This is a genomic window from Vreelandella sulfidaeris Esulfide1 (assembly GCF_054072535.1).
The window spans coordinates 2,117,404-2,175,074 of sequence record NZ_CM133364.1; the positions used below are offsets into that span (position 1 = coordinate 2,117,404).

Annotated in this window: 54 protein-coding genes and 1 tRNA gene (2 of these 55 only partly in view); 26 read left to right on the plus strand and 29 right to left on the minus strand. The window is 52.2% G+C overall.

The window, feature by feature from the left end; translation table 11 throughout:
• The 6 genes from ACW44H_RS09930 to ACW44H_RS09955 form a co-directional block, all read right to left on the minus strand.
• On the minus strand, window positions 1–146 hold the beginning of the coding sequence (locus ACW44H_RS09930; protein WP_457504290.1) for a methyltransferase domain-containing protein. It extends 574 nt beyond the left edge of the window; the window shows 146 of its 720 coding nt (coding positions 1–146); it begins with the start codon at window positions 144–146; the stop codon falls past the left edge of the window.
• Between the two features lie 14 nt (window positions 147–160).
• Window positions 161–1,207 (minus strand): type III polyketide synthase, encoded by a 1,047-nt coding sequence (locus ACW44H_RS09935; protein WP_457504291.1) that lies wholly within the window; start codon window positions 1,205–1,207, stop codon window positions 161–163.
• 609 nt (window positions 1,208–1,816) lie between these two features.
• Window positions 1,817–2,113: a hypothetical protein gene (locus ACW44H_RS09940; protein WP_457504293.1), complete on the minus strand. Its 297-nt coding sequence runs from the start codon at window positions 2,111–2,113 to the stop codon at window positions 1,817–1,819.
• A 1-nt stretch (window position 2,114) separates the two neighbouring features.
• The gene (locus tag ACW44H_RS09945) at window positions 2,115–2,639 is read right to left on the minus strand and encodes a hypothetical protein (protein WP_457504294.1); all 525 of its coding nucleotides are present in this window, start codon (window positions 2,637–2,639) and stop codon (window positions 2,115–2,117) included.
• 52 nt (window positions 2,640–2,691) lie between these two features.
• On the minus strand, window positions 2,692–3,462 hold the full coding sequence (locus tag ACW44H_RS09950; protein ID WP_113267806.1) for an alpha/beta hydrolase family protein: 771 nt from the start codon (window positions 3,460–3,462) through the stop codon (window positions 2,692–2,694).
• Window positions 3,449–4,561, minus strand: a complete 1,113-nt coding sequence (locus tag ACW44H_RS09955; RefSeq protein ID WP_457504296.1) for a DUF3182 family protein — start codon at window positions 4,559–4,561, stop codon at window positions 3,449–3,451. The genes ACW44H_RS09950 and ACW44H_RS09955 overlap by 14 nt, the downstream gene beginning before the upstream one ends.
• Before the next feature lie 400 nt (window positions 4,562–4,961).
• Between ACW44H_RS09955 and ACW44H_RS09960 the strand changes: the two genes are divergently transcribed.
• Window positions 4,962–5,168, plus strand: coding sequence for a DUF2795 domain-containing protein (locus ACW44H_RS09960; protein WP_113267804.1), 207 nt, complete (start codon window positions 4,962–4,964; stop codon window positions 5,166–5,168).
• Window positions 5,169–5,293: 125 nt separating this feature from the next.
• Here ACW44H_RS09960 and ACW44H_RS09965 read toward each other — a convergent pair whose 3' ends face one another.
• The 3 genes from ACW44H_RS09965 to ACW44H_RS09975 all read right to left on the minus strand — a co-directional run bounded on the left by ACW44H_RS09965 (window position 5,294) and on the right by ACW44H_RS09975 (window position 8,724).
• Complete coding sequence (locus ACW44H_RS09965; RefSeq protein WP_457504297.1) at window positions 5,294–7,051, minus strand: hypothetical protein; 1,758 nt, start codon at window positions 7,049–7,051, stop codon at window positions 5,294–5,296.
• Window positions 7,052–7,390: 339 nt separating this feature from the next.
• Entirely contained in the window at window positions 7,391–7,978 is a 588-nt protein-coding gene (locus ACW44H_RS09970) for a TetR/AcrR family transcriptional regulator (RefSeq protein WP_457504299.1), read from the minus strand.
• Window positions 7,979–8,109: 131 nt separating this feature from the next.
• Window positions 8,110–8,724 carry a sulfurtransferase gene (locus ACW44H_RS09975; RefSeq protein WP_457504301.1) on the minus strand — a complete coding sequence of 205 codons (615 nt, stop codon included), beginning with the start codon at window positions 8,722–8,724 and terminating at the stop codon, window positions 8,110–8,112.
• A 635-nt stretch (window positions 8,725–9,359) separates the two neighbouring features.
• Here ACW44H_RS09975 and ACW44H_RS09980 point away from each other — a divergent pair.
• Complete coding sequence (locus tag ACW44H_RS09980) at window positions 9,360–10,802, plus strand: dihydrolipoyl dehydrogenase (RefSeq protein WP_457504303.1); 1,443 nt, start codon at window positions 9,360–9,362, stop codon at window positions 10,800–10,802.
• Between the two features lie 133 nt (window positions 10,803–10,935).
• Window positions 10,936–11,454, plus strand: a complete 519-nt coding sequence (locus ACW44H_RS09985; protein ID WP_457504304.1) for a peroxiredoxin-like family protein — start codon at window positions 10,936–10,938, stop codon at window positions 11,452–11,454.
• A 229-nt stretch (window positions 11,455–11,683) separates the two neighbouring features.
• Here the strand turns inward: ACW44H_RS09985 and ACW44H_RS09990 are convergent, their stop codons facing one another.
• Together ACW44H_RS09990 and ACW44H_RS09995 are read right to left on the minus strand one after the other, a co-directional pair.
• A complete protein-coding gene (locus ACW44H_RS09990) occupies window positions 11,684–12,379 on the minus strand; it encodes a haloacid dehalogenase type II (RefSeq protein ID WP_457504305.1) in 696 nt (231 codons plus the stop codon).
• A 243-nt stretch (window positions 12,380–12,622) separates the two neighbouring features.
• The gene (locus ACW44H_RS09995; RefSeq protein ID WP_113267795.1) at window positions 12,623–12,805 is read right to left on the minus strand and encodes a hypothetical protein; all 183 of its coding nucleotides are present in this window, start codon (window positions 12,803–12,805) and stop codon (window positions 12,623–12,625) included.
• A 194-nt stretch (window positions 12,806–12,999) separates the two neighbouring features.
• On the opposite strand from ACW44H_RS09995, the gene ACW44H_RS10000 reads away from it, so the two are divergent.
• From ACW44H_RS10000 to ACW44H_RS10020, 5 genes are all read left to right on the plus strand, one after another.
• Window positions 13,000–13,557, plus strand: coding sequence for a carboxymuconolactone decarboxylase family protein (locus ACW44H_RS10000; protein WP_457504306.1), 558 nt, complete (start codon window positions 13,000–13,002; stop codon window positions 13,555–13,557).
• Window positions 13,558–13,648: 91 nt separating this feature from the next.
• The gene (locus tag ACW44H_RS10005; RefSeq protein ID WP_457508995.1) at window positions 13,649–14,212 is read left to right on the plus strand and encodes a sigma-70 family RNA polymerase sigma factor; all 564 of its coding nucleotides are present in this window, start codon (window positions 13,649–13,651) and stop codon (window positions 14,210–14,212) included.
• A 202-nt stretch (window positions 14,213–14,414) separates the two neighbouring features.
• Window positions 14,415–14,600 (plus strand): zf-HC2 domain-containing protein, encoded by a 186-nt coding sequence (locus ACW44H_RS10010; protein ID WP_457508997.1) that lies wholly within the window; start codon window positions 14,415–14,417, stop codon window positions 14,598–14,600.
• Window positions 14,587–15,267 carry a DUF3047 domain-containing protein gene (locus ACW44H_RS10015; RefSeq protein ID WP_457504308.1) on the plus strand — a complete coding sequence of 227 codons (681 nt, stop codon included), beginning with the start codon at window positions 14,587–14,589 and terminating at the stop codon, window positions 15,265–15,267. The genes ACW44H_RS10010 and ACW44H_RS10015 overlap by 14 nt, the downstream gene beginning before the upstream one ends.
• A gap of 383 nt (window positions 15,268–15,650) precedes the next feature.
• On the plus strand, window positions 15,651–17,090 hold the full coding sequence (locus tag ACW44H_RS10020; RefSeq protein WP_457504310.1) for an FAD-binding oxidoreductase: 1,440 nt from the start codon (window positions 15,651–15,653) through the stop codon (window positions 17,088–17,090).
• 53 nt (window positions 17,091–17,143) lie between these two features.
• Here the strand turns inward: ACW44H_RS10020 and ACW44H_RS10025 are convergent, their stop codons facing one another.
• The 4 genes from ACW44H_RS10025 to ACW44H_RS10040 form a co-directional block, all read right to left on the minus strand.
• A complete protein-coding gene (locus ACW44H_RS10025; RefSeq protein WP_457504312.1) occupies window positions 17,144–18,145 on the minus strand; it encodes an AraC family transcriptional regulator in 1,002 nt (333 codons plus the stop codon).
• A gap of 549 nt (window positions 18,146–18,694) precedes the next feature.
• A complete protein-coding gene (locus tag ACW44H_RS10030) occupies window positions 18,695–19,531 on the minus strand; it encodes a hypothetical protein (RefSeq protein ID WP_457504314.1) in 837 nt (278 codons plus the stop codon).
• 79 nt (window positions 19,532–19,610) lie between these two features.
• Window positions 19,611–20,096, minus strand: a complete 486-nt coding sequence (locus tag ACW44H_RS10035; RefSeq protein ID WP_457504316.1) for a hypothetical protein — start codon at window positions 20,094–20,096, stop codon at window positions 19,611–19,613.
• Window positions 20,097–20,188: 92 nt separating this feature from the next.
• Window positions 20,189–20,689, minus strand: coding sequence for a hypothetical protein (locus ACW44H_RS10040; RefSeq protein ID WP_457504318.1), 501 nt, complete (start codon window positions 20,687–20,689; stop codon window positions 20,189–20,191).
• Window positions 20,690–20,984: 295 nt separating this feature from the next.
• Here ACW44H_RS10040 and ACW44H_RS10045 point away from each other — a divergent pair, with 295 nt between their 5' ends.
• The gene (locus ACW44H_RS10045; RefSeq protein WP_457504320.1) at window positions 20,985–21,410 is read left to right on the plus strand and encodes a tyrosine-type recombinase/integrase; all 426 of its coding nucleotides are present in this window, start codon (window positions 20,985–20,987) and stop codon (window positions 21,408–21,410) included.
• A 332-nt stretch (window positions 21,411–21,742) separates the two neighbouring features.
• On the opposite strand, the gene ACW44H_RS10050 is transcribed toward ACW44H_RS10045, so the two are convergent.
• From ACW44H_RS10050 to ACW44H_RS10060, 3 genes are all read right to left on the minus strand, one after another.
• On the minus strand, window positions 21,743–22,369 hold the full coding sequence (locus tag ACW44H_RS10050) for a hypothetical protein (RefSeq protein ID WP_457504321.1): 627 nt from the start codon (window positions 22,367–22,369) through the stop codon (window positions 21,743–21,745).
• Between the two features lie 687 nt (window positions 22,370–23,056).
• Window positions 23,057–23,147: transfer RNA gene (locus ACW44H_RS10055), tRNA-Ser, on the minus strand.
• 48 nt (window positions 23,148–23,195) lie between these two features.
• Complete coding sequence (locus ACW44H_RS10060; RefSeq protein WP_457504323.1) at window positions 23,196–24,902, minus strand: potassium/proton antiporter; 1,707 nt, start codon at window positions 24,900–24,902, stop codon at window positions 23,196–23,198.
• 311 nt (window positions 24,903–25,213) lie between these two features.
• Here ACW44H_RS10060 and ACW44H_RS10065 point away from each other — a divergent pair, with 311 nt between their 5' ends.
• Both ACW44H_RS10065 and ACW44H_RS10070 read left to right on the plus strand, forming a co-directional pair.
• A complete protein-coding gene (locus ACW44H_RS10065) occupies window positions 25,214–26,200 on the plus strand; it encodes an ABC transporter substrate-binding protein (protein ID WP_457504325.1) in 987 nt (328 codons plus the stop codon).
• A gap of 40 nt (window positions 26,201–26,240) precedes the next feature.
• Window positions 26,241–27,638: an exonuclease domain-containing protein gene (locus ACW44H_RS10070; RefSeq protein ID WP_457504327.1), complete on the plus strand. Its 1,398-nt coding sequence runs from the start codon at window positions 26,241–26,243 to the stop codon at window positions 27,636–27,638.
• Window positions 27,639–27,739: 101 nt separating this feature from the next.
• On the opposite strand, the gene ACW44H_RS10075 is transcribed toward ACW44H_RS10070, so the two are convergent.
• From ACW44H_RS10075 to ACW44H_RS10085, 3 genes are all read right to left on the minus strand, one after another.
• Window positions 27,740–28,543: an alpha/beta fold hydrolase gene (locus ACW44H_RS10075; protein ID WP_457504329.1), complete on the minus strand. Its 804-nt coding sequence runs from the start codon at window positions 28,541–28,543 to the stop codon at window positions 27,740–27,742.
• Window positions 28,544–28,586: 43 nt separating this feature from the next.
• Window positions 28,587–29,255 carry a 7-cyano-7-deazaguanine/7-aminomethyl-7-deazaguanine transporter gene (locus ACW44H_RS10080; protein WP_035579420.1) on the minus strand — a complete coding sequence of 223 codons (669 nt, stop codon included), beginning with the start codon at window positions 29,253–29,255 and terminating at the stop codon, window positions 28,587–28,589.
• A 261-nt stretch (window positions 29,256–29,516) separates the two neighbouring features.
• Window positions 29,517–31,442: a propionyl-CoA synthetase gene (locus ACW44H_RS10085; RefSeq protein ID WP_457504330.1), complete on the minus strand. Its 1,926-nt coding sequence runs from the start codon at window positions 31,440–31,442 to the stop codon at window positions 29,517–29,519.
• A 320-nt stretch (window positions 31,443–31,762) separates the two neighbouring features.
• Here ACW44H_RS10085 and ACW44H_RS10090 point away from each other — a divergent pair, with 320 nt between their 5' ends.
• Window positions 31,763–32,083, plus strand: coding sequence for an ArsR/SmtB family transcription factor (locus tag ACW44H_RS10090; RefSeq protein ID WP_113270661.1), 321 nt, complete (start codon window positions 31,763–31,765; stop codon window positions 32,081–32,083).
• A gap of 19 nt (window positions 32,084–32,102) precedes the next feature.
• Here ACW44H_RS10090 and sohB read toward each other — a convergent pair whose 3' ends face one another.
• A complete protein-coding gene (gene sohB / locus ACW44H_RS10095; RefSeq protein ID WP_457504333.1) occupies window positions 32,103–33,146 on the minus strand; it encodes a protease SohB in 1,044 nt (347 codons plus the stop codon).
• A gap of 181 nt (window positions 33,147–33,327) precedes the next feature.
• Between sohB and ACW44H_RS10100 the strand changes: the two genes are divergently transcribed.
• Window positions 33,328–33,639 (plus strand): SCP2 sterol-binding domain-containing protein, encoded by a 312-nt coding sequence (locus ACW44H_RS10100; RefSeq protein ID WP_113270663.1) that lies wholly within the window; start codon window positions 33,328–33,330, stop codon window positions 33,637–33,639.
• A 36-nt stretch (window positions 33,640–33,675) separates the two neighbouring features.
• Here the strand turns inward: ACW44H_RS10100 and nudC are convergent, their stop codons facing one another.
• From nudC to ACW44H_RS10120, 4 genes are all read right to left on the minus strand, one after another.
• Window positions 33,676–34,455 (minus strand): NAD(+) diphosphatase, encoded by a 780-nt coding sequence (nudC, locus tag ACW44H_RS10105; RefSeq protein WP_113270664.1) that lies wholly within the window; start codon window positions 34,453–34,455, stop codon window positions 33,676–33,678.
• Window positions 34,448–35,185 (minus strand): DNA polymerase III subunit epsilon, encoded by a 738-nt coding sequence (gene dnaQ, locus ACW44H_RS10110; protein ID WP_457504336.1) that lies wholly within the window; start codon window positions 35,183–35,185, stop codon window positions 34,448–34,450. The genes nudC and dnaQ overlap by 8 nt, the downstream gene beginning before the upstream one ends.
• On the minus strand, window positions 35,185–35,655 hold the full coding sequence (gene rnhA, locus ACW44H_RS10115; protein WP_113270665.1) for a ribonuclease HI: 471 nt from the start codon (window positions 35,653–35,655) through the stop codon (window positions 35,185–35,187). The genes dnaQ and rnhA overlap by 1 nt, the downstream gene beginning before the upstream one ends.
• Before the next feature lie 77 nt (window positions 35,656–35,732).
• Window positions 35,733–36,545: a class I SAM-dependent methyltransferase gene (locus tag ACW44H_RS10120; RefSeq protein ID WP_457504338.1), complete on the minus strand. Its 813-nt coding sequence runs from the start codon at window positions 36,543–36,545 to the stop codon at window positions 35,733–35,735.
• A 156-nt stretch (window positions 36,546–36,701) separates the two neighbouring features.
• Between ACW44H_RS10120 and gloB the strand changes: the two genes are divergently transcribed.
• The 6 genes from gloB (at window position 36,702) to ACW44H_RS10150 (ending at window position 44,531) form a co-directional block, all read left to right on the plus strand.
• Window positions 36,702–37,469, plus strand: coding sequence for a hydroxyacylglutathione hydrolase (gene gloB, locus ACW44H_RS10125; protein WP_113270667.1), 768 nt, complete (start codon window positions 36,702–36,704; stop codon window positions 37,467–37,469).
• 30 nt (window positions 37,470–37,499) lie between these two features.
• Window positions 37,500–38,702, plus strand: a complete 1,203-nt coding sequence (locus tag ACW44H_RS10130; RefSeq protein ID WP_457504339.1) for a transglycosylase SLT domain-containing protein — start codon at window positions 37,500–37,502, stop codon at window positions 38,700–38,702.
• A gap of 89 nt (window positions 38,703–38,791) precedes the next feature.
• Window positions 38,792–40,726, plus strand: a complete 1,935-nt coding sequence (locus tag ACW44H_RS10135) for an extracellular solute-binding protein (protein ID WP_457504340.1) — start codon at window positions 38,792–38,794, stop codon at window positions 40,724–40,726.
• A 76-nt stretch (window positions 40,727–40,802) separates the two neighbouring features.
• Entirely contained in the window at window positions 40,803–41,876 is a 1,074-nt protein-coding gene (locus tag ACW44H_RS10140; RefSeq protein ID WP_113270670.1) for a microcin C ABC transporter permease YejB, read from the plus strand.
• Between the two features lie 2 nt (window positions 41,877–41,878).
• On the plus strand, window positions 41,879–42,955 hold the full coding sequence (locus ACW44H_RS10145; RefSeq protein ID WP_457504342.1) for an ABC transporter permease: 1,077 nt from the start codon (window positions 41,879–41,881) through the stop codon (window positions 42,953–42,955).
• The gene (locus ACW44H_RS10150) at window positions 42,948–44,531 is read left to right on the plus strand and encodes an ABC transporter ATP-binding protein (RefSeq protein WP_457504343.1); all 1,584 of its coding nucleotides are present in this window, start codon (window positions 42,948–42,950) and stop codon (window positions 44,529–44,531) included. Before ACW44H_RS10145 ends, ACW44H_RS10150 begins: the two co-directional genes overlap by 8 nt.
• A 150-nt stretch (window positions 44,532–44,681) precedes the next feature.
• Here the strand turns inward: ACW44H_RS10150 and ACW44H_RS10155 are convergent, their stop codons facing one another.
• Together ACW44H_RS10155 and ACW44H_RS10160 are read right to left on the minus strand one after the other, a co-directional pair.
• Window positions 44,682–45,386 (minus strand): pseudouridine synthase, encoded by a 705-nt coding sequence (locus ACW44H_RS10155; RefSeq protein ID WP_113270734.1) that lies wholly within the window; start codon window positions 45,384–45,386, stop codon window positions 44,682–44,684.
• Between the two features lie 2 nt (window positions 45,387–45,388).
• Entirely contained in the window at window positions 45,389–46,201 is an 813-nt protein-coding gene (locus tag ACW44H_RS10160) for an amidohydrolase (protein ID WP_457504344.1), read from the minus strand.
• 72 nt (window positions 46,202–46,273) lie between these two features.
• On the opposite strand from ACW44H_RS10160, the gene rarD reads away from it, so the two are divergent.
• On the plus strand, window positions 46,274–47,182 hold the full coding sequence (gene rarD, locus ACW44H_RS10165; RefSeq protein WP_457504345.1) for an EamA family transporter RarD: 909 nt from the start codon (window positions 46,274–46,276) through the stop codon (window positions 47,180–47,182).
• Here the strand turns inward: rarD and ACW44H_RS10170 are convergent.
• Window positions 47,153–48,832, minus strand: coding sequence for a methyl-accepting chemotaxis protein (locus tag ACW44H_RS10170; RefSeq protein WP_457504347.1), 1,680 nt, complete (start codon window positions 48,830–48,832; stop codon window positions 47,153–47,155). The two genes, rarD and ACW44H_RS10170, sit on opposite strands and share 30 nt — an antisense overlap.
• Before the next feature lie 245 nt (window positions 48,833–49,077).
• Between ACW44H_RS10170 and ACW44H_RS10175 the strand changes: the two genes are divergently transcribed.
• The 6 genes from ACW44H_RS10175 to ACW44H_RS10200 all read left to right on the plus strand — a co-directional run.
• On the plus strand, window positions 49,078–50,778 hold the full coding sequence (locus tag ACW44H_RS10175; protein WP_457504349.1) for a SulP family inorganic anion transporter: 1,701 nt from the start codon (window positions 49,078–49,080) through the stop codon (window positions 50,776–50,778).
• Between the two features lie 241 nt (window positions 50,779–51,019).
• Complete coding sequence (locus tag ACW44H_RS10180) at window positions 51,020–52,180, plus strand: TAXI family TRAP transporter solute-binding subunit (RefSeq protein ID WP_457504350.1); 1,161 nt, start codon at window positions 51,020–51,022, stop codon at window positions 52,178–52,180.
• Window positions 52,181–52,229: 49 nt separating this feature from the next.
• Window positions 52,230–54,236, plus strand: coding sequence for a TRAP transporter permease (locus ACW44H_RS10185; RefSeq protein WP_457504352.1), 2,007 nt, complete (start codon window positions 52,230–52,232; stop codon window positions 54,234–54,236).
• A gap of 19 nt (window positions 54,237–54,255) precedes the next feature.
• Window positions 54,256–55,401: a TAXI family TRAP transporter solute-binding subunit gene (locus ACW44H_RS10190; RefSeq protein WP_457504354.1), complete on the plus strand. Its 1,146-nt coding sequence runs from the start codon at window positions 54,256–54,258 to the stop codon at window positions 55,399–55,401.
• 187 nt (window positions 55,402–55,588) lie between these two features.
• The gene (locus ACW44H_RS10195; protein ID WP_457504356.1) at window positions 55,589–57,028 is read left to right on the plus strand and encodes an enoyl-CoA hydratase/isomerase family protein; all 1,440 of its coding nucleotides are present in this window, start codon (window positions 55,589–55,591) and stop codon (window positions 57,026–57,028) included.
• Window positions 57,025–57,671: the 5' portion of an acyl-CoA dehydrogenase family protein gene (locus ACW44H_RS10200; RefSeq protein WP_457504358.1), read on the plus strand. The gene runs 547 nt beyond the window's last position; the window shows 647 of its 1,194 coding nt (coding positions 1–647); its start codon is at window positions 57,025–57,027; the stop codon falls past the right edge of the window. The genes ACW44H_RS10195 and ACW44H_RS10200 overlap by 4 nt, the downstream gene beginning before the upstream one ends.

The following is a 57,671-nucleotide window of genomic DNA, read 5'->3' on the forward strand; positions in this document are numbered from 1 at the left end:
TGAAGCCATTGCAAAGTTGGCCGATAGGCCAGCGTTAGATGATTGATACGTTCAAGGCCGACGAGGCAATCGTGAAATTCTTCAAATGAAATATCTTCTTCATCCATCAGTTCCTTTTCTTCACTGCGTTGACTGAAGTCCGGCATGACTCGATGTATCCCTAAAGTACGAAGCGCATACTTTCGACCGTTAAGCCAGGCCCAAATGCCATGGCTAGGCCTGGCCCCGGCTTTTTGGCGTTGCTCAACATGGTTTGGAGTACAAACATAATGGTGGCCGACGACATATTGCCAAACTTTCTAAGTACCTCCCGTGACTCGGTCAGCTGGTGCTCTTCAAGTTCCGCGCCCGTTCTCACAGCATCCAACACCGTACGCCCGCCTGGGTGAATGGCCCAATGCGCAATATCACTTCGCGTATAGCCGCCCAGCAGGGTGTTCATTACAAGCGGTAGATTGTTGGCAATGGCGCCAGGCACCTTGCCTGACAAATGCATGTCGAAACCCTGGTTGCCAACACGCCAAGTAATCAGGTCTTCCGTTTCCGGTAACACATCCGAGTGGAAACTCTCTATCTCGATGCCGGCGGGCTGCGCTGACACAATGCTTGCCGCGCAACCGTCGGCAAAAATGGCGAACGATAAAATTTCTTCGAGTGTTCCTGTGGGTTTGAGATGGAGAGTGCAGAGTTCAAGGTTTAGCACCAGTACCTTCGCCTGTGGCTCGGAACGGACAATATGCCGAGCCAACTTCAGTGCGTTAATCGCCGCGTAACAGCCCATAAAACCGACGTTAGTGCGTTCGATACTGCCTGGCAGCCCGTAATGGCGAATCAATTGGTGGTCCAACCCCGGTGCATAAAACCCAGTGCAGGTGGTGGTTATTAGGTGGGTTGTGCCGGTGAGGTCAAGTTGGTCCAGTGCACGCTTCGCTAACGTGAACGCAAAACGCTCGTAATATTGCATGCGTGCCTGCGTGTCAGGAAAAGCGTCATTCTTGTAGAACTCCTCCACATCCAACTTACCCTCATCAGGATGGGGTTGTAGAAACGAGTATCGATGTTCTATCTGCGCCCGTTCCGCCATCCGTTGGAACAGTTTGATTGACCGCTTGTCCGGCATAAGCCGCGGGCAGTATTCGATAAATTTGCTATGTATATCAAAGTCAGGGACCGCTGTGGCAATGCAATTTATAAAGACCGGTTTCATTTCACTGCTCCTTACTACGTCAGGCTTATCCGTTGTGTCAGTATTCATAGATGACTCTGTAAGGAGAGACCCAGCCCATCCTGAATTTTGCACATCAGCCCAAGTGTTACAGGGAGTACTCCAGATACGCTAAGAACCGCAGACGATGCACTTATTACTATTGTATTAACAAGTAAAAAACTCACTGACCAGCGCACTTATTGGCAGGTGGGATTGTCAAACGGGAGTCGTTATACCCCCCATTCCAGTGATTCATTAAATTACCGATGCCATTAACCGACGGTAGAACTGAATGACTAGTGCATCCAAAATGCCTAATAGTAGAACCATAGCCCTAAACAGAGTGTTTAGTGAAATTACGAAGCCTTTCTATGATTTTATTAACAAAAAGCAAATCTAAAGAAGCTTGGCTATGCCAATATTCAAAAGTTAGAGATTACATTACATAGCTACCTATCTATCACCTATCACCTATCACCTATCTACCTGTCAATCTAAAAAAGTTAACTGTTACCATTTTACAGGCGCACCTTTCATCTAAAAAGCAGTTAATAAGGCTTAGATTTCTTGGCAATAAGTTACTAGGTTATCACTAAACGGCTTTTATAATCATCGGCTTTCCTTTCTTGATTCGGTTTCCTCTCGCTTTTCTGCCCTGGCCTGACGCATTTGGTCATCCACATGTATTTCCTTGCGGTCTACAGGCCTTATCATCACTACCTGCTCCTCATCGACCACACAGAGCCTTGGCTTAATGGGCAAGTTTAATAACTCTTTTTCGTGCTGCTCCTCTTCAAGAAGATGCAGCAGGCTAAAATAGAGCCTTTTCCTCACCCAGGGCGGCACCTCTTCGGGTTTGCGATGGATATGCTTTCGCTTTAAATTTCGTTTAAAAATTTTAAACATTTTACTCAACCGTAAAAGGGAGAATAGAATAACCGAGAACAATCATAATAAGAGCTAAGAGGATGAGGTGCAGGCCACGAGTTCTTTCCCTCGCCGCCTTTTCATTGGCTGTAAAATACCATCGATAAACTATATCAAAACTCCCAGTAAGCAGTTCCTTTAAGTCTTCTCCGACCTCTTCATCACTGGTTCTTTCCTCTCGCCCTCTAAATTTTTCCTCGGCTAGAAGCATTTCTCTCAAATCAGGAGGATCGACATAAATAAACCCTCTTTCGACCATGATAATGTACGTAGCGCCAATAAGAAGTAAAACGATACTGACAATGAATATCACTACCAGTAGAAGCCCCAACGGCTCATTCATACTTTGAGAATTTATATGCTTAGCAAGCGTGGACAAATTAAAAACTGTAAAAGCCATTGCTGAAACGGGTGTTGCCACGCTACCCCTTATTTGCTCACGACGATCCCTCTGAGTCTGATATTGCTCGCGCATTACTTCGTACCGTAACTCTCGGGGGGTCATATCTCCTCCTTCGACTCGACCAACGACCAATCAACACATAAGACCGCTCATCTTAAGGTGCGCGCAGCATACTAGATTCCATGAAACCAACACGGCGCCCGACGATCATTTCTATCGCCCAGGCGGAAAGCACAGAGGTATACGCCTGCTGGCAGATTTCACTAGTCATTGCGTGATCCGCACCATCCACGATGCGATGGGTCATCGAATGTGCCTTCTCGAAGGCCCTGCGGTAGTTCATGATGGTTTCATGAGGGACCAAGTGATCGTGCTCGGCTTCGACGAGAAGCACATCGCCTTCAAATTGCGCGCAGGCAGCTAGCGCCCTGTTCTCACTCGAGATCACCTGCATGCTGCGGTACTCGGCCAAATCCTCGCGATCCAACTGCCGCTTGGGCACGTCCCACTCCGCATCCCGATAAAGCGCAGGAACGCTCAACGCCAACCACTTTACTGGGCGTTGCGTACTCAGTATAGAAGCCAAGTACGCACCATAACTGTTGCCCATCACGGCAATCGCCGAGCGATCGATATCGGGATTGTTAGCAAGCACATCGTAAGCTGCGATCACGTCACGAAGATTATCGGCTCGGCTGACAGTTTGCTGCTGCGCCAGCGTATCGCCATGTCCACGAAGGTCAAAAGTGAGGCAAATACAGCCAAGTGCGGCAATGCGCTTGGCGCGTATAAGATCACTCTCCTGGCTGCCACCCCACCCATGCACAAACAATACGCCTGGTTTCCTGGCTTCAGGAGACAGTACGGTGCCAGCCACCTTACCCTTTTCGACCGCGATCTCGATCGCTTCACTACTTGTAGTCATAACAGCCCAACATGACGCATTTCGTTATCGCTCCCACGTCTGCATCAACCCCGCTAAAGAGAATGGTTGCATCTTGAGGTGGATGTCTCTGTGTACCGTAGATTTCAATCGATGAAGCGTGCACGACTTTCGGAGCGGATTTTGTTTGAAAGGCTTCCAGCGCCACGACTTCCGCGCTGCTTGCGCCACCGATACGCCATGACTGCTCCAGTACGCCAATGCGTCGCGCCCCGCTCGCATCCACCCCGCATGCTACGTCGTAATTGCGGCGTGAGGCGAAAAAGCCAGGAAGGCACTCTATTGCCGCCGTGTCGAAAACACGTGCTTTCGCTATCGCATTGCGGACCTCGTCAGAGAGTTCCAACGCAAGCAGCGCCTCCCAACTACCTTCAACGACGACAAGATCCGTTCCACCATAGACGACGGCGCCCTGATTATCGGTGGTGAGGTGCTGTGTACCATAGTAGGAAATCAGGGAGTCACTAACTTGCACTTGTCCGACACTATGGGTGGTTATATCAGCAAGGTGTTCTTCGAGCACAAGGCCGTGTCTCTCCACTTCGTCGGCATCCAGCTTATTCAGCATTTCAGTGAGTTCATCAGCAGACGTGATGAGGGCTTGGCCTCGCCCTGCAGTGGCCCTTACCGACTTCATGCGAACCGGACCAAACTCAAGTAGACGCAATCCCGCCACCTGCGCATCTTCCAATGAAAATGCCGAGTATCCGGTGAGGACAACATCATGCACACGTCGACAAAATTCCTCGGGCCAAGCTAACGGTGCACTCGACTCGGGGCTGACCAAAGGGTGCGTAATCGATTTTGTGGCCATGAAGGGCTCGGGCACGACACCACCGAACAGATCATATTCGTTCCGCATGCCTAATCGCTGGGCTTTTTCCACCCCCACAAATACGTCAACCGGTACGAAATAAAGTGGCTCGGGGTAATCCTTCGCCGGGTCGTACTCACCGGCGAAATCCAGCCCTTGAAGCTTGGCGAGTCGTCTAGCAATCTCGTGATGTGTGGCTCGCTCGTGCTCGGCTTCTTGATCGGGGCCAGGGTAAACCACCACGCTCCCTCGTCTTTGATTTGACATCGACTTCCTTGTCCTCTCAATTAATTGCTTCGCCTAGCTAAAACACCATGCGCCTCTTCTCCATGAGGTGGCTTTTTACTCTGACGAATAACCCAAGACAGATCTATACCGTTAATACAATAAATAAGCTGCCTAGTATTTTCCAAGATAGCCAATACGAATACCTTTGCAAGGGAAATGAAACCTGACCAAATGCCTCCTTTCAATGGCACTCTCTGTATCCTGAAAGACTGCATAAAAAGACATCGTCATAACTTTAAAAAAGTTAAATAAACGTAAATTCAGTAAATTCCTTGCTCCCCCCTTTTGGCATCTTCTACCTTCACTAAGACAGGTTGATTATTGAGACATTCGGACCTGCTCGATTTGTGAAAGGAAACTTCAGCAAAGGAGGCGAATCATGACACGTGGCCTTGGTGGTCAATCCCCCGCTAATGTGACGCATCATCTTAGCGGTATAGACTTTCCCGCTAGCCGCTCCGACCTTGAGAGACATGCCAAGGAAAACGGAGCAGAAGAAGATGTCCTTGATGTTATCCGCGACATGCCCGACCAGGAGTATGGCAGCATGGCCGATGTGACCAAGGGAGTCGGCGAGGTGGAGTAACGCTAGACCGTCATCTAGGCTCAAAAACTGAGCCTAGATGACGACTACTAGAAAGTTAGGTTCTTCTTTCTCGGTCTTGCTCTATCCGGGATACCCAACGAAAAACTTTTCGAAGTCGTCTTGTTTTAAAGCGTTTGATGCTCGGTGAATGTCACGATCCAGTTTTTGCCGCGCTCAAGAAGGGCATGCAGCGTAATAGGTGCATCGTAGTTGGGTACGTGCAGCGGTCCAGGTTCACCATTGATCGTGTATCCTTCCTCGCAGGTGACGGGCATGGAACGGTGATAGGATCCTTTCAATCCTTGTCGCCCATACAGATGAACCGTAATAGGCAGTATGCCCACGAACTTCTCAGCATCGTCGCTAGTCCTGAGATGAAGCTCGGTGGTATGACGTGTGGGTTGAATGGCTGTCGTTACGCCGCTGCGACTGGATGCTGTTACCGTATATCTGCCAGAGTCACGGCTAAGCTCATCGCCGCTGCCTTGGCCCCATAAATAGCCACCATCCATAAACGAAATGGGCAGGTATTGCTTCTCTGTATTACCTGGCGTCCAGTCAGAGCCTTTAGGGCTTAGGCTGCGCCATCCGCGGGTATCCAGTCCAGCGGACGATCCAAATATGGTCCCATTCGAGAAAGACCGTGTTTGGTTTGCATGGATAAGATCAGCAAACTCAGACGCTTCAAAATAAACGGAGCCAATAAAGCTGCCACCGAAGGAATTCTCGGGATTTGAGCCTAGCACCATGTCAATGCCACAGAATTGGCCTGTGTAGCCTTCAACATTAGCGGAAGATTGGCCCGTCAACCATAGGCCAATACCGCTTCGCATCGCTGATACATGCCCCAACTTAGCCTTCGCTGTATGCCCACCGGAGTAGCAACAAACCGCCCCACCGAATACTAGGTGATTATCCCCTACCGCTTTTTCAGCATCCGGTACTCTTGGGTAAACGCGAATCGCGTTTGTTTCTCGATCCACTTCCCTAATTTTATACACCTCGCCGATAGCAGAAACCCAAAATGCAAAGCGTATCAGGTGGGCATCACTTGGTATAACCGACTCCGGCGACAACATGATGTCGGTATATTGATGGATCGTGTTTTTGTCGTTGTCAGAAAAACTCATCGACCTGACTAAATGAGATCGACTCGTCTTACCTGTAGCCCCCATGTCAGTAGCGAACACATCCCCTACCGTACACATGTTGTTGTTACCTGCACCAAAGTAAACACCCCAGCCAGAACCACGGCTTACATGAAAGTTGCAGAGCTTGGCACCACGACTATCCTCAATGCGCACACCATTCACGCCGACGCGTTTACTTAGCCATTGATCGTGAGAAACTTTAATATTTAGCTTTCCTACCCAAATACTGCCGCGACACGTTTTAATTGTGAGTACATCATCCATCGGTGCGAGCCCCTGGATAGACATATCAAAACCATATACGTAGCCCATGTTCGCTGCGATTAACGGGAGAGATGTGCCAAAGGAACCGCTTCCGTGTATCTGATAGTCTCGCGCCGATGGAGCGGCACAGAAATCAAAGAACCGTTGCAGCGCTTCACCGCTATCGTTATCCAATCCGCTCTCTAAAGCACCAAAATGGTAGGGTGTTACCGTTTGGCCAGGCTGTAATAGCCATTCACCGATGCGTAGCCCCGCTCCTTCCGGCTGATAAATGAACGTGCCACCGCCTTTAGTTGATCCTTCTCGATAACCCAGCAGCATGGCCATCTTTGGGCCGTTAAGCTGCTCTAGCTGTGCAGCGCTGTCGACAACAGCAATGCCTGAGCTGTTGCCCTGTTTAGCAGGCGTTCGCTGTGTTAGCTCGGTGGTCGCTTGGAGTGTTGCGGGAATATCAACTAAGTTCTGCATTTGTGTCCTTTCAAGCTTCTTTGTATGACTCGATACATACTAGCGTTAGCTGGGCAATTCTTCTAAAGCTTTGAAGGTTCTTATCCTAGGGACGTAGCAGAAATGGCACTTGCTCAAACTATTGAAAACCTAGTCGAAGCCGCCTATCGGTGTGGCGATCTTTTCGAAGAAAGGCGGGATGTGATGCAGGACTGGGCAAGTTATGTAAAACGATAAATAATCCACTGAAATTATCATTATCAAATGATTTATTTAACAGCACATAAATAGCATTTAACCGTCATTGCACAATAACATTTTGTATAAGATTCAATAAAGCGAACACTTACTTAATAAAAATCAAACTAAGCCGCGCAAAATATGTGACACCTGAAGCGTTGCCTGCTGCTGGCTAGCGCCACTTTTTAGCAACATCCGCAGCCCAGAGATTGAAAGCGTTAAGAAATGTGCTGAGCTTTGAGGGTCACGCTGGGCAGGAATAGAACCTTCCTCCTGTGCTTTTTCAATGACCGTCACAAAAAATGCGGTAATCGCTTGTACGCTCTGCTTGCTGGCCTCGGCTTCTGGCGAGCTTTGACTTCCCAACTCGGTCGCGGAGTTAAAAATCAAGCAGCCCAAGGCGGCTTGCTCGCTTTCCGCCTGCTCGGCAGTGCGCATCAGAAGGCGTTCTATAAAACACCAAGCACTCTTTTCTTGTGCCAGTGAGGAAGTAAGTTGAGCCAGCAACTGTTCACGATAACGTGCAAGCGCCTTCGTGAATAGCGTCTCTTTATTACCATAGAGATGATAAAGGCTACTGCGCGAAATACTCATGGCCTCTAACAGATCACGTAGCGATGTATGGTGATATCCCGAACGCCAAAACGAATGCATGGCAGCACTTAATGCCGCCTCTGGTTGATGCTGCATCGGTCTTCCAACGCTCATGTATTCACCCCACTACCTATCTAACTGATTAGCTGCCTAATGTATCATATTGACTGTACCGCTTGCTGTATGCGCTTTTCCTTCACCCAAAAAATACCTGCATTGATCCACCGGGCATTGGAGAGGAACGCTTAATTAAGCAGCTCACGCACCTGCTTAATGCCTTCACGGGCAAGCTGTACCGGGCGGGAATCGCTGATGGTCCAGGCCGCCATTGGACCATCGTACATGGCGATATTCTCAAATCCGGCCACCTCGCTAAGTACAAACCAGTCGGTCGCTGCCCAATGCCCGGTATTGCAAAAAGCGATGGTGCGCTCACGTCTGTCTAGGTCGGCTTGGTTAATGCGTGACTGCAGACCATCGACATCCAGGTAGTACGCACCGTTTTGAACATTTAAGTGGCTTTGGTGCGGTAGACTTCGCGCCCCTGGAATCGTTCCTGCCACTCGCGCGGCGGGTGATTTATTCTCACCAGAAAAATAGTCAGACGGACGCACGTCGACCAACTGCGCTTGTTCTTCTCGTGCTGCGTCTACCTCTTCCGTGCTTGCCACTAGCTGGTCACGTAAAGAAGCTTCGAAATTCGTCGCATCAAAGGCATCAGGGTCGCCCGTGGCAACGTCATAGCCCTGTTGCTGCCAGCCTGCATCATCGGTGTAACGGGTATAGCGGCTGCCAGGAATGCGTGCTTCTCGGAAGCTGTCTTCATTCACGCCGTTATCGATGGATGAACGAACGTCCAAAATGAATAATCTTCGTGACACTGTAAGTATTTTGAAAGCAGTCACACTGAACGTGAGAACAATAAAGCAGGAGCTCTTTCATGCCCCCTTCCACACCACACTCGTCTGAGCCAGCGCCAACCTTCTGGTTAAGCGGTCAGCGCCATGCCGAGCAGGATCTTTTTTTCCGCCAGACGCTGCAATCTAAGGGGTAGAAAGAGGGAAATGAACGGGACTGGCAGGCGGCCTGGGTCGCCGGTATGCCGCCCAGAGCAACGTTCAAGTCGACCTCCCCCAGCCGGATGATGAACCATATTCCCGGCAACGCCGCGCTCACGGTCACAAGCCGCCTCATGCGGTCTTGCTTTTCAAGCCCAAGCAGACGAGCCCACCGAAGGAATCACCTCGTTGCATGAAACACCCATGATGCTGGCGGAAGGCGGCGCTGAAGGTGAGGATGAAGAAGAGATGGAAGGCGAAGGAGAAGGCGGTGCCGAAGCCGGTTAACGGTTTGCAGCACGCTTAATCCGTTGTGATGTGGTCTCCCCCGATTTTAGTCAGCATAAAATAATTTAACGTTGGCGTTTCAATGTGGCCAGACGTTCTACTGTTAAATACATAACACCTGTTGAATGGCTATATTGGGAGACGATGAGATGGCTACAAGAAAAGTAGATGTTGCCATTATAGGGGCCGGTACAGCGGGTCTCACCGCCTATAACGCCGCGCGCAAGCATACCGACAATCTGTTGCTGATCGAAGGCAGCCACTATGGGACGACGTGCGCCCGGGTAGGTTGCATGCCCAGCAAGTTGCTGATCGCAGCGGCGGAGAGTGCCCATGATGCAGCTAACACAGGACTGTTTGGGATTCAGGTCGGGAAGATCGTGGTCAATGGCGAGAAAGTCCTTGAGCGCGTGCGCAAGGAAAGGAATAAATTTGTCGAATCGGTACTGGCAACAGTTGACGCTATCCCCTCCGCCCACAAACTGGTAGGTCGTGTCCGCTTCATCTCACCGGGCAGGCTGGCGGTCGGTGAAGGTATTGAAATCAAGGCGGGTCGAATCGTGATTGCCACCGGGTCGAGTCCTACTATTCCCGATATGTTTCAGGGGTTGGGCAAACGGCTGCTGGTGAATGACAGCCTGTTCGAATTGCCTAATCTGCCCGCATCGGTGGCAGTGTTTGGAACCGGCATAGTCGGCTTGGAATTGGGACAGGCACTGAGTCGCCTAGGTGTTCGCGTGCGCATGTTTGGCCGAAGTGGGTCTCTTGGCGGCTTAGCTGACCAGGAAATACGCGATTATGCCGAACAATGTTTTAACGAGGAGTTCTATCTCGACACTCGCTCAGAGGTGACCGATGTTTCCTCAGTTGAGGATGGAGTTTCCATTAGCTTTGTTGATCGCGACAAGGGCGCGCTGACGGAGCTATTTGACTATGTCCTGGTGGCGACCGGTCGTTCGCCTAATCTTAACGCGCTGGCGCTGCACAACAGCGGGCTAGCTCTTGATGACAATGGGGTGCCACTGAACGAGTCATCGACCCTACAGTGTGGAAACAGCCCGGTTTTCTTGGTAGGTGATGCTAATCAACAGGCACCCGTTCTTCACGAAGCGGCTCATGAAGGCCGAATCGCCGGGGACAATGCGGGCCGTTACCCTGACGTGATCCCCGCTGAAAGGAAGGTGCCCTTTTCCGTAGTCTTCTGCAACCCACAGATAACCAGCGTGGGCCTCTCCATTGGCCGCATGTCGGCAGCCGAACGCGAGAACTATGTTGTGGGCAAAAGCTCGTTTGAAGATCAGGGGCGAAGCAAGGTGTTAGGAAAAAACCGAGGAATATTAAAAGTCTATGCAGAGCGCAATAGCGGTTTGTTCGTGGGCGCCGAGATGTTTGGCCCCGCCGCTGAACATATTGGCCACCTCTTGGCCTGGGCCGCTCAGCAACGCCTTACAGTCTCCACTATGCTGGCGATGCCGTTCTACCACCCGGTGATAGAGGAAGGGGTGCGTACTGCGCTAAGAGACTTGTACGGAAAAATGATAAAGGCCGACACCGACGTCGATCCCTGCTTGGAATGCGGGCCTGGTACTTAATCTTTCGACGAGTAGCAACGTATCGACTATAGCTACTGTACGTGAACCGGAATCTTCCACGTATTGAGGTGTCCACTCAATGTCCCTTTTACAAACAATCTGTTAGGGGCCACACGTTAAAAGGAGTTACACGATGTCAGCACACGCTAAAATCGACGCAACCTTTCCGGCTATTGCTTTAAAGACCGTTACTGGTGAGACGGTGACGCTAGGACAGCCACCGCAAGGCCAATGGCAGATGCTGGTTATGTACCGGGGTCTTCACTGCCCCATCTGCAAAAAATACCTTGGCCAGATCAATGATATGAAAGCCGACTTCGACAATATGAATGTGCAGATCGTTGCGGTCTCTACCGACCCTGAGGAAAAAGCCAAAAAATTTGCCGATGAAGTAGGCTTAAATTTCGACGTCGCGTACGGCCTTGGTATTGATCAGGCGCGTGACTTAGGTCTATATATCTCTACCCCCTTGGATAGTACAGAGACCGATCAACCTTTTGCCGAACCGGGGCTGTTTTTCATTCGCCCGGATGGTGGACTACATTTTGCGGAAATCTCTAGCGCGCCTTTCTGCCGTCCCAATTTGGAAATGATCAAGATGGGTATTGCGACTATCCAGGACAAGAATTACCCGCCTCGCGGCATCGGCTAGAACTTTTTAATTAGGCGTCACCGTGGCGATGCAAACCATCCAGGCCGATTTCGAAAATAATAAATTATCAAAAAAAATTTGGGTTAACCTATTCCCAGGCAGATTTAAATCAAGCTCCGGGCGAGTGGCCGGAGCTTAAATATCTCACGTTAGACTGGCTGTTTGCCGCCCTTGGGATTGTTTGGTGTGCCGCGCCGAGTGACAATAAACCGTTGCTGCGTGCCGATGTTCACTGGAGCCGTTGAACCCCAAGATCCACTGCATCGACCAAGCTGGTAACCTGCCCATCAGGGTTACCCATTAAGGGATGATAGAACGACTCATGACGTTGAATCCAAATGCCATGAAACCCGGCCTGGATCGCGCCGTGGACATCCCAGGCATGGGCAGCTACCAGCAGAGCATTCGCTGGGGCGCATGAGTATTTCAATGCTGCCAGGCGGTAAAGTTCTGTTTGCGGCTTCCAGATGCTGAAATCCTCCACCGATACAATATCGTCAACCAGATGTTCTATGCCGTTGTCGCGTACTAACTTCTCTGTATTGGCGCGGGAGCCATTAGTGAGCAGGACGGCCTGGCACTCTGAGTTTTTCGCCCTTTCAAGCGCGGGTTTGACATCTTGATGGGCGGGGAGCTGGGAGAAAATTCCCAAAATTTCCTTCAACGTGGTTTCATCGGCTTCGCGACCAAGGCTGTGCAGCAGTACCGTTAGTGTCCCTTTGGCGATGTCTGGAAAGGGCTGGAAGACGCCGCTGGCCGAGAGAGCGAAAGCATCTCTCAGCAGCTGTGCGAAAAAAAGTCGATCCGTACCGGCGGGCAGGTTTAACTCAGTCAGTTTATCTCCAAGCGGTGCCAGAGAAAAAACAGTTTCAATGACATCAAAGAAAATAATGCGCGGTTCTGCTTTTAGCGTTTGTAGGGACATTTCGGTACACCTATATCCATCATGAGAATGAAGGCCATGTTTTACGCCAGCTTGTCAGTAACACTAGAGCATTCAATATAACTGCGCTAATCACTCCTATAGAAGAAAGTGTCTTTGCAATCTCTAAGCGGGACTAAGAGGCAAAAAGACTTCAGGAGATCGAAATTAACTACGCTGCGCTGACCGGCCTAGCTTTCGGCTTCAAGCCCTTCGATTTGCGACTGCAGCGCCCGCATCTTTTACTTAACGTCGATCGTGGTTTAGTCCACTTGTAGCCGATTGATCGTTTGCAAATACGTTTTGCTCATTGGCCGAAACGCCCAGCGCGACACCGCCTGCCAAAAGCGCCAATACGGGTGCGGTGTAACGAACCTGGCGACGAAGCCTATTCAGCAAATCACAGCGTTTTTGTTTAGTTAGCGACATGAGGTTCACCTCAGTATCTAAAGGTTTTTATTTGTTGTTTCGCTATATGAGAGAACGTCCTCACGTTCTCCTTACGCTTCTTTTTGCTTTTTTTGTCATCACCATTGCCATTTATGAACCGATTGTTCCATAATCATTTAGGTCAGTTAAATACGTAACTTAGACAATCACTTATTACTCAGAAGGAGTTGGATGTGGCTGATTTTCCACTACATACCGCTGAAAGTGCACCTAAAGAGGCTCAAGCGAACCTTCAAGCTGCAGAAAAGAAGATGGGCTTTTTGCCTAATATCTTCGCCAAAATGGCGGAAGCACCGATGCTACTCGAAGCCTATCTAGCGCTTGATGGTATTTATGCCAAAACCAGCCTCAGCCCTGTTGAACAGCAAGCCGCTTTGCTCGCTATTAGCGCTGATAACCACTGCGAATTTTGTGTTGCAGCGCATACCGGAGGAATTAAGAAAGCCGGTGCCGATGACGAGATCATCAAAGATTTACGCGCTCGGAATACACCTAACGATGCCAAACTGGCTGCTGTAACGCGCTTTGCCCGCCATTTAAACGCACAGCGGGGCTGGGCTGAGCAAACCGAGCTGGATGCATTTATTGAGGCAGGCTTTACTCAACAACATGTGCTTGAGCTGGTGATTGGCTGTGCTCTGAAAACACTTTCCAACTACACCAACCATGTTGCTGGTACACCGCTTAATGAAGAACTTAAGCCATTAGCTTGGGAAGCTCCGGCGTCATAAGGCACGTGTGTATATGTGGTCGCCTGGCGGCCACAGACTGATTAGCTGCTTGCCGACATCGCCCCCACCTTTACCCAAGGACTTTGCTGTGATGACTGCCACGCACTCGACTGAAGAGCACATTGCTACGCTGCGGCCCAAGCTTGTCGCCTTCGCACGCTTGCAGTTGCGCGATAATACCGCCGCCGAAGATGCGGTGCAGGATACACTGGTCACCGCATTAGAGAAGCATCAGACCTTTTCGGGGCGTTCAGCGTTTGAAACGTGGGTGTTTGGTATTTTAAAAAATAAAATACTGGAACGATTCCGTCATGAGCGGCGTTACCTCGCTTGGCAAGACGAAGAACTAAGCGATGAGGATTCGTTTGAAAATCTATTTAAAGAGAATGGGCGCTGGCAAGCTGTCAGCAAACCCTTTCCTTGGGGCGAGCCCGACCAGATGCTCGAAAATGCGGCGTTTTGGCGATTACTCGACACCTGTTTAATGGTGCTACCGGCTAATATTGCCCAGGTTTTCACCATGCGAGAATTAATGGGGATGACCACCCAAGAGATTTGTGAAGCATTAACGCTTAGCGATGCAAACTGTTGGGTGATATTGCATCGTGCTCGCTTGAGACTACGTGGCTGTATTGAAAAGGGCTGGTTAACGTAATGGCAAAGATGCGAAGAAAAGCTATCTATCCTACCGCTAGACAAAGTTAACGCCTCATTTTGTAAGGAAATTAGCTTACAAGGCATAGAATGTTAGGCGTTTAAACATCTATTGGCCTTACTTTCATAGGCGTGCATTGAATGACACTGAACTTGTTGAAAGGGTTACGCATATGATGATGTGTCGTGAAGCAACGCGCTTAATGTCATTCAAACAGGATAGAGCGCTCACCTTTCGAGAAAGCACCGCGCTACGGTTTCATCTCTCAATGTGCAGGGCCTGTCGCACCTGTGCCCGCCAGTTTAATTTGCTACACAAGATCGGCGACCACCACCCCGATATACCTCGGACATCAAACGATAAAGGCGATCATCATGCCCCGTATTAATCGTAGCAATGCGGTTTTGATACTAGTGGCTAGTATATGCGGTTCACCGTTTATAGGGGCGGCACTCGCCCAGGAAGTGTATTTCAGCCCTAACCAGATCATGACTTGGCCCACCCGCAGCTTTGAGGGTGAAACCCGATACGCTATCGTTGAAAAATCAGGCCGTCGTGTATTAGAAGCCAAATCCCAAGGCCAAGCATCTGCCCGCTACCTTGAACGTGAAATCGACTTAAATAAAACGCCTTATCTGCATTGGTGCTGGCAAATAAGCACTACCTACCCAGGGTTGGACGAAACTACTAAAGCTGGCGATGACTACCCTGCTCGCGTTTATGTTGCACGTAAAACGGGACTTTTGCCTTGGCAGGTGGAGTCGGTGAACTATGTGTGGGCTTCCACCCAACCCCAGGGCGCTACCTGGCCCAATGCGTTTACGCAACGAGCACAGCTAATCGCTCTACAAAGCGGTGAAAATCGTATGGGCGATTGGGTAGCTGAAGTTCGCGATGTACGTGCTGACTTCGCTGAACTCTTTGGAAGCGGTCCTAGCCATATTGATGGCATTGCTTTAATGAGCGATGGCGATAATACCGGAGGTAATGCAACAGCCTGGTTTACCCATTTAGGTTTCTCTAGCACAAAAGATGCCCCCACCTGCCCGCAGTAAATATTTGAATTACTCTAAATACTCAAGATATTTTCATATAACAAATAAACTATTTGTTACTTTAACCCTCTTCCACCGTTACCTCAGCCCCGCAGAACAGCTTTCATACCGACCGTGGACTTGACCTGACTTATTGCCTGCAGCGCGTATCGTTCGGACAGAGTGATTTGGCCCTTCTGATAGTGACCAACCTGAGCAGGTTGACTCTCAATTCCTGCTATTCCGGACGAACGGCAGTTTCATCCGGACGCATGGCAATTCCTGGTAATGCGGCCGGCTCGTATGCTTATGGCGTGCCCTCGAAAGAGGGATCTACGGTGGCTCCCCGCCCTTACGGCGGGCAGCGCGGCAGCCGGTTCATACTCTCCAAAAGGATCAAAGCCATGACCGATTTTATTTTGAAGACACTCGACGGCGGAACACGAAGCCTTCCGGCCAAGATGATTTCGGCGCTGCGCGCTGATATGACCGGCCCACTGCTGCTGCCTGGCGATGAGGGCTACGACACGGCCCGCTGCGTCTGGAATGCGATGATTGACAATCGGCCCGCTCTGATCGCGTGTTGCGACGATGCCAATGATGTCGCAGCAGTAGTGAACTTCGCACGCCAGACCGATGCGCTCATCTCCATCAAAGGTGGCGGGCACAATATTGCGGGGAATGCGGTTACGGAGGGCGGCCTGATGATTGACCTCTCCGCGATGAACAACGTCGACGTGAATCCTGCGACACACCGCGTCCAGGTGGGGCCCGGCGCCACGCTAGCCGCTCTTGATGCGGCGACCATGCCCTACGGACTTGCTGTACCCGTCGGCATAAACTCGACGACCGGCATTGCAGGCCTCACGCTCGGCGGCGGCTTTGGTTGGCTAACGCGTGCGCACGGCCTCACGATCGATAGCTTGATTGCAGCCGATGTCATCACCGCTGATGGCGCGCGGCTGTGTGCTACAGCGGAAGAGAACCCCGACCTCTTCTGGGCGATCCGCGGTGGAGGTGGCAACTTTGGTGTTATCACCCGTTTCGAATTCCAGGCAAGGGTTGTCCGGTCCAACCTGCTTTGCGGTCTACTCTTCCTGCCGCTCGAACGGGCACGGGAGCTCTTTGCGCTCCAACGGGAGCTGATGGAAGGCGGTTCGGAGGAGTTGACGACGTGGATGGTGGTGCGCAATGCGCCGCCGATGCCTTTCCTGCCCGAGGAATCGCACGGCACCGGTATCGCGTTGATGGCGTTTTGCTGCGCCGGAGAACCCGAAGAGGGCGAAGCCTTAATTGCTCCGCTCCGAGCGATCAAAAACCCACTCGCGCTTCTGGCGGGCATTCAGCCTTTTGTCGAGTTCCAGCAGATCTTTGATCCGCTCCTGATACCCGGTGCGCGCAACTATTGGAAGTCCCACGACCTGCTTGAATTACCCGACACCGCTGTCGAAGCGCTTATCGAGGCCGTCGATCGCTTGCCCGACGCGGAAACGGAGATTTTTGTCGCTCACATAGGCGGCGCAATGTCTCGCGTCCCCCCGCATGAGACCGCCTTCGTTCAGCGCCGCCCCCATTACGTGGTCAACATCCACACTCGCTGGCAGGATCCGGCAAAGGACGACGCAGCCCGTGGCTGGGCGCGAGGGCTTTTCGAGGCACTTGCTCCTTACTCAGCGGGCGTCTACGTCAACTTCATGCCGGCCGAGGAAAGCGCCCGGGTGGCTGAGGCCTACGGCGCAAACTATGCCCGACTCACAACAATCAAAGCCTGCTACGACCCGGAGAACCGGTTCCGTCTCAACCAGAACATCATACCCGACGCTGAGGTACAGCTGGCCGGGTGATGGTCATAATGTGCCGCTGGAGATAGCCTCGGCGGCGCGTTCTTCCGGGGCAGTCAGCGATGCCGCGCGCTTTGCCGCCAGTGCGCTGGTGATAGGCCCGTCATCCGCTTGAAGGCACGGCTGAACGAGGCCTCGGACTCATAACCGATCTCGTCCGTAATCTGGGCGAGCGTTGCCGTCCCTGCACTAAGCAGACTTGCCGCTCGCTGCATCCGCCAACTCGTGAGATAGCTCATGGGCGGTATGCCCAGAAGCGCTGTGAATCGCTCTGAAAGAATGGTGCGCGACATTCCCGCCTCGCGCGCGAGTTCTGCAACCGTCCAGTGGCGGGCGCAATCGCGGTGCAACAGGCGCAGCGCTCTGCCTACAGCGGGATCGCGCAGACCGGCGAGCCAGCCATCCGCATTAGAAGGCAGGGAAGCCGCGTACCTCCGGATCACCTCTATGAAGATGAGCTCACTCAGCTTGACCAGAACCCCGCCGCTGCCAGCGTCGGTCGCTTCCGTCTCACGCGCAGCGGCGCTGATCAGATGTCCAAGGAATCCGTCGCCGCAGCCGTCGTAGCCATTAGGTACATGAATGACCCGAGGGAGCGCCGAGATCAGCGGATTGAAAGGTGCCCCGTCACAGCCGAGGAAGCCACACAGAAGCCGAGTGGTACCAACTTCACCGTCCCGGAAGTCAATGTGGAACGGCAGCGAGCGCCCGCGCGCGACCTCATCGAATGCAGCGAGGTTCGGCTCCGCATCAAGGCCCGGCTCACTGGCAAGGACATGCGTGTCGCCGTGCGGAAAAACCACCACGCTTCCGGGCCCCAGCTTGATCGGCAGGCTGTCGGGATTGGTCAGCCTTGTCCAGCAGCTACCTTCGACAATGACGTGGAAGTCGATCACGTGCTGCGCGCCAGATACCACTGTCTGCGAAATTGTTTCTTTGGGCGGCGCTGCCGCCACCCAGGGCGCTGCCGCGTCCACCTCGAAGAACACCGCGCCGGACAGACGGACAGACGGACGGACGCTACGCAGCATTTCGGAAAGAAAATCGTGGTCGATCACATCCTCACCTCACACGCAATCGCCAGGCTCTTTCCTATTTCTGACCCATATCATTGAGGCGACCTGGACTGATTTGAACTCTATCATGTTCAGCCATAACAGGTGGCACTTGGTGCTGGTGATAATCAACCAGGGCGACAGCTAGGCGATCCTTGGCTTCTACAACTCAATATCTGGGCCCTCTGGAAGGAATGCTCACAGAAGCATGTCGGCGCGGTATCGCTTCTGGTGTGGCTTGAGCTTGTCAGCGTGGACGTTGGCAATCGCTAGGCTGATATCGGGGAGTAATTAAAGGCACGCACCGACGAACATCTGCAACCGTTCCTGAGCACGAAGTATCTCTACAGTCTCGCCCACGTTCGCGCTCGCGGCGAGGTCGAATCCACGATGCGCAGGCTCAATCTCGTCCTGCCGCTTCTGGCCGAAATCGGCCAAGAGCTGTCATTCAGACGAAGCTGATATAACACCAACAGCACGCGCGGCTGCGGAATGAAGGCGAAGCAGCAATGTAGTAGACGTCGCCGTGAATGTTCTTGTTAGGCACTGGACTCATAACTCCCATTCAAGCGAGCTCTGCTCTTTAAGGCTATTGGGAGTGTGAAAACGATCTACATATGGGCCAGACCTGATGTGATTCATCAAGCGCCAAAACCATTGTTTAGCAATCTCCTGAGTGATCCCATCTGGATAATCGAACCGATAGGACAGCCCATCATTTCCGGATTTGTACGAAACTGCGAACAAGGGCTCCAAGTATCTCTGAATACCCCACCGTACCTCGTTTAACAATTCCGCCATCCAGGTTGCATAATAGATAAAATAGTTTTGTTCCAGATGCTCCTGAAAATCTTCTAACGCAAGAGGAATCAACTCAACAGGAACGTCGTAGCCGTGATCAGAGAGAATCCTATGAATGCCTTTGGAAACACCAGTTAATCTTGAAATATTATGCTTTGAACTGTTTCCGGAAATTTTTAAAAACTCAATTCTTGATACTTCTATTTCTGCATTCACATCCAGTGTGGGCAACCAAAGTTTTACAGAGGCCTTTTGATTTAACCAATCTTTCAATTCTTGAACCGCATCTTCGAGTTTGCAACCGCTGCCATCAATACCAAGGTACTTATTGGTGCAAACCGCATCGAGAATATCAACACAAGATCCAGAAACGCCGGTTAATCGACTGTCTCCAGCTTCTTTGGCGAAATCAAGGAATCGAATAATGAACAACGACCGATGAACAATATCCTTAAAATAAACAAGCGCTTCGCCAGCGGATCTCGAGCTTTTTCTGACGTCAAGCAAGGCATGATTAACTATTTCGTTAACCGCCTCTGTGCAGATGCATAACCCTATGGCTTCTCGCTCGGTACTGGTCAGATCCATACTCAATTCCGTTGCCTAAAGCCTTGCTCACCGGAAAATTGGGAGCGCAGCGAGTAATTTCCCCGGGTGCAGCAACTTGTTAGGGGCTAGGACCGCCGCTATCCCTAGGGTCAGGTCGGTTCCCCGGCCGGGGCGGACGGCCAAAGGCTGCACGAAGATTACGAACCCCTTCTCCCAAAGGGGGAAGCTCAGCCTTGATTGGACCGAATTCAACTCGCCCACCTGAAAGGATAACTGCGACGGTCAACGCGATAGATATACCGGCAAAAACAATGGTCAGAGGATTCTCACGGTGTATATCCGTTATGCCGAGAGTCCTGTCACCGAGTCCGGCATGCGCATATTTCGCAATCTCTCGCCAGTCAATGCCATGGATATCAGTGCGAAGCGTCATTGCTAGTCGCTTTGCTTCATCAATGTCTTGCGCGTACCCACCCTCGGGTAACGAAATTGCAGCAGCGGCATAAACCGACCTGAAGTGATAAAGAAAATCAGTGAGCGTTTCGACGTCTATCGGCCCGCCGTCAGTTTCAAAAACCACTACGCATTGCGATTGTTCTTCCATTCTTCCTCCTTTGTGGATCACGCATCACCCTAATGCCGAGCGCACCGGCGGCCTTTTTGAAGCGAAGCGGAGAAAAGCCCGTCCGAGTGTTGTTAAACGATAGCTGGCGGCTCTGCCCCATAAGCTTTCAATAGGTTTCGCAGGTTTTCGTTCGTGAGCAGGTTTTTTGCAAACACTTCAAGCTTTTTACGTTTAGGAACGTTTTTCCACCTCTTATCTTTGCTCGCAGTCAGTTTGTAAAAAAAGTCCCAAGCCTGTTGGTATCCACTATCATCAAACTGAATTTTTTGAATTCCAATAAAATCAGGTCGAGACGGATAGTTCAAAAGCTTGTATCGCCCAGGGCCGACTCGCTCAAATATCTCATGTTTGGCTTTCTTCTCAGTATCACCGGAATTTCGACAGTAATTGTTTATCGTTCTTGTAACAGTAGATGCTGCTTCGGCACCAATATCTCGATCAGTCTTACTTAATGCTAGAATGATCGCTTCGATTTCCCCTTCCCCATTCGACCTGTTCATCAGAACGTCGACGATGTCTTCCAACCAAGTCTTTGAAAGCGGCAATTTATCAATTAACTCATTACCTTCCACAAGATCAACCTCCTGATCGAGAGTGGGGCCCGTTTGCTAGGTATTAAACTGCTTTTCTTATGATTGTATGAACGCGCTGGCACTTTTTCCCGGCAAATGCAGCCTGCCAGATTCTCCCAAGCCTATGATCCTTGAGACTATTAATTATCATTAGGCTGTATAGCCTAAATTCGAGCTCCTTCTGCATTTGCAGGAATGACCTCTTTGGGTCGAGCCCCGACTATAAATTAACCTTAGCACATGACGAGCATGAATTGAGCCATTCTTTGACCTCCACCTGATGGAGGAACATGCCATGAACGTTGTGACTGAAATCTCCTGTACACCTACACCTTGGAATAAAGGTAAGTTAGTTGGTCAGAAGTCGCCTCTGCGCCTTCGAGATATCTGGGCTATACGTGTGCGCCTACAGCTTGCCAAAAAGACGAGAGACCTAGCCCTCTTCAATTTAGCCATCGATAGCAAATTACGGGGCTGCGACCTTGTCAATTTACGAGTCCGGGATATAGCCCATGGTGCGTGCATATCCCCACGAGCCATCGTGATGCAGCAAAAAACGCATCGACCTGTCCAGCTCGAAATAACCGAGCAAACGCGTATTGCTATAATGGACTGGATACAGCTTGCTCAACTTAGAAACGAAGACTTCTTGTTTCCCAGCCGCATCAATAGCGCAAAGCATCTTTCAACACGCCAATATGCTCGTATCGTGAAAGCCTGAGTCACCGAAATAGGTCTAGATGCGTCAATTTATGGCACGCACACGGTGCGTCGTACAAAAGCTTCGCTGATATATCGTCGCACGAAAAACTTAAGGGCAGTGCAGCTGCTCCTGGGTCATACGAAGCTGGAAAGCACCGTCAGATATCTTGGGATTGAAGTAGATGATGCTTTGGAAATGGCAGAACAGACAGAAGTTTGAGAAGGATAAACGACGGCCTATTTCGGGCCGTCGTCGTCCTACCAGGAGCGGATGCTAAAATGACAAAAGATAATCGGCACTTTGATAACCTCGCCACTCGCCTTTTCCCGGTGCATGGCTGAGCTCCATACTTAGGCCACGTCTACAGCAATTTTTCGAATGACTTGGTTCCATCGAAATAAAGAAATAATTAAAACTGTTGTAGATACAACGATCAACAATAAATTAGTCAACACAACGTCTTCAAGACGAAGCAGCCTTTCACCTATTTGGATAGTGAAAAAAGCTACTATCCAGTAAATAGCAATAAAGTATATATGAGGTAAAACCGTCCTAGCCATTCCGTCAAAAACTCCACACTCGCATTGTGCCAATAAGTGCCAAGCTGAAGCGGACAAATGCCAAAATGAAATTGCTGCAATGATACTTACCCAGCTTGGGCGAAGTTGGAAAGCATTAGCTAGAACAAGATAGAGAGTAAACGCCATCACCAAATCTAGATAAAATCGCAAAAAACTAAGCGAAGAAGTATTAAAAGGGAATTTTTTAACCAGCGCGTGATACACAGCAATGTCGTAAACAACAAATGAGAATATTGAAACTCCAACAAATATCGTTAATACGAATTCATTAAAACCTTGCGACCAAGCATCAAGAACTACAGGCTCATAACGTTGGATACCAAGAGCAACAATTGCGCCAAACACTACATCAATAAACCACACCCATCGTAGGCTTTGCTCTGAAGTAGCATTCATGCGTATTTCCTTTATTAGCATTAAATACAAGGAAGTACTTATCTAGTAATCTTTCCACACAGCATCGCTAAAATCAAAGAAACTAATTTAATAAAGATAAATTAAGGGATAGCGGAAGAAATCACCTTACTACATTACTGTGTTACATGGATTAAGTTAGGCCATTATATTCTTAGTTTTGAATCATAAAAATTCTTTCCTGACTAAGCAGCATAGTGCAAACTTCCGCAATCTGCGAATCAGACGGCGCGTACTATAATTTGATGAACGTGCAGACATACTTGTCCGGAAAATGCAGCCTTTCAATTATCCCAATCTCATGACCTTGCTAGAAATTAATTTCCATTAGGCTACATATTAAAAACTCGATCGCCTGCTGCACTTCCCGGCATGTCTGCTCAGGGTCGAAATCTGTCTATGACAGGTATTCAAAATTCTTAGACCACAATAGCGATGTATGTAGCCTGTGTCATCTTTGGAATAGCAGCTTAGGGCTGTCATGCGGGTAAAGCTTTGGGAAAGGATACTCAGTGGCATGCCTGTGAACGCTGCAGGGATAGAAGAGCTTTCCATAGGCATCCCAGTCGCTTCGAAGAAAGCCAATTGCAAGGTGTGGGTTAAAATGTGAGTCAAAAATCTTCAGGCAACAAAAAAGCCCCTGACGAATCAGGGGCTTTTCGAAATAAGTGGCGGAGGGACAGGGATTCGAACCCTGGATAGGCTATTAACCTATGCCGGTTTTCAAGACCGGTGCATTCAACCGCTCTGCCATCCCTCCGGCTTACGGGTGCATATACTATCAGCTTTCCCTTGGAAGTCAACGCCTTTAGTACAAACGTAACCCAACACGGGTAATCTTTCCGCCTTCCATATCACTCACCACCCAATGAATACCGTGCCAATCAACGTCGTCCCCTATTACCGGGTGGCCACCCACACGTAAGGCAATAAACTCAGCCAGCGTCATGCTCTGCTCACCGGGGCTTAGCGTTAGACCATAGGCTTGGGCAATATCTTGCATGAGCGCACTGCCATCCAGTGTAAAGGTACCAAAGAAGGCACGTTCCTGCTTAAGCTTGGCGTCGCCATTAAAAAGCCGGTTAAGAGAATACAAATCTTCGGATCGGCCGATAACACAAATGACGTCACCCAGCTTTAGGCGTGTACTGCCCTTCGGGTGAAGCATGGCGTGATTGCGGAAAAGCGCTGAAATCAATGCCCCCGAAGGAAAGCGCAACAGCCGAATGGGCACATCATCCAAATCCTGGTTCTCTACGCCATATACAAATAGCTCAAAGTCGTTTTCCGGCAGAATACCCAGCGGACCGCGTCGGTTAGGCACGGTGCCTATCGGCACTTCTACTTTCAACCACTTGGCCATCAGCGTCAGCGTACCGCCCTGAATTAACAGCGACATCAATACCACTGCAAACGCGACATTGAAGTAAAGCGAGGAATTTTCGACCCCGCCGATGACAGGAAAAATCGCCAGTACGATCGGTACCGCCCCTCTTAACCCAACCCAAGCAATAAAGAAGATTTCCCGCCAGCGAAATTTAAAAAATGGCTTAATGCTAATCAGCACGGCCAAGGGGCGTGCGATAAAAATCAGCGCCAGTGCCACCAACGCAGCGGGCAGTGCTACGTCCCAAAGTTCACTGGGTGTCACCAGCAGGCCAAGCACCAGGAACAGCCCAATTTGGCTCAGCCACGCCAGGCCATCGTGAACCGGAAGAATAAAGTTAAGGTGGCGCCCCGGCTGGTTACCAATCATCAATCCCGCAAGGTAAATCGCCAAAAAGCCACTACCGCCCAGCACGCTGGTTAAACCGAACACGCTGAACCCCAGCGCCAATGCCAACATGGCGTAAAGGCCCGGGGCTAAATCGAGCCAGCGCAGCAACTTGGCACTTAACCAACCGCCCCCCAGCCCGACAATCAAACCAATACCAAATTGAGAAAGGAAAAACAGCAGCGTTTCAACGGGACCGCCAATATCTCCGACTAACAGCTCGACCAACATCAACGTCAGGAAAATGGCCATCGGGTCGTTGGTACCCGATTCAATTTCAAGCGTGGCGCCTACCCGCTCATTGAGATTGACACCCCGACCACTGAGCATAGAGAAAACCGCAGCGGCATCGGTAGACCCAACGATGGCGCCTACCAGCATGCCTTGCACCACGGTGAGGTCAAAAATCAACATGGCGATAACGCCCACAAGGGCGCTGGTAATAAACACCCCGAAGGTCGCCAGGGAGAGTGCGGGTTTAAAACCAACCCGGAACGTTTTAAGACGCGTGCGTAAACCACCGTCTAACAAGATCATGGCAAGCGCGAGGTGCCCGATTGCAAAAGCCATGGAGTAGTCATCAAACTCGACACCCAGCACGCCCTCTTCACCTGCCAACATGCCTAACCCAAGGAAGATTAAGAGCAGCGGCACACCCATCATTGATGATAAACGGCTGGCCAGAATGCTGAGTGCCATCAGCGAACCGCCTACCAAAAAGAACATATAAATTGCGTCCATGACTCTCCGTCTCTACATCAATACAGCGCTATTATTGCATGTAAGCGTTGAATTTACTGTGTCTTCTCCGCACTCCCTTATGGTTAAAGGGCTGGTCAGAAGCTTTCCAAGGCGGCTACACTTCGCCGTTACGACATCTGGAGTTACTGACTATGTTGCGTTGCCTATCCCGCTATTGGCACCCTATCCTATTTAGTCTAATTTTTACTTTATTGTTTTTTAATTCATCATCTTACGCAAACGAAGAAAGCGCAGACATTGAAGAAAATAGCTCAGAAACGGCTCCGCTAACACTGGATACAGCGGTTGAAGTGCCTGATTCCTTGTGGCAACCCGCTGGCAACGAAAGCGTAGAGGCAGTGCCCACCATGGCAGTCACCCCGCCCCCGCCTCTCGAGCCACCGCCGGTTAAAAGTGTGACCCTGATGCTTGATTGGTACTTGAGCCCACAGCACGCAGCCTTAGTCATTGCTCAAGAAAGAGGCCTGTATGCTGCTCAAGGACTTGAAGTTAATCTTCTGTCGCCAGCCGACCCATCCATCGCCATCAAACTGTTAACGGCTGGCGAGGTTGACCTGGCATTAACGCGACAGCCACTGCTTCATTTACATGCTCATAATGGCGCACCAATCGTTCGAATCGCGACACTGATTGAAACCTCGCTCACGGCGGTCATAGTGCTGGGTGAGGAGCAGTTGGAAACCGAAAATACCCTGGCAGAGTTACACTATGGTTATACGACGGGAGAAGGACGCGACCTGAGCATTCCTCGTTTGCTACCTCGCTCCGTGCAGCAAACGGATGATTTCACTGCGCCGATCAATCTACACTTCGATCCAATTCGAGCAATGAGGGAAGGCCAAATTGACGCAGTAGCGGATGGTTACTACCACACCCTTCCCCAGCAACTGGCGACTGAAGGCATTAATACTCACACCATTCGTTTCGATGAGCTGGATATACCGCGTACTGACGGCTTAGTAGTGCTGGCTAATAGCGATACCCTTGTTCGCCGTGCCGATACATGGTCCCGCTTTGTGCTTGCTCTTGAACAGGCGAGTCACTGGATTATCGATAACCCCGACGCTGCCTGGGAATTGCTAATTAGTGCCTATCCTGTGCTCGAGAATGACATCAACGCTAGCGCCTGGGAGGATATCCTACGCCGTATGGCGCTGAATCCTGCGGCATTAGATAGCCGACGCTACACTGCATTTGAAACCTATTTGCAGCAACAGGGACTTATCGACGACACTTTACCCGTATCGCGTCTCGCGATAGACCCTCACGCTTTATAGCAACGTATTTATATGTTTTTACCTACGACCATGGCGGCGCATGAGCGAAACAGCTTTAATTTTTGTAGATATTGAAACCACAGGCACCCGCGCTACACGTGACCGAATTACCGAAATAGCCGCCTTGAAAGTCATCAACGGTGAGCTGGTTGATCGCTGGTCGAGTTTGATTTACCCAGAATGCAAAGTGCCCGCGCAAATCACCCAGTTAACCGGGATTCGTGATGAAATGCTCAGCGACGCGCCTCGCTTTGTTCACATCGCCGAGTCGCTTAGAGAGTGGCTGGGCGACGGGCAATTGGTGGCTCACAATGCGCGCTTTGATTACAGTTTTCTGCGCAATGAGTTTAAGCGCGCAGGGCAGGATTTCCGGGCGTCGTTGATATGCACGCTGCGTTTATCGCGGCGGATAGCGCCCCAGGAACGACAACACAATTTAAAAGCCCTTCTAAACCGCTACGGCATTGCCCCTATCCGACACCACCGGGCTGGCGATGATGTGGATGCCCTGTGGTCGCTCTGGCAAGCCTGGCAGGTTGAGCACAGCGATGAAGCATGGCAGAGCCTGTTAGGCGATGAGCGCCGCCACCGAACGCTGCCCGCCCATCTGGATAGCGCTCAGTTGGAAGGGTTGCCCGCAGGCCCCGGTGTTTACCTGTTTTACGGCCACAATCGGTTGCCCTTGTATGTTGGCAAGAGTGTCAATCTACGCAGTCGCGTCCTGGGGCATTTTCAACGTGACCATCAGGACGATAAAGAGATGCGCTTAGCCCAGCAGGTGCAACATGTCGAATGGGAAGAAACCGCGGGTGATTTAGGCGCTCAGTTGCGTGAGGCGCAGCTGGTTAAAACGTTAATGCCGATTATGAATCGACAGCTGCGTAAACAGCGCAAGTTGACTACTTGGCACTGGCAAGAAGAAGCAGCCCACCCTGAGTTACTCAGCGGCAGCGCCCTAAACCAGGCTCTAAGCCAGTCATTGGGCGGTACGCTGTATGGTTTGTTTCGTAGTGCACGAGAGGCGAAGAACGTGCTACGTGCCCTTGCTGAAGAACAGCAGCTCTGCCCTCAAGTATTGGGGCTTGAGAAAGGCAAGGGACGCTGTTTTGCCAATCAGGTGGGTAAGTGCCGCGGGGCCTGTTGTGGCCAGGAAACAATCGCCGCGCATACCCAACGGGCAAAGGCGGCATTACAACAGCTCCAGGTAAATGTGTGGCCCTGGCCAGGTAGCATTGCAATTGCAGAAAAGTCGATGGGCAAAGCGGCCCCTGCGTGGCATGTTGTCCGCCAATGGTGTTATTTAGGCAGTGCGCCAAGCCTTAAAAAAGCGCAAGCGCTTGCAGACACACCAGCAAGCTTCGACGTCGACAGTTACCGCATACTGAACCGTTTTTTGCGTTACCCAGAACAGCATGGGCTAACGGTCACGCCGCTGTGACGCAGCTATGTACTCTTGCAACTATGCTTCTTTTGCAACTATGTTCTTTTGAAACTACGCCTCTTTTGCAACGACTCAGCATGCAACGACTGAGCGTGCTTCTACTGGGCATCAATGAACGCCACCACTGCCTGCTGGAAGGCCTCTGGCTGGTCGGCGTGAAGCCAATGCCCGGCGTTTTTCAGCGTTACCACGCGGGCGCGGGGCAACACCTCGCGTAGCGCGGGAAGCATATCATCAGCCACATAATGGGATTCGCCGCCCCGCAGCACCAACACGGGGCCATCGTAGGGCTGCTGCCCATCCGGCACGCCTATGATGTCATTGTAACCACGCTTAATCTGGTCTAATCCTACTCGAAGCGCCATCACGTTATCCTCATTACGCACCAGATTGGTGGCTAAGAACAACCGAGTGGGTCGAGAATCGACGTGTTCACCTAGCAATTCATCGGCTTCGCGGCGATTTTTTGGCTGTCCTTCACGCACGTTCTCCAGCGCTGCAAACACATCATCATGACCGTGCTCATAAGCCACCGGGGCTATATCGGCAACAATCAATGATGCCACTCGCTCAGGCGCCATGCGCGCCAAACTAATGGCCACCTTCCCGCCCATCGAGTGGCCGAGCACGTGAGCGCGCTCAATCGCGAGCTTATCGAGCAGTGCAATGACATCATCCACCATGGTGGCGTAACGCATACCTTCTGCATGGGGTGAACGGCCATGATTACGCAGATCCAGCGCAATGACACGTCGGGTGCGCTGCCATACTTTTACATGCGAACGCCAGTTATCGGCACTTCCCAGCAAGCCATGAATCACCACTAGCGGAGCAGTGTCCGCGGAGGCATCTTCGGCGGGCATATCAATAAAATGAAGATCAACAGTGGCGACGTCTGTCATCCTTGCTCCTAAGCAGTGATAGTCATGGGAGTGTGTTAACACATTAGGCGGTGCGTGGTGCGGCATCCACTTGGCCTGTCCAGACAACCAACCGGCGTGTTAGCCAAGCGAGTAACAAGCCATACAGCGGTAGGAAAAACAGCAGACTGATGGCGAGTTTTATCGCGTAGTCAACAGCGGCAATTTCTATCCAATTGGCAGCCATAAACGGGTCTGGGCTGTTATAGAACGCTGCCGAGAAGAATGCAAAGGTATCGGCGAGGTTACCTAGCACCGTTGAGCATACGGGAGCCACCCACCATGCCCACTGGCGTAAGCGATCAAATACCTGTACATCCAGCAATTGACCAATCACGTAGGCCAGAAAACTGGCAAGCGCGATACGGGCGACAAACAGGTTCCATTCCGACAGTGCTTCAATCCCGGCGAAACTGCCACGGGGGAAAACCACCGATACCACATAGGAAACCAACAGTGCAGGCAGCATAACGCGCAGGATGATCGAACGAGCCGGCCCTTTACCAAACAGACGCACCGTGAGGTCGGTGGCTAGAAAGATAAACGGAAAACTAAACGCGCCCCAAGTGGTATGGAAGCCAAATAGCGTAAACGGCAGTTGAACCAAATAATTACTGGCGGCAATAATACCGATATGGAAAGCCACCATTACCATTAGGCAGCGGCGGTGCTGAGTCTCACTCAATGCAAACATGGATAGACCTTTTTTTAAACGAGAAGAGGGGTTAGGGAACCCTCGAAGATAAGAAACGCCACCAGCAAGTCACTTTAGACCAACCTAAGTCGCTTTAGACAACCCGTGCGTTCTGGGGAGCGGTATTATACGTTTTCTACAGCGTAATAAAAGTCGGGCACTGCTAGTTAGTAAGTCAGTGAAATAGTAAGACAAGGAAATAGTAAGACAAGGAACGTAAGGCAATGAAAGCCGCCCGCATACGGGGCGGCTTGTGAGCGCTTAATCGAGTGGCTTGGCTTTGTCGGCAGCCCCCACTGAGCGCTCACGCATGGCAGCATGAACGTCTGCCAAGCTAGTGGGGTCGTCTATGGTGGAAGGGATACCGAAGTCTTTACCATCGGCAATCGTACGCAGCAGCTTACGTAAAATCTTACCCGAGCGCGTTTTGGGTAGCCGATCAACGACTAGCACCTGCTTGAAACAGGCAATCGGCCCAATATGCTCACGCACACGCGCAATCAGCTCGGCCTCCAGTGTCGCCTCATCGCCATCAAAGCCATCTTTAGGAATCACTAGGCCGATCGGCATCTGCCCCTTCAAATTGTCGTGAATCCCAATCACCGCACACTCGGCCACCGCAGGATGCGCACCCACCACTTCTTCCATTTCGCCAGTCGAGAGTCGGTGACCCGCGACGTTAATCACATCATCGGTACGTCCCATAATGAACAGATAACCCTGCTCATCAAAATATCCACCATCGCCCGTTAAGTAGTAGCCAGGAAATGCTGCCATATAAGCGCTATGAAAACGCTGTGGATCGCGCCAAACACCGGTCAAACAACCAGGCGGCATCGGCTGTTTGATGACCACACTGCCCTGCTCCATCGGCTGTGCCTGCTCTCCATCACGATTGAGCACTTGAACATTAAAGCCGGGAACGGGAAATGTGGCAGACCCCGCTTTGGTTGGCATCGGTTCAATACCTGGCAAGTTAGCCGCAATCGGCCAGCCGGTTTCGGTTTGCCACCAGTGATCAATCACCGGCACATCAAGCAGATCATCCAGCCAGTGGAATGTCGGTGGGTCTAGCCGCTCTCCGGCTACATAGAGATGTTTGAGGCTACTGATATCGTATTTCTGCAGTTGCTTGGCGTCAGGGTCCTCTTTCTTAATCGCGCGGAAGGCGGTGGGGGCAGTGAAAAAGCTCTTAACCCGGTACTCCTCAATTAAACGCCAAAAGCTACCTGCATCCGGTGTTTTTACCGGTTTTCCCTCATAAACCACGCTGGTACAACCGAGCAACAAGGGAGCGTAAACAATATAGGAGTGCCCTACCACCCAGCCGACATCCGAGGCGGTAAAGAACACTTCGCCCGGCTCCATGGCGTAAATCGCTTGCATCGAATAGGCCAAGGCAACTGCATAGCCCCCCGTATCGCGCATGACACCTTTGGGTTTACCGGTAGTGCCGGAGGTGTAGAGAATATACAGCGGATCGGTCCCCTTCACCGGCACGCAGTCGGCAAAAGGCGCCTTGGCGACGAGCGCCTCCCAATCGTAATCCGTGGTACTTTCGTGAGTACCCAGCTCAGCCCGGTGCACTTCACGCTGGTAAACGATGCAGGCATCCGGCTTATAGGCGCTTAGTTCAATCGCTTGATCTACCATGGGCTTATACGGCAGCACCTTGCCCAGTTCGATACCGCAGGAAGCCGCCACCACGACTTTGGGCTCGGCGTCTTCTATACGGGCTGCCAGTTCGTAAGGCGCAAAACCGCCAAACACCACGGAGTGAATGGCGCCTAGGCGGGCGCAGGCGTACATAGCCACCAGCGCCTCAGGAATCATGGGCATATAGATCACCACACGATCGCCCTTCTCAACCCCTAACTGAGTCAACGTCCCCGCAAAGTAAGCGACTTGATCACGCATTTCGCGGTAGCTAATAGTTCGCTTGGATTGTGCTGCGGGAGAGTCCCAGAAAATCGCCGCCTGATCACCGCGCCCGTTTTCAACGTGGTAATCCAGCGCGGCGTAGCAAAGATTCATTTCACCATCGCTAAACCAGCGCGCATGCTGTTGCTCATCGTAGCTGAGGATGGTTTGAGGCGGTGTGTACCAGGGTATGCGCTTGGCTTGTTCGGCCCAGAACGCTTCCGGGTGCTCAATCGAGTGTTGATAGGTAGGTTGGTAGCGAGTCATAGTGTCTCTATCTTTATTGTAGTGGTGGTATAGAAGGATTGTTGACACTGTATAAAGGAAATCGACCTCACACCCTCATACTATGGGCTAAATAGCGACCAAAGCAGCAACTGTTCTAGCAGCATTGTCGACAAGTGGGTCGCTGTCTGCCTACCATTGATTAAGCGTTAAACAGCAATTTGGACAAAACTCGCTAAATTACTGATCATTAATTAACTTGATCCTCGCGACGCGATGATGCTTCGAAAAACAAATAACAATGCTTATAAAAACGCTGCTTATAAAAAACGCACTGTAACAGCGTAGGCAAGGAGATCATTATGTCTGCTTCTACAAGCGCCGCTACACGCCTGCTTGAACACAATTGTCGTGCGATTGAGGCAGGCACTAACCTGCTCAAAGCGCTGGCCAACGAAAAACGGCTGCAAATACTTTGCCTACTTGCAGAGAAAGAGCTGTCAGTTACTCAAATAAACCAACAGCTCGCCTTAAGTCAGTCGGCACTATCACAGCATTTAGCTATTTTAAGGCGTGATGAACTCGTTGATACTCGGCGGGAGTCACAAACTATCTATTACTCATTGAGCAGTGAAAGTGCCAAGGCAGTCATTAATACCTTGGCACATCATTACACAGCATAAACTTCAGTTTGCGGCATACTCAGCGACGCTGCCACCCAGCGGCGTCGATCAAGCCAAGCACCTTAAGAGTGGCACTTTCCACACCTGCCGATACCGCCAGCCCCAGCTTCCGAGTCATTGTTTTTTGAGGCTCAAGTTTGACGGCAAAGACCTGCGCCTCGACCATGCGCTCAACCAGATAGGCTTCACTGGTACCGACACTGTCTACAAGCAGATTGGACAACGCTTCACTGCCGTACCAGATCTCACCTGTCGCCAGCTTATCGATATCCATCGCAGGCCGCCGTTCTGCCACATAACCTTTAAATAACCGGTGAGTATTCTCTAAATCCTCTAAAAACTTAGCCTTACCCTCTTCAGTATTTTCGCCAAGCACGGTTAACGTGCGCTTGTATTTGCCAGCGGTCAGGAGCTCAACGTCCACATCATGGCGTTTTAACAAGCGATGAATATTAGGCACTTGTGCCACCACACCGATGGAACCAATCACTGCAAAAGGCGCGGCTTTAATATGTTGTGCGGTACAGGCCATTAAATAGCCCCCACTCGCAGCCACCTTATCAATACATACAGTTGTTGTTAGCCCTGCCGTACGCAGGCGGTCTAATTGTGCCGCCGCCAAGCCATAGGCATGAACAAGGCCACCGGCAGACTCAAGACGAACGACTACCTCATCGTTTTCGGCAGCAACATCGATGATAGCTGACACCTCTTGGGCAAAGCGCTCGGTTTGCGATGCCTTCAGGTCACCATGAAAATCGAGCACCCAAACCCTTGCTTCCTGAGCTGCGTTCTGATCATGTTTGTGGGCTTTATGTCGCTTTTTGTCCTCGCTACGAAATGCTTTTAGCAGCTTTTTGCGACCACCAGGCAACGCAGCGGTCAGGCGTAAACGCCGCACGCGACGACGACGCTGGTCATTAAGCGGCTCAATATAAAGTTTTAAGTCGCTCTCTTTTTCTTGCTTCGTTCGCGCGACAAGAAGCAAGCCAAGCCCTATCAGCGCCATTACAATGGTGGTCTGAACTAAAAACGTACCCATTTCCGCTATCCATTCATTCATTCACGTTCTCCATTGAAAAGGTTGATTCCTATAGGTTGAGCACTCAGCCTAAACGTTGCAGGGTATTACCACCGCGCTTGATTGAAACGCATGTATGAAATAATCTCGCTTGCCACTATGATGGTTTCTTGAGGCTATTATCGCTAGCCTCGGTCTAATTTACCTAATTGAGAGATATGTTATGTCTAACAACACCCTTGAGAAGCTAAAAGCACGCTTCAACCCAGAAGCGGCCGAGGGCATGAATGAAGTATTTCAGTTCCACTTCTCAGATGCGGGCAGCTACTACTTGAATATCCAGGATGGCACGCTAGATATTCAAGAAGGTGAGCATGATGATCCTTCCGTTAGCTTAAGCCTAACGACTGACACACTAAAAGGGATTATGAGTGGCGACATTAATGGCATGACGGCGTTCATGACAGGCAAACTGAAAGCAACCGGTAATGTCATGTTGGCCACTAAGCTGACTAGCCTCTTCCCCAGTGAGTAAAGCCATCGTTAGCGTGCATTGGGCACGCAGCGCCGCTTAGCGCCAGCGTGCCAAATGGGTTTCGATCAGCTCGCGTGATATCGAGTAAGGCGGTGGTAGAGATGGCAGTTGTCGAGGTGAAAACCACGCCGCATCACTAATCTCTACCCCATCGATGCGAATACGCCGAGTGGTTGCCTCGGCGAAATAGCCAAACATCAGCGAATGGGGGAATGGCCATGCCTGGCTCTGGTGGTAACGCAACTGGTCAATATGTACGCCCACTTCCTCGAACACTTCACGGTGGACGGCCTCTTCCGCCGACTCCCCCGGCTCGATAAAACCCGCCAGGGTGGAGTAACGTCCCGGTGGAAAGCGCGGGCTACGCGCCAACAGCATTGCCTCTCCACTGGTTACCAGCGTAATAATGCACGGCGAAATACGCGGATAGTTGCGATGACCGCAGGCGTTACAATGCATAGCGAATTCTGCGGTAAGCTTGGTGGCTGGTGTGCCACAACGACCGCAGAAACGGTGGTTCTCTAACCAGGCACCGACCTGCAACGCCGTAGAGAGCAAACTAAACCAAGCGGTGGAAAGTTCACTCATCCACTGGCGGCCATCAATCCAACCACTTTCAGCCTGTGGTTCAACCAGCAGTGCGACCGGCTCATCATGCCAATAACACAGCGGCTGCATCTGCTCGGTCCATGGCTGATAAGGCAGCAGCGGTGTTAGCTCTTCGCTGCCGCTCAACGGGGCGGGCGCCAACAAGCTTCGCGACAGGCGAATAACACGCCCCGCCTGCTCATGATGAGGGATTTCTCGCCTAAGCATCGCTTGCTGCACCTTCAAACCATTTCAACTGATGTGCTTCACACTTGGCTTTATGAGCCACCTGCTCAGCTTCAGTGGGACGCACGACACGTAACTGACCAGGCGTAAGCGCCAAACGTTGAATTGAGAGTCCTTCGGTGGAAGTATCGGCCTGTTCTTGCTCAGCCGCAGAGGCCGCATCCAAGGTCAGCGCTGTTTGCCCCCCCGTCATCGCCAAATAAACTTCAGCGAGAATTTCAGAGTCTAATAGAGCGCCGTGCAATACGCGGTGGCCGTTATCGATATCGTAACGTTTGCACAATGCATCAAGGCTGTTGCGTTGACCGGGGTGCATAGCCCTGGCCATAGTGAGTGTATCTAATACAGCACAGTGGTCACGTACCGGCCCCAAAACGGGCGCTTTGCGCTGCTGATTGAGCATACCCAGTTCGTGATCTATAAAACCCACATCGAACGGGGCGTTATGAATCACTAACTCAGCGCCTTCAATGAAAGCCCAAAACTCGTCGGCTATTTTTGCGAACACTGGCTCGTTAGCGACTCTAGCATCGTCAATCCCGTGAACAGCGACTACTTCAGCGTCGATATGGCGCTCAGGATTGATGTACTGATGGTAGGTGCGGCCAGTGAAACGACGGTTAACCATCTCGATCGCGCCAATTTCAACCAGGCGATGGCCATCTTTCGGGTCGATACCCGTGGTTTCAGTATCTAAGATTACCTGGCGCATCATGCCCTCCTCTTTTGATGCTCATCGATGGCTTCGTTGGCCAGTAAGTCGGCGCGCTCGTTTCCTGGATGCCCGCTGTGCCCTTTAACCCAGTGCCATTCAATTTTATGGCGCTGGGCCTCTTCGTGCAGCGTTTTCCAGAGTTCAGCGTTTTTTACTGGTTGCTTGGCGGCAGTTTTCCAACCACGTTTTAACCAGTTATGAATCCACTGAGTAATACCCTGGCGCACATACTGCGAATCGGTCCATAGCGCCACTTCACAAGGGGTATTAAGGGTGCGCAACGCCATGATAGCGGCCATCAATTCCATGCGATTATTCGTGGTTTCTGCCTCATAGCCCTTCAGGGTTTTCTCGTGCTGACCGCTCGCCAACACCACACCCCACCCACCGGGGCCAGGATTACCCCGACAAGCCCCATCGGTATACACCGTTACACGGGGTAAAGGTCCGTCAGCCTCATTCGTCAATCTCTTGATCCTTTAGTTTATGAACCATTGTTTTATAAATCATTACTTTATAAACCATTGCTTTATGCATATTTGCTTTAAGAGTCTTCGCTTAATGTTTTTTCTGACTGCGGGTGAGCTAAAGGCGTTTGCGTTTGGCAGTGAGCCGATGAGCCTGAACGGGTAACACCCAACGAAGCAGGAGATGCGGGCACTTCTAAGCCAAACTTTAAACGTTGAACAGGCGCCTGTCGCTGCCGCCTATAGGCTTGGATCATATAACTTTCCCCTAGAGGCAGGTTATGCCTACGCCCCAATGACTCCCAATATTCACCACATTTAGCATTTGTCCGTCCACGAAAACAGCAATAGTCTACGCGTTCCACCTCAAAGTCGACAAACGCCAACCAGTCCCTCAAGCGGCTAACAGAGCGCCATGTGCCATTCCAAGGGAACTGCTGCTGACGTTGACGCCACTGGCGTACAACCCCCCCTAAACCGATAGGGTTAAAACCAAACAGTACCAAAATGCCATTATCAGCGGTTACCCGTGCGGCCTCTTGAAGAGTGAAATGAGCATCGTTTAAATGCTCAAGCCAGTGGTGAATAACCATCACATCCAAGCAATGATCCGGCAGCGCTAGCTGATCCGGTGGACATATTAAGGTGCTATCGGTGCAGGCTAACTGGCGCGTAGGTGACCAGCGTATGGGATGGGAAATTGCCGACATGGTCATTAATGCCGGTCCCATGCTTATTTCCAAGCTATGACCGCCCGCCCGCGCTTCTACCACGGGGCCTAAGCAGGCACGTTGTGTTTCCCACAGCGATCGCCCCGCCTCTGTTTGCCAATAAGGCTGGCTATTGGTTAAGCGCTTAGCGAGTATCGTGGCCGTCGTCGAATTTGACATGAACAGCGCTTCCCTCCACAGTAACGGCTTTTCAACGCTTTATTTTCACCGATTAAGCGTCAATATAAGCGCAATGTTTAGCGTGTTTACGCATTTTGCTCACTAGCTACTTGTTGTTTTCGTACCCTGTTTATTGAATTTTAAAGGATCTCGCCGATGATGAGCGTGACACCGATCCCTGCCCTTAGCGACAACTATATTTGGCTATTAAGACAAGATACCAGTCAAAGCGTTTGCGTGGTGGATCCCGGTGAAGCGGCCCCCGTAATCGAATTTCTTGAGCGTGAGTCGCTGACCCTGGAAAGCATTCTGATTACGCACCACCATCACGATCATACCGGTGGGTTAGCGGAATTAATCAAACGCTATTCCCCTTATGTCATCGGGCCCGCCAATCCAAAGATAGAAGGCATCGATGAAACAGTGGGTGATGGCGATCAGGTCCGTATTATGGGCCGCCTGTTTGACGTTATGGCGACACCTGGCCATACGTTGGACCATATTAGCTATTTTACAGCGGGAATTCCGGCGCTTCTGTTTTGTGGCGACACACTGTTTTGTGCGGGTTGCGGTCGATTATTTGAAGGCACGCCAGAACAAATGTTTACCGCGCTGAAAAAATTTGCGGAACTCCCTGAAGATACATTGGTCTTTGCAGCACATGAATATACTCAGGCAAACCTCGCGTTTGCCCGTGCTGCGGACCCAGAAAATGAAGACGTTAAACACGCCTTGCAGGAGTGTGAAAAGGCGCGGGCGTTGGATCGCCCCACCTTACCCAGCACAATAGGACGCGAGCTGAAAATTAATCCCTACCTTCGCGTGGGTACAGATAGCGTGCGTCAGGCGGCAGGTACACAGGGCGTTAATGATAATGATCTCGCTACGTTTACCACTCTGCGCGAGTGGAAAAACCGTTTTTAAGAACGCTATCGAAACCAAACGAATGCAACTATGACCTATCGAACGATTCGCCAGCGCTTGATGCTGAGCGCTGGCAGTAGCGTAATTATGGGCCTAATGTTAGCCGCTGCGGCAAGCTCTCAAGCCTCTGCCCAGACGTATGGGGCATCACCTGGTTCCACTACCTCGTCGTCCACTACACCGCTTTACCCCTCTCCTTTCCAAACCCATTTTTGGGAATCTCTTGAGTTAGAACCTCAAGACGCCTGGACGACGCTGCGTACAAGCTTTCAGTGGCAAGAAAAAACATTGCCAGTGGAAGCTCAAGCGCGAGTTGACAAGTGGATTGAGCACTACCGTTCAAGCCCCGAGAACATTGCTACCATTACTGAACGCGCGACCCCGTGGCTTGCCTGGATTACCCAGCAAGTAAGTGAGCGTGGCCTGCCTGGCGAAGTCGCCTTAATTCCTTTTGTCGAAAGCTCTTTCGACCCAGGTGCGCGAAGCCACCGCGGCGCTGCCGGCTTATGGCAGTTTATGCCGGGCACAGGTGATGCATTGGGGCTGGTACGCAACGGTAACTACGATGGTCGCCTTGATGTAGTGACCTCCACTGGCGCCGCGTTGGACTATTTGGAAATGCAGGCTGACCAGTGGTATGAAGGCGACCTCATGCTTTCCTTAGCCGCCTACAATGCAGGGGCTGGTACTGTCAATCGCGCACAACGTCAGGCCCAGGGCCAAGGGTTAAACGGTGACTACTGGGACCTCTCGCTACCCTATGAAACCATGCAGTACGTACCCAAGCTAAAAGCCATCGCGACAATCATCAATAACCCTGATCAGTACGGGGTTAACTTGCCCGAAATAAATATCGACCCGGCCTTTGCGAAAGTTCAGTTGGCCCAAGCAGTTAGCCTATCAGAAGCTTCACAGTTGCTGGATGTCAGCAAAGCGGCGCTGGTTGAACTGAATCCTGGGTTGCTAAATGGTAGTATCGATCCGCGCAGTGCCCAGACACTGCTGGTGCCTGAGCAAGTTGATACACAAGTGCTAGCGCAACTGTCACAAGGCAATCGCCAAACGCTTGCGCAGAATAACAGCGCAGACACCCACCGCGTTGAAAGAGGTGATAGCCTCTCCGCGATTGCAGCTCGTTATAATATCGATCAACAGGATCTAATACGCTGGAATGCGATTGACCGTCCTAGCGCAATACAGCCGGGCCAACTTTTGACCCTTTCGGGGCGTTGAGAACTGCTGGCACTTTCAGCCATTGAAGCAGTGTTTATACAATTTTTTGTTCATTAATTAGATGGCTTTGTTCACATGGGATGTCACCAATGTCGCGTGGTCTGTTTGTTGCGAAAGCGCTTCTACTCATTGGCAGCTTGCTAGTATATGTACCCATACTGGCTGCAGAGGTAACGACTAACAGTGGTTTGCCAAACAGTACGTCCAGCAACAACGTTGTGGGTGATTTAAATACCGACGCTCACAACGTAGTGCCTGTTGAGACAGTTCACGGGCTCTCACTTTACGATACCCCAGAGCTACCTGAAGACTTCCCCTATTTCCCTCATGTAAACCCCCAAGCTCCCAAAGGCGGCTCCATTACTCATACCGCCGTGGGTGGCAGCTATGACTCAACTAACCCGTTTATTATTCGCGGCACGCCAGCCACCGGTATTTCGCAGATTTATGACACCTTAATGGCCAGTAATCCCAATGAGCCATTCAGCCTCTACGGGTTGCTTGCGGAGGGAGTGCGCCTAGACCCTGACCGCCAATGGATCGAGTTCGACTTGCGTCCTGAAGCACGTTTTCAAGATGGTGAACCCGTCACCGCTTATGACGTCGTGTTTTCACTTGACCTACTGCGCGAAGAAGGCAACCCTTTTTATGCCAGCTACTACGCTGGCGTAGATGAAGCTATTGCACTCAATGAACATCAAGTCCGCTTTACCTTTAACGACACAGAGTCACGGGAGCTGCCGTTAATTGTTACGCAATTGCCGATACTCCCGCGCCACTACTGGGAACCTCGTGACTTCACCTCACCCACGCTAGTAGCCCATCCGGGCTCCGGACCTTACCGGATCAGCGAAGTAGACCCAGGACGACGAATCGTTTATCAACGCGATGAGAATTATTGGGGGAAAAATTTACCGGTCAATGTAGGCCGCTACAATATTGATCGCGTTATTTATGATTACTATCGTGACCGCGATATTGCCTGGGAAGCGTTTAAAGCTGGCCTAACGGATTTTCGTACTGACGCCCGCGCCGCGACCTGGGCGATTGGCTATGATTTTCCCGCGTATGAAGAGGGCTTAGTGAAGCGCTTAACGGTACCCGATGTAAACCCTTCCATGATGCAGGCATTTGTCTTCAACTTGCGTAAAGAGAAGTTCCAGGACCCACGAGTACGCGAAGCGTTAAGTCTTACCTTCGACTTCCCCTGGCTAAATACCAATATTTTTTACGATACTTACCAACGCACTGATAGCTTTTTTCAAAACTCAGAAATGGAAGCCACGGGGCTACCTTCAGAGGAAGAGTTGGCGCTGCTTGAGCCATTTAGAGATGAATTAGTTGCCTCCCACGGTTCTGATCGGCTGTTCACCGAGCCACTGCCCATTGACCAGCCCACCAACCTGCGCGAGCGGCTGCGCAAGGCGCTGGATCTTCTGCGCGAAGCGGGTTATCGCGTTGAGGACGGCATACTGGTTAATCAACAAACCGGCCAGCCGCTAAGCCTAGAGGTACTGCTTTACGACTCGGGTCTTGAACGTGTAGTTCAGCCGATGTTACGCAACATGGCCCGGCTGGGGGTACAGACATCGCTGCGTATCGTTGATATCAACCAGTATTTAAACCGACAGCGAAATTATGACTATGACATAGTGATTAGTCATTTCCCTCAATCGAATAATCCAGGAAATGAGCAGCGCGACTTCTGGACCAGTGCCGCTGCCGAGGCGCCGCAAAGCCGTAATCGCATGTCACTCGCCCACCCAGCGGTTGATGCATTGGTCGAAGAGATCATCAGTGCCGGTGACCGCGAAGAACTGGATACTGCGACGCGCGCGCTGGATCGGGTGTTGCGCTGGGGATTTTATGTCATCCCCCACTACCACTCTGGGGAAACGCGTATTGCTATCTGGGATAAATTTGGTTACCCCGAGCCCTTTCCAGAGTACGCCATGGATCTGGATGCATGGTGGGTCGATACCGAACGCGAAGCTGAGCTGCAGCGCCGTCTTCGACGCCGCTAAATCTGCTCTATTTCACTGGCTTAATCGCAACGGTTTATTCTCAACGGCTTAAACCACAAGAACTATGGAGTGCTCTGTGGCACGCTATACCCTACGCCGATTGCTGCTCATGATTCCTACCCTATTCGGGATCATGCTACTCAATTTCATTATTGTTCAAGCGGCGCCTGGCGGGCCGATTGATCAGATGTTAGCGCGTTTTGAAGGCGCCGATGCCATGGCCAGCACCCGCTTGGATATGGGGGGCGCCGACGTTCAGGTCAGTGATGATTCGCGTGGAGCCCGAGGTGTCGATCCGCGCTTTATCGAACAGTTGGAACAGCAGTTTGGCTTTGATAAGCCTGCACACGAGCGCTTCATCGGCATGATGGCTGACTATCTAACTCTCGATTTCGGCACCAGTTTTTTTCGTGACCGCCCGGTAACTGAATTAATGATTGAGCGGTTGCCCGTTTCTATTTCGCTTGGCTTATGGACCACGCTTCTGGTCTATTTAATCTCGATCCCGTTAGGTATCAAGAAAGCGCTGCGCCACGGCTCTCGCTTTGACGTCTGGTCGTCGGGGTTAGTCATCGTTGGCTACGCCATTCCTGGCTTTTTGTTTGCGATTTTGCTGATCGTGCTATTTGCCGGGGGAACCTACTGGGATCTGTTCCCACTTCGCGGCTTAACGTCGCCTGACTTCGATCAGCTTTCGAGCTGGGGCAAGGTCAAGGACTACTTCTGGCATATCACGCTGCCGGTCATCGCCGCCGCGATTGGCAGCTTTGCAACACTCACCATGCTGACCAAAAACAGCTTTCTTGATGAGATTCACAAGCAGTATGTCATTACCGCTCGCGCCAAAGGCGCCGACGAGCGGCGCGTGCTCTATGGCCATGTGTTCCGTAACGCCATGCTGATTATCATCGCTGGCCTGCCTGCCGCCATGATCGGTATTTTCTTTACCGGCGCGCTGTTGATAGAAGTTATCTTCTCCCTCGATGGGCTGGGTCTACTCGGCTTTGAGGCGGTCATGCAGCGGGATTATCCGGTGATATTCGGCACCCTCTTCCTGTATACCGTGATCGGCTTAATCCTCAAACTTATTTCCGATTTGACCTATGTGTGGGTTGACCCACGTATCGACTTTTCGACCCGGGAGTCTTGATAATGGTCTCTCTTTCCTCCCGTTTATCGCCTATTACTCGCCGTCGACTGGCAGCCTTTAAAGCCAACCGACGGGCTCGCGTCTCACTTTGGCTATTTGCCACGCTGTTTATCGTCAGCCTATTTGCCGAACTGATCGCCAACGATAAGCCCATCATCATGCAGTACGACGGTCAATGGTACATCCCGATGCTGGTGGATTACCCCGAAACTGAGTTCGATGGTTTTCTACCTACGCGTACCGATTATCTGGACCCCTTTATTCAGCAGCAGATCAAAGAGCACGGCTGGGCACTCTGGCCCGCCATTCCGTTTTCATACCAAACATTGGATATGAACATGACGCGCCCTTCGCCAGCGCCACCGGATAGCCGCCATTGGCTGGGCACCGATGACCAGGGACGGGATGTGTTAGCACGGGTGATTTATGGGTTTCGCCTCTCGGTCGCTTTTGCGCTAGTGCTCACTGCTGGATCGTTGGTGATCGGAGTCGTAGTCGGCGGTATACAGGGTTACTTCGGCGGTAAGATTGATCTGATCGGCCAACGGATTACCGAAATCTGGTCGGGTCTGCCGGTACTGTTCCTGCTAATTATTTTAGCCAGCTTTGTTCAGCCAGGCTTTTGGTGGCTGCTAGGCATTATGCTGCTCTTCTCCTGGCTTGGCCTAGTCGATATCGTGCGCGCCGAATTCCTGCGCGCGCGCAACCTTGAGTATGTGCGTGCCGCCAAAGCGATGGGCTTGCCCTCGCGCCTGATCATGTGGCGCCACGTGCTGCCTAACGCGATGGTCGCGACGCTGACGTTTATTCCGTTTCTGTTTACCGGCGCTATTGGCACCCTGACCGCGCTGGACTTCCTCGGTTTCGGCCTGCCTCCCGGCGCCCCCTCACTGGGTGAGCTTGCGGCACAAGGTAAAAACAATCTTCATGCCCCTTGGCTGGGCATCACGGCGTTTATGACCCTGGCGATCATGCTTTCGCTGTTAGTGTTCATTGGCGAAGGGCTGCGCGATGCCTTTGACCCCCGCCACGTGCAACAGCGCCAAGCAGACCCTGCCCAGGAGGCCCAGCATGCCTGAACCGCTTTTGCACATTGAAAACCTGAACGTCTCCTTTGATGGTACCCCAGTGGTGCACTCACTCTCACTCACCCTCCATGCAGGTGAAACCCTGGCGATCGTTGGTGAGTCGGGCTCGGGCAAATCAGTATCCGCGTTGGGCATGGTCAACCTGCTGCCCAGCAATGCTTCTATTCAAGGCGAACGCTGGCTGGGAGATACCAATCTGGCGAGCTTAACCCAGGCCCAGTGGAACGGGATACGCGGCAACAGGGTTGGGTTTATTTTTCAAGAACCAATGACCTCGCTCAACCCGCTCCATCGAGTTGGTAAGCAGATCGGTGAGGCATTGCGCTTACATCAGGGTTTGCGCGGCCAAGCCGCCCGTCAACGCAGCAAGGCCCTGCTTGAGCAGGTAAAACTGCCGCGTGCAGACGAGCTACTTAATGCCTGGCCCCATCAGCTATCGGGTGGGCAGCGCCAACGGGTGATGATTGCCATGGCGATTGCCAACAACCCGTCACTGCTTATTGCCGATGAACCCACCACCGCGCTGGACGTCACGGTACAGCAAGAGATTCTCGCCCTGCTGCGTGAACTACGCGATCACCATGGCATGGGTATGCTGTTTATCAGCCATGATTTAAACCTGGTACGTCGGCATGCCGATCGCATTTGTGTCATGTATCAGGGCCGAATTCAGGAAATCGGCCCAGTGGAGCAGGTCTTTCAGAACCCGCAAAGCGATTACACTAAAGCGCTGCTTGCCGCCGAACCGGAGGGCAGGCCTCAGGCGATCGAACAAGCGCCGCCGTTGTTAACGGCCCGCCAGTTAAGTGTAAGCTTCAAGCGCCCCAAGACCGGCTTGTTCAAGCGCCAACCGCCCGCCTTTGTGGCGGTTCACCCCACCGATTTTCATATCGCACCTGGGGAAACGCTTGGTATTGTGGGTGAATCCGGGTCTGGAAAAACCACGCTGGCCTCGGCCGTCATGCGACTGGTTAGCAGCCAAGGCGATATCACCCTGGGCAGTGACACGTTAAGCAACCTAAAAGGCGATGATTTACGTCGCCAGCGACACCGTTTGCAGATGGTGTTTCAGGACCCCTACGGCGCCCTTTCACCACGTATGCCGGTATTCGATATTGTCAGCGAGGGGCTGCGCTTTCATTATCCGCACCTAACGAATGACGAAGTCATCCAGCGGGTCAATCAAACGTTACACGAAGTCGGTTTACCCGAGAGCTGCGCTGCGCGCTACCCGCATGAGTTTTCCGGCGGTCAGCGCCAGCGTATAGCCGTGGCCAGGGCGATCATTCTAGAGCCAGAGCTACTGGTACTTGATGAACCCACTTCAGCGTTAGACCGTACAGTGCAGAAGCAGCTTGTTACTCTGCTACGTGACCTTCAGGCCCGCAGGCAACTGAGCTATCTGTTCATTAGCCATGATTTAGCCGTTATTCGCGCCATGGCACATCGCATTATGGTGCTCAAAGATGGCGAAGTGGTCGAACAAGGCGCCTGCCTGGATGTGCTTTCTGCGCCCAAACACGCTTATACCCAAGCGCTGATTTCCGCTGCACACCTGACTCACTGACTCGGACTCATTAGCTCTGATTTACTAACTTTATTAAGCCACGATACTGGATATTGTTGCTGACAAAACTAAGATAACGGTATAAATGTTCTGAAAAAACAAAGCCGCTTACCTTTTGGGAAGCGGCTAATAAAGAACTTAGGCTAGGACTCAGAAAAGCGCGATTTCGTCGGCAGTCAGCTCGCGCCACTCGCCGGGGGCCAGGTTTTCATCCAGCGCTAACTCACCGATGGAGCTGCGGTGCAATGAGTTCACGTGATTACCTAAGGCGGCAAACATACGCTTCACTTGGTGGTAGCGCCCTTCGGTAATCGTCAGCTCCGCCTGGGTAGGCGACAGCAGCCGCAGCGTGGCAGGCTGTGTCGGAGTCTCCTCCCCATCCAACATCAGGCCATCGGCCACTTGGCCAATCGCCCACTCTGCCGATGCGCCTTCCATCGGCTCCGCAAGTTCAGCGATATAAACCTTGGCGCAGCGGTGGCGTGGTGACGTAACGCGATGCGACCACTGTCCGTCATCGGTTAACAGCAACAGTCCTGTGGTATCCACATCTAAACGCCCTACCGGCTGTAGTCGATCGGCTTTCGGCAGGTCGATAAGATCAATCGCCCGCTGGTAGAGCCCGCGGCGAGCGTTGCATTCAACGTCAACAGGCTTATGCAGCATAATGTAGCGCAACCCTACCAACGCCAACCGTTCGCCGTTGAGAACGACCACATCATTATCAGTATCGATTTGGGTCGCCGACTGCTTGATCGGCTCTCCATTGAGAGTAACTTCGCCGTTTTTTAGCGCTCGCTTAGCGAGGCTGCGGGTTAACGGTGAGGTTTCACTTAGAAAGCGATCAAGGCGCATCATTAACCCACTCCTGGCAATAGCTTAAAATGGTCGGCATCTTGCCAGGCAGGAAATTTTTCACGAAAAGCATCAAGGGCAGTTTTATCCAGCGTGCCCGTTTCTATAAACGGGGTATGGGCAGGTTGATCAATCAGCGGTTCGCCTTTGAAGTCGACCAATAAGGAGTCACCGCTATAGGCAAGTCCTTTGGCATCCTCTCCAACGCGGTTAACACCAATCACATAGCTTAGGTTTTCTACCGCGCGAGCTTGCAACAACGTGCGCCAAGGGTGGCGCCGCGGTGCTGGCCAATTGGCGATACATAGCAGCGCATCATACTCGAAATGCTCACCTTCTGCTGGCTGCTGACGCATCCACACTGGGAAACGCAGATCATAGCAAACACTCAGCAGCAGCTTAATGCCGTTAAGCTCAACAATTTTGCGCTCGCTGCCCATTCCGTAGCGCTCGTGCTCACCGGCCATACGGAATAGATGGCGCTTATCGTAGTGGGTTAACTCCCCCTCTGGTGTCGCCCAGATCAAGCGGTTGTAGAACTCTCCGTTTTCTTCGATCGCCACACTGCCGGTCATCACGCAGTTACGCGCCTTCGCCTGGGCCAGCAGCCAAGCGACGCTTTGGCTCTCTGCCATCGGCTGAGCCATTTCACGGGAATTCATGGTAAAACCAGTGGCAAACATTTCTGGCAATACAATGAGATCCGTATCGCGGCTGTCCAACTCACCCAGCAACTGCTCAAGATGAGCGTGATTGGCCGACGGATCCTCCCAGCGCAGATCGCACTGCACTAGAGTGCTTCTGAGTTGACTCATTTAACACCTCCATTTCGTCAGTCTCATGGCAACGTTTATGCTAGATTAGCATCTTTAAATAATGAGGCTGCTATGCTTCCTACTCCAACACGCGATCCTGAAGCAGTCAAAGGCGTTATGTTTGGGCTTACCGCCTATACCATGTGGGGGTGTTTCCCCCTCTTTTTCGCGTTGTTTGACGGCGTTCCCGCTTTTGAAATATTAATTCACCGTATTATCTGGGCGTGCCTTTTTTTAGTGGGTTTAATCACCCTGTTGCGCCGTTGGTCACCGGTTGTGGCGGCGCTGGGCGAGCCCAAGCGGCTTGGCCGGGTGTTGGCCTGTGCGCTATTAATTGCCTTTAACTGGGGACTGTATATTTATGCGGTGGAGTCTAAACAGGTATTACAGGCAAGTTTGGGTTACTTCTTAACCCCGTTGGTAAACGTTGCGCTCGGCATGCTCGTTCTTCGCGAAGTGATGGCAAAGCTTCAATTGGTAGCGCTAGGTTTGGCCAGTATCGCCATTGCCGCTCAGTTTGTAATGCTGGGCGAACTGCCCTGGATTAGTTTATTGCTAGCACTTAGTTTCGGCAGTTATGGCCTATTTCGTAAGCAGGTGCCGTTAGACGGCTTATCAGGGCTATTTGTGGAAACACTGCTCTTACTGCCTCTCGCTCTAATCGCCTTAACCTGGCTAAGCTGGAATAACAGCTCACAATTTTTACAAAGCGCATCAACCACTAGCCTGCTCATCGCCAGTGGCGCTTTGACGGCGTTACCTCTGATGGCCTTTGCAGGCGCCGCCCGCCGGTTGCGTTTGGCGACCTTGGGTTTTTTGATGTACATCAATCCCAGTATTCAGTTTCTGATTGCGTTAACCGTATTCGGCGAGCCCTTGGGGGTTATCCAGCTGGCAACCTTTGTACTTATCTGGAGCGGGCTCGCGCTCTACTCTTGGTCAACGTGGCAGTCACGCCCCCGCTACACGACGGCTAGTTAATGCAAGCGGTGGTAATGTATTCGCATTAGTCTCAACAACGGCGGCTGATTTCAGTTTAGGCGCCGAGGTAGTATCCCGTTCGGGCTGGTAACCAACACGAAAGCCACCCCAATGCTTACCCAGTACATATACGGGCACAGAAAGATCGTGCATGATTTCGCCGGTATCGCGTTTATAGGTTTGCAATAACAGCGGTTTTTCGTGAGCGCCACAGCGGCTGCCGGTTGGGTCATCGAAAATCCGTTTGCTACGGCAAAATTTCAAGTCGTGCTCATACTCACCGATAGGCGCCCGGCTCACCGCCTGGTTATGCGTCGGCACATAGCCTTTACGATCACAGGCAATGGCGTAACTTAACCCCAGTTGTTTCAGCAACGGCTCCTGCAAATTAGGCAAATGTTTGTCAGTGAAGGTATCGAACCCGGTTTTATAGAGCGGTGGCTGGGTACCTGGTATCTGCTCATAATGGGGCTGGAATAGCTTGGTTTCTGAAAGCTCACCGCTGGCAATAGCTTTTTCCAGCAACTTGCTCAACCTGTCTGCGGTTGACCGCGCGGCACGGAATACCTGCTGGTGACGTCCCTCCAAATGCTGCTGGGCAAGTTCGCCATCAACCCCTTCAGCCGCTTCCATTAGCGCCCTAGCCTGCCCGGCCAAATCATGCATATTACGGTTGCCTTCATCAACGTCATCTTCCAACTGGCTGAGACTGTCCGCCACAGTTTGACTATGTTGACGGGTATTCTGCATGGCATCGGCGACGCGTGTTATTTCACTTTGTACTTGGTCAAACTCCTGGGTCATCGTACCCAGGCTGCTGCCTACCCGCTGCAACCCCTTGGAACGCTCGCTGATACGGGACATTAAATGTCCCATGGTATCGGCCACCGACTGACCGCTCTCATGCATGTCCTTCACCAACTCATCAACGCTCTGCGTCGCTGTAGAGGTTTTTAGCGCCAGGTTGCGCACTTCACCTGCAACAACCGCAAATCCTCGGCCATGCTCACCTGCGCGCGCCGCTTCAATTGACGCATTGAGCGATAGCAAGTGCGTCTGCTCAGCGATGTCTTCAATCATTGAGGTGACGCTACGCACGCGTTCAATTTTATCGTTCAACGCGGTCAACATATCCAGCGCTTGGTTGGAGCGCTCGGCCACATCGGTCATATCCTGAATGATATCGTCCAGTTCGGCATGGTTATGATGGCTGGCTTCCCGTGCGCTTTCTGCGAGCGCAGCTACCTGACTGGCACTGGCACTGACCTGCATAATCGCGGCATTAATGGCGGTCATACTCGATGCTGCCTCGCGGGCCATGGTTTCTTGATGGGTCAGGCGCTGATCCATCAGATCGGCATAGTGGGAGACTTCGGCAGAGGCAATCGCGGTGCTGCTGGCCCGATTCATCAAACGGTAGGCCATGGCGCGTAATGAGCGATAATCCCGCAGTGGTTTTACTCCGCGGTTACGCTGTTCTAACTGGCGTTGATCGGCGCGGTAGACGCCCTCCAGCGCAGATAGTAAAAAAGCCCCCCCTGCTAATAAGGCAAAAAGAAGCGCTAGGTAACCCCAAATGCCGCCTTGAGCGGCAAGCCCTATTGACAGCGCCATGAGTAGCACTGGTACCAACAATCGCAGTAAGCGCATGAGCAGTACTCTTTTATTAACGTTATTGAGTATCCAACACCCTACATAAGGAGTTTTAACTCTCCTTTGTGCCTAAGCTTACCGGGTTACGCTAATGAAAGAAGTAACACTTTGGGGGGAGAGAAAAAGCTTATAATCGTTTAGCTTTCGTTGGGTTGCTGAAGAACAAATGAATATAAGCACTGACACTAAATGAAATATCCCTTACCCTCTTTTATCTGCTACCTCCAAACTACCTGGTATTCATGCTTAAGCGCTATTTGCCAATCCTGACATGGCTCCCCCACTACCATAAGCGACTGCTGGGGGCCGATCTCTTGGCGGGGCTGATCGTCACCGTGATGGTCATCCCCCAATCGCTCGCCTATGCGCTGTTAGCCGGGCTACCGGCGGTGGTTGGCTTGTACGCCAGCATATTGCCACAACTGGTTTATACCCTGTTTGGCACCAGCAAAACGCTGGCGGTCGGACCGGTGGCCATTATCGCGTTGATGACGGGTGCGGCATTATCGTCGATCGCAGCAACCGGGACGGAGACGTATTTACAGGCAGCGCTCATTCTTTCACTGCTTTCCGGCGGGATGTTAGTGGCAATGGGCTTGCTGAAAATGGGCTTTTTCAGCAACTTTTTAAGCCATCCGGTTATCTCTGGATTCTTGACGGCTTCAGGTATTTTGATTGCGGCCAGTCAGCTGGGTAGTTTGCTGGGGGTCGAAAGTAGTGGCTTTACTTTAATTGAGCGCCTTGTCACTTTGGTGCCTAACTTAGCGTCCTTCAATATCGCCACCTTATCGATCGGCGGTGGCACTCTGGTGTTTTTAATTGCGCTGCGTCGCCATGGCAAAGCCACCCTAAACAAAGTGGGCTTTCCCTTGCCCCTGGCTGACTTGGTTGCAAAAGCCGGCCCTGTCTTTGCGGTGGTCATTACGTCTCTGGTGACCTGGCACTGGCAACTGGCTGATAAGGGCGTCGATGTGGTGGGTCAGATACCTGGCGGTCTCCCCGCGCTGAGCTTGCCCTGGGGAGACTATTCACTATGGCGATCACTATTGATCCCAGCGCTATTGATTAGCTTGGTAGGCTTTGTAGAGTCGGTCTCCATGGGTCAAATGCTGGCCGCAAAAAGGCGTCAGCGCATCTCCCCCAATCAAGAATTAGTTGGCTTAGGCGTCAGCAACTTGGCAGCCGGTTTTTCTAGCGGCATGCCGGTAACTGGCGGTTTATCACGCACGGTCATCAATTACGACGCGGGGGCACAAACGCCAGCTGCCGGTGCCTTTGCGGCATTGGGAATCGCGTTGGTGACAATGTCTTTCACCGGTTGGCTTTACTATTTGCCTATCGCAACGCTGGCCGCGACGATTACTGTGTCGATTTTGACGCTCGTCGATATCCCCATGCTGCGCCAAACCTGGCGCTATTCACGTAGTGATTTTGCTGCCATGGCAGTGACGATTCTGCTCACACTGATCGAAGGCGTAGAAGCAGGCATCCTCAGCGGTGTCACTCTCTCGATTGCGCTGTTTTTATACCGCACCAGCCGACCCCATAGTGCCTTGGTGGGACGCGTCCCTGGTACCGAGCACTTTAGAAACACTACCCGGCACGATGTCGAAACGGTCAGTACTGTGGCACTACTGCGGATTGATGAAAGCCTTTATTTTGCCAATGCCCGCTATTTAGAAGACACCGTTTATAACCTAGTCGCGAGCCACCCTGAGCTTGAGCACGTTGTGTTGATCTGCTCGGCGGTCAATCTGATCGATGCTTCAGCGCTAGAAAGCCTGGATGCCATCAACGCCCGTTTAAAGGACTCTGAAGTAAAGCTTCATTTATCCGAAGTAAAAGGGCCAGTAATGGATCAGCTCAAAAAGAGCGATTTTTTGGATGCGCTAACCGGGCGTGTTTTTCTCAGCACCTACGCCGCCTGGCGCGAATTTTCCTAGCGGAATAAATCAGCAAACGTTTGAAAAGCCAGGCAATTGCCTGGCTTTTTTGTGCCTATCGCTGACTAAAAAGAGCAGGCACTAATAACAGCATTGACAGCTACCCAACGGCTTCTCTACTATCAACCGACCACTTAGCAAAACGGCATACCGCATAGCAAAACACAAAGTAACAGAACGTAACTATCAATACAGAACTTAACTACCAATCTAATCACAACCACAATAAAGGAGCATCACAATGCGCCCATTTGCTCATCGACTACTGATTGCCGCCCTGCCTCTATCATTACTTGGCGCAGCGGTTAGTCACGCCAGTGAGGTTGAACTACCTAATACCATGGCTTGGACAGCCTACGGCACCAACTCGAGCGGCTACGCTCAGGCTGTGGCCATCGGTAATATGTTGCAGAACAAATACGATTCATCGGTACGAATTCTTCCAGGTGATAACGATGTATCCCGCATGACACCGCTTAAGCAGGGCCGTGTCGACCTTTGCGCTTGTGGCATTGCGAGCTACTACGGTGCTGAAGGTGTGATGATGTTTGCTGACCGTGACTGGGGCCCTCAGCCACTACGCGTCATTACCACGTCCACCGCTTCTTTTGGTTTATCGCTTGCGGTAGCGGGCGATTTAGACGTTGAAACCCCCGCCGATTTAGCGGGCAAACGCATTGCCTATATTCGCGGCGACGATGCGCTCAATAAGGGCACCGAAGCGTATCTTGCCTTTGGTGGCCTCACTTGGGACGACGTCGAGCGGGTTGATTACCCCGGCTACGGACGCTCTTTTGACGGCATTATCGCAGGCGATGTAGATGCCTCCTTTACCACCACCGTCACCCCACCCGCCCAACAGCTTGCCAGCAGCCCACGGGGCATTAGTTGGCCAGTGCTGGACCCTAACGACGAGGCAGGCTGGGAGCGTATGGCCGCCGTTGCGCCCTACTTCCGCCCCCACGAAGTCACCGCGGGCGCGGGCGGTATCAGCGCCGATAACCCAGTTCCCAGCGCCAGCTATCCGTACCCTATCGTAGTCGCCAATCAAGACCTGGATGACAACGTGGCCTATGGTCTGATCAAAGCGATGCAAGAGAACTTTGACGACTATAAAGACAATGCCCCCGGCGCATTAGGCTATGCATTAGAACAACAAGACCTGCAATGGGTAGTGCCGTTTCACGATGCAGTCGTGGAGTACTACAAAGAGATCGGCGTATGGACTGACGACATGCAGGCACATCAGGACAATCTCGTCGAACGCCAGAACGTGCTGTTAACTGCCTGGGAGAGCTTTATGCAAGACGCACCCAGCGATGATGAGGCCTTTACTGCCGAATGGATGGAAGCTCGTGCCACCGCGTTAGCCAACGCCGACTTCGAACCAATCTTTGAGTAACACGCCACGGGGCGGCGTCCGCCGCCCCTGCTGATTGACGGAACGCCCTATGACAACCGATACCCCACCTGCCAATAATCAGCAGGTTAAAGAAAAAATCAGCCAAATTCGTGAGCTACCGGCTGCGCTGCGCTGGGTTCCAGCCACTGTCACCGTCATTTTGATGCTGATGACGCTGGATTACTTGTTCAATATGGGCTTGTTAACCTTTGTAACGGGTCTGGAAACGCAGTTCTACTACGCGGTTGTCGCACTGCTACTCCCGTTGGTTTTTCTGCTCTGGCCGATGCGCAGTCGCCAGCAAGAGCAGCCTATTCCCTGGTATGACTATCTGCTCAGCGCGGCCACCTTGCTCGTGGGCGGTTACTTCGTCTACAACGCAGTGCCCATTCTGGAGCGCGGCTGGGCTTTTTCTGCCCCGGAGATAGCTATTTATGCCAGCTATGCCTATTGGCTGCTGATTATCGAAGCAGCGCGACGGGCAGGTGGTTTACCGATTGCGATCATTGCCGGTGTATTCTCCCTTTATCCGCTGGTGGCCGACATCGTCCCCGGCCCAATCCAGGCGTTTCCTTCCACCCTGGAACAAACGGCCATGTACCACACCATGAGCACTGAAAGCATCATGGGGGTACCCCTACAGGCGTTTGCAGGCTTGGTCATCGGCTTTTTGGTTTTTGGTGTCGTGCTGCAAAAAAGCGGCGGCGGCAAGTTTTTTATTAATCTCGCTTTTGCATTGCTTGGTCATGTACGCGGCGGCCCAGCCAAGGTATCAATTTTCTCCAGCGGCCTGATGGGCTCCATGAGCGGCAGTGTCATCAGTAACGTGTTGACTACCGGTGTTCTATCCATCCCCGCCATGCGCCGCATTGGCATGAGCCGCTCTTTTGCGGGCGGTGTGGAAGCCTGTGCCTCGACGGGCGGTGTGTTAATGCCCCCTGTGATGGGGGCCACCGCCTTTGTAATGGCAATGTTCCTGGATATTCCTTATTCGGCGGTCGCCCTTGCCGCGGTGATTCCCTCGATCCTGTATTTCTTAGGTCTGTTTATCCAAATAGATGCTTACGCAGCACGTCATGATATTAAAGGCCTACCGGCTATTGAGTTGCCCTCGCTGAAGCAAACCCTGAAAGAAGGCTGGTACTTTATCTTTGTCTTCGCACTACTGGTGTGGATGCTGCTAATTATGCAACGCGAAGCGGTGGCGCCCTTCTATGCTACCGCCTTGCTATTGGTGCTCAACCAACTTTCCAAGCATAACCGCTGGGGCTGGAAGGACGTATCCGATACGCTCTCTTCAGCAGCCAAACTGTTCGCCGAACTCATCGCGATTTTGGCAGGTGTGGGCATGTTGGTAGGCGCACTCTCCATGACTGGCCTTTCCGGCACCATCGCCAACGACTTTATCAATATCGCCGGTGGTAGCGTGCCCCTGCTGCTGATCATGGGGGCGGTGACCAGTTTCGTACTAGGCATTGGCATGACCGTAACCGCTGCCTATATCTTCCTGGCAGTGGCGTTGGCACCCGCCCTGATTCAAGGCGGCGGCCTGGATCCCATGGCCGTGCACATGTTCATTCTCTACTGGGGCATGCTGAGCTTTATTACCCCACCGGTGGCACTGGGTGCTTTTGCCGCTGCTACTGTGGCCGGCGCCCGCCCCATGGAAACCGGCCTACAGGCCATGCGCCTGGGCAGCGTTATATATTTCATCCCTTTCCTGTTCGTCTTGAATCCAGCCTTAATTATGCAGGGCGCACCGCTGATGATCATCGCCGTATTTATTCAGGCAATCATCGGCATCATTCTGTTTGCCTCAGCGATGCAAGGCTACCTGATGGGCGTAGGCCGGCTGGGCTATGGCGCTCTGCAGGAGATCGTTATTCGTGCCCTCGTATTGATCGCGGGCCTATTGTTGGCCCTGCCTGGCGGCGGCATGGTGCCATTGAGCCAGTGGGAGTTGATCGGCCTCGCTGCAGTAGCACTGGTGCCGGGCGTTTTATTGGCGCGTTTAAGCCAACGTCACCATCGGCGTTCGCTAACGGCCAACGCTTAATTCAAATACCGAGGAATCTATGCGTACAAAAACAACACCCTCCCTCGTCATAAGCAGCTTAGCGGCTGGCCTGCTCATCACCAGTCAGGCCAGCGCTATGCCACCCACGCTGAATTGGACCGCTTACGGCACCGGCACCAGCGGCAATGCGCAAATCATGGCGATCAGCCAATTGCTACAAGCCGAGCATGGCACGCAGTCCCGAGTCATCCCGGGTGAAAATGACACCATGCGCATGACGCCTCTTAAGACAGGCCGCGTGGATCTATGCGCCTGCGGCATCGCCAGTTACTACGGCTCAGAAGGTGTGATGATGTTTGCCCGCCCTGATTGGGGGCCGCAACCCATTCGCGTTATATCAACCTCCTTGGCCAGCTTTGGCTTGGGCATGGCCGTGGCGGGGGATGTCGAACTTGATGGCATCGCCGACCTGGAGGGCAAACGACTGGCCTACTTGCGTGGCGACGATGCGCTGAATAAAGCCGCCGAAGCCTACCTGGCATTTGCAGGTTTGACCTGGGATGACGTGGAGCGCGTCGATTTCCCCGGCTACAACGCCGCCTTCGACGGGATTATCAGCGGCCGCGCCGACGCAGCGATTACCACCACAGTCACTCCCGCCGCCCAACGATTGGCCGCCAGCCCCCGCGGCCTGCAGTGGCCAGAGCTGCCCTCTGATGATGAAGCAGGCTGGGCACGCATGCTTGAGACAGCCCCCTACTTTCAGCCCCATGACGTCACGTCCGGGGCGGGGATTGACGCAGACCAGCCGCTTGCCAGCGCTAGCTACCCTTACCCCATTATGGTCAGCAACGCTGACTTGGCACCCGACACGGTACGCGGGTTAATCACCACATTGGTCGAGTCCTTCGATGCTTATAAGGACAACGCACCTGGTGCCAAGGGGTATGCTTTGGAAAATCAGGACATGACCTGGGTCGTTCCTTTCCATGATGAGGTTGTCGACTATTACCGCGACAAAGGAATTTGGACTGAAGCCATGGACGCGCATCAAAGTGATCTGATTGATCGCCAGGCATTGCTCAAGGCTACTTGGGACGCCTATCAAGCGGATGCACCCGATGATGAAGCAGCATTTGTCGACGGCTGGATGGAAACGCGACGGGCTGCGCTGGAAGACGCGGGGCTTAACCCCGTTTTTTAAAACACTTGGCCAAACGATAGAGCGCCCAACCGGTAAAGGCCGCCTTAGTGCGGCCTTTTGTTTAGCCAGCTAGTTTCGCATTGCAGAATGCCGTTTTGAATTATTGACTCTATTGGTAACTTTCGCCATCATCGGCCTATTCCAAACAACAAATTATCATTTCATATTGCGAATCTTGGGAGCCACTATGAGTGTTCACTACCAGCGACATGGTGAAGTCGGCGTCATCAGCATCGCTAATCCGCCCGTCAATGCGCTGGGCCAAGCGGTACGTAGCGGCTTAGTCAGTGCCCTAGAAGAGGGGTTAGCCGATCAGCAGGCCAAAGCACTGGTAGTGATGGCTGAGGGGCGAACGTTTATTGCCGGCGCCGACATACGAGAGTTTGGTAAGCCTCCCCAAGCGCCGCTACTGCCCGACGTGATTTCACAGCTAGAGGCGTGCTCTAAACCGTTAATTGCATCGCTACATGGCACCGCGCTTGGCGGCGGCCTGGAAGTTGCGCTGGGTTGCCACTATCGCGTCGCGCTGACAGGCACCCGCGTCGGCTTGCCGGAAGTAAAGCTTGGCTTACTGCCTGGCGCAGGCGGCACCCAGCGACTACCCCGTTTGGTAGGTGTAGAAAGATCTTTAGAAATCATTACCAGCGGGCGCTTTGTAGAAGCCGATGAAGCGCTTGAGATCGGCATTATCGATGCGATCAGCGATGAGCAAACGCCCCTGGAGGCAGGGTTAGCAGCGGCTCAAGCGGTCTTAGCGGGACAACAGCAGACACGTATCACCGGACGGATACCTGCCCCAGAGTCTAATCCCCAAGCCATTGCCTTCATGCAAGAACAGCTTGAAACCAACGCACCCGAACTGTTTTCACCGTTTCGCATTGTGGAAGCCATTGAGGCCTGCACAAAAGCGGCATCGCTGGAAGAGGGTTTACGCCGTGAGCGTGAACTCTTTCTGGCCTGCATGGACTCCCCGCAGCGCGCTGGGCTGATTCACCTCTTTTTTGCCGCCAGAAATCCACACGTGGTGCCCGGCGTAGACAACGCTGAGCCTTTTAAGAATATCGCCCTCATCGGTGAACACCCGCTCTTCGACAAGTGGCAGCAGGCTGCCCAGCGCGCCGAACTAACGCTGACCCAAACGCCGGCCGCTAACACCGAGCTGTGCTTGCTTGCCCCTGGCGAAGATGCCAGCGCCAGTCCATCTCAAGCCATGACCGTAGCGCTGCAGACATTGACCGAAAGCCCGCCAACCACGCCCCTCAGCCTCGTACTTGCCGAGCGTGGCCCCTTCCATGAGCTGGTCAATCACAGCGCCAGCGCAACCGATCAGCAGCGGGTAGCACTAACGCTTAAAGGCCTGCGGGCCAATGTCGTGGTGACTCAGTCTCATGGTGTGCTGAACACGCTTTATAACGCCACCGAGCAAGCGTCCGCTAACGACGTTCAGTCAGCCCTGGAACAAGCGAGTCTGACATTAGTGCAGCAAGGTGCCTGCTACCGCGAGAGCGATATTGATCTGCTGGCGGTTGAAGCACTGGGCTACCCCCGCCACCTGGGCGGGCCGCACCGCCAAGCCACCCTGTCATCCACTCACGAAACGACGCCCTCCAAGGATGCCCATTCATGAACCTGACGTTTAGCCCTGAAGAGCAGGCATTCCGCGAGGAAGTCCGCCGATTTTTAGCCGACGCCTTGCCCAGCGATATCCGTGAGCAAGTGCGTCTTGGCCGACATCTACGCGCCGATGACCACCTGCGCTGGCAGAATATTCTCAGCGAACAAGGGTGGCTCGCCGCCAACTGGCCTACCGAACATGGTGGCCCAGGCTGGGGGCCCGTGCAGCGACATATCTTCGATGAAGAGTGCGCTGCCGCTCACGCCCCCACGGTAGTGCCCTTTGGCGTGAATATGGTCGCGCCGGTCATCATGAAATTTGGCAGTATAGAGCAACAACAGCACTACCTGCCGCGCATTCTTAATAACCAGGATTGGTGGTGCCAAGGCTATTCCGAACCGGGTGCTGGCTCGGATTTGGCCGGTTTATCTACCCGCGCCGTTCGCGATGGCGACCACTACATCGTCAACGGGCAGAAAACTTGGACCACCCTGGGCCAGCACGCCAACATGATGTTCTGTTTGGTGCGCACCGACCCCCACGCGAAAAAGCAGGCGGGTATCAGCTTTTTGCTGATTGATATGCAGACACCCGGCATTACCGTACGGCCGATTATCACCCTCGACGGTGCCCATGAAGTCAACGAGGTGTTTCT

Excerpts from the sequence above, each read along its gene's own strand:
- ACW44H_RS09935 (WP_457504291.1), bottom strand. The coding sequence starts at position 1,207 with ATGAAACCGGTCTTTATAAATTGCATTGCCACAGCGGTCCCTGACTTT.
- ACW44H_RS09940 (WP_457504293.1), bottom strand. The coding sequence starts at position 2,113 with ATGTTTAAAATTTTTAAACGAAATTTAAAGCGAAAGCATATCCATCGC.
- ACW44H_RS09945 (WP_457504294.1), bottom strand. The coding sequence starts at position 2,639 with ATGACCCCCCGAGAGTTACGGTACGAAGTAATGCGCGAGCAATATCAG.
- ACW44H_RS09950 (WP_113267806.1), bottom strand. The coding sequence starts at position 3,462 with ATGACTACAAGTAGTGAAGCGATCGAGATCGCGGTCGAAAAGGGTAAG.
- ACW44H_RS09955 (WP_457504296.1), bottom strand. The coding sequence starts at position 4,561 with ATGTCAAATCAAAGACGAGGGAGCGTGGTGGTTTACCCTGGCCCCGAT.
- ACW44H_RS09960 (WP_113267804.1), top strand. The coding sequence starts at position 4,962 with ATGACACGTGGCCTTGGTGGTCAATCCCCCGCTAATGTGACGCATCAT.
- ACW44H_RS09965 (WP_457504297.1), bottom strand. The coding sequence starts at position 7,051 with ATGCAGAACTTAGTTGATATTCCCGCAACACTCCAAGCGACCACCGAG.
- ACW44H_RS09970 (WP_457504299.1), bottom strand. The coding sequence starts at position 7,978 with ATGAGCGTTGGAAGACCGATGCAGCATCAACCAGAGGCGGCATTAAGT.
- ACW44H_RS09980 (WP_457504303.1), top strand. The coding sequence starts at position 9,360 with ATGGCTACAAGAAAAGTAGATGTTGCCATTATAGGGGCCGGTACAGCG.
- ACW44H_RS09985 (WP_457504304.1), top strand. The coding sequence starts at position 10,936 with ATGTCAGCACACGCTAAAATCGACGCAACCTTTCCGGCTATTGCTTTA.
- ACW44H_RS09990 (WP_457504305.1), bottom strand. The coding sequence starts at position 12,379 with ATGTCCCTACAAACGCTAAAAGCAGAACCGCGCATTATTTTCTTTGAT.
- ACW44H_RS09995 (WP_113267795.1), bottom strand. The coding sequence starts at position 12,805 with ATGTCGCTAACTAAACAAAAACGCTGTGATTTGCTGAATAGGCTTCGT.
- ACW44H_RS10005 (WP_457508995.1), top strand. The coding sequence starts at position 13,649 with ATGACTGCCACGCACTCGACTGAAGAGCACATTGCTACGCTGCGGCCC.
- ACW44H_RS10010 (WP_457508997.1), top strand. The coding sequence starts at position 14,415 with ATGTCATTCAAACAGGATAGAGCGCTCACCTTTCGAGAAAGCACCGCG.
- ACW44H_RS10015 (WP_457504308.1), top strand. The coding sequence starts at position 14,587 with ATGCCCCGTATTAATCGTAGCAATGCGGTTTTGATACTAGTGGCTAGT.
- ACW44H_RS10020 (WP_457504310.1), top strand. The coding sequence starts at position 15,651 with ATGACCGATTTTATTTTGAAGACACTCGACGGCGGAACACGAAGCCTT.
- ACW44H_RS10030 (WP_457504314.1), bottom strand. The coding sequence starts at position 19,531 with ATGGATCTGACCAGTACCGAGCGAGAAGCCATAGGGTTATGCATCTGC.
- ACW44H_RS10035 (WP_457504316.1), bottom strand. The coding sequence starts at position 20,096 with ATGGAAGAACAATCGCAATGCGTAGTGGTTTTTGAAACTGACGGCGGG.
- ACW44H_RS10045 (WP_457504320.1), top strand. The coding sequence starts at position 20,985 with ATGAACGTTGTGACTGAAATCTCCTGTACACCTACACCTTGGAATAAA.
- ACW44H_RS10050 (WP_457504321.1), bottom strand. The coding sequence starts at position 22,369 with ATGAATGCTACTTCAGAGCAAAGCCTACGATGGGTGTGGTTTATTGAT.
- ACW44H_RS10060 (WP_457504323.1), bottom strand. The coding sequence starts at position 24,902 with ATGGACGCAATTTATATGTTCTTTTTGGTAGGCGGTTCGCTGATGGCA.
- ACW44H_RS10070 (WP_457504327.1), top strand. The coding sequence starts at position 26,241 with ATGAGCGAAACAGCTTTAATTTTTGTAGATATTGAAACCACAGGCACC.
- ACW44H_RS10075 (WP_457504329.1), bottom strand. The coding sequence starts at position 28,543 with ATGACAGACGTCGCCACTGTTGATCTTCATTTTATTGATATGCCCGCC.
- ACW44H_RS10080 (WP_035579420.1), bottom strand. The coding sequence starts at position 29,255 with ATGTTTGCATTGAGTGAGACTCAGCACCGCCGCTGCCTAATGGTAATG.
- ACW44H_RS10085 (WP_457504330.1), bottom strand. The coding sequence starts at position 31,442 with ATGACTCGCTACCAACCTACCTATCAACACTCGATTGAGCACCCGGAA.
- ACW44H_RS10090 (WP_113270661.1), top strand. The coding sequence starts at position 31,763 with ATGTCTGCTTCTACAAGCGCCGCTACACGCCTGCTTGAACACAATTGT.
- sohB (WP_457504333.1), bottom strand. The coding sequence starts at position 33,146 with ATGAATGAATGGATAGCGGAAATGGGTACGTTTTTAGTTCAGACCACC.
- ACW44H_RS10100 (WP_113270663.1), top strand. The coding sequence starts at position 33,328 with ATGTCTAACAACACCCTTGAGAAGCTAAAAGCACGCTTCAACCCAGAA.
- nudC (WP_113270664.1), bottom strand. The coding sequence starts at position 34,455 with ATGCTTAGGCGAGAAATCCCTCATCATGAGCAGGCGGGGCGTGTTATT.
- dnaQ (WP_457504336.1), bottom strand. The coding sequence starts at position 35,185 with ATGCGCCAGGTAATCTTAGATACTGAAACCACGGGTATCGACCCGAAA.
- ACW44H_RS10120 (WP_457504338.1), bottom strand. The coding sequence starts at position 36,545 with ATGTCAAATTCGACGACGGCCACGATACTCGCTAAGCGCTTAACCAAT.
- gloB (WP_113270667.1), top strand. The coding sequence starts at position 36,702 with ATGATGAGCGTGACACCGATCCCTGCCCTTAGCGACAACTATATTTGG.
- ACW44H_RS10130 (WP_457504339.1), top strand. The coding sequence starts at position 37,500 with ATGACCTATCGAACGATTCGCCAGCGCTTGATGCTGAGCGCTGGCAGT.
- ACW44H_RS10135 (WP_457504340.1), top strand. The coding sequence starts at position 38,792 with ATGTCGCGTGGTCTGTTTGTTGCGAAAGCGCTTCTACTCATTGGCAGC.
- ACW44H_RS10145 (WP_457504342.1), top strand. The coding sequence starts at position 41,879 with ATGGTCTCTCTTTCCTCCCGTTTATCGCCTATTACTCGCCGTCGACTG.
- ACW44H_RS10150 (WP_457504343.1), top strand. The coding sequence starts at position 42,948 with ATGCCTGAACCGCTTTTGCACATTGAAAACCTGAACGTCTCCTTTGAT.
- ACW44H_RS10155 (WP_113270734.1), bottom strand. The coding sequence starts at position 45,386 with ATGCGCCTTGATCGCTTTCTAAGTGAAACCTCACCGTTAACCCGCAGC.
- ACW44H_RS10160 (WP_457504344.1), bottom strand. The coding sequence starts at position 46,201 with ATGAGTCAACTCAGAAGCACTCTAGTGCAGTGCGATCTGCGCTGGGAG.
- rarD (WP_457504345.1), top strand. The coding sequence starts at position 46,274 with ATGCTTCCTACTCCAACACGCGATCCTGAAGCAGTCAAAGGCGTTATG.
- ACW44H_RS10170 (WP_457504347.1), bottom strand. The coding sequence starts at position 48,832 with ATGCGCTTACTGCGATTGTTGGTACCAGTGCTACTCATGGCGCTGTCA.
- ACW44H_RS10175 (WP_457504349.1), top strand. The coding sequence starts at position 49,078 with ATGCTTAAGCGCTATTTGCCAATCCTGACATGGCTCCCCCACTACCAT.
- ACW44H_RS10180 (WP_457504350.1), top strand. The coding sequence starts at position 51,020 with ATGCGCCCATTTGCTCATCGACTACTGATTGCCGCCCTGCCTCTATCA.
- ACW44H_RS10185 (WP_457504352.1), top strand. The coding sequence starts at position 52,230 with ATGACAACCGATACCCCACCTGCCAATAATCAGCAGGTTAAAGAAAAA.
- ACW44H_RS10190 (WP_457504354.1), top strand. The coding sequence starts at position 54,256 with ATGCGTACAAAAACAACACCCTCCCTCGTCATAAGCAGCTTAGCGGCT.
- ACW44H_RS10195 (WP_457504356.1), top strand. The coding sequence starts at position 55,589 with ATGAGTGTTCACTACCAGCGACATGGTGAAGTCGGCGTCATCAGCATC.